This window comes from Nakamurella endophytica (genome assembly GCF_014646215.1).
GTDB lineage: Bacteria > Actinomycetota > Actinomycetes > Mycobacteriales > Nakamurellaceae > Nakamurella > Nakamurella endophytica.
The window spans coordinates 342,007-397,237 of sequence record NZ_BMNA01000003.1 but is presented as its reverse complement, the minus strand read 5'-3'; the positions used below and the strand labels follow the sequence as shown (position 1 = coordinate 397,237).

Annotated in this window: 60 protein-coding genes and 2 tRNA genes (2 of these 62 running past the window's edge); 25 read left to right on the top strand and 37 right to left on the bottom strand. The window is 71.4% G+C overall.

What is annotated here, in order from left to right:
* From IEY37_RS09015 to IEY37_RS08985, 7 genes are all read right to left on the bottom strand, one after another.
* Positions 1–549, bottom strand: partial view of an aldo/keto reductase gene (locus IEY37_RS09015; protein ID WP_188941195.1) — the 5' portion only. Its footprint begins 396 nt before the window's first position; 549 of the gene's 945 nt are visible here — the first part of the coding sequence; it begins with the start codon at positions 547–549; its stop codon lies off the left edge, out of view.
* 55 nt (positions 550–604) lie between these two features.
* On the bottom strand, positions 605–1,711 hold the full coding sequence (locus IEY37_RS09010; protein ID WP_188941510.1) for an enolase C-terminal domain-like protein: 1,107 nt from the start codon (positions 1,709–1,711) through the stop codon (positions 605–607).
* Positions 1,712–1,894: 183 nt separating this feature from the next.
* Complete coding sequence (locus IEY37_RS09005; protein ID WP_188941194.1) at positions 1,895–3,157, bottom strand: hypothetical protein; 1,263 nt, start codon at positions 3,155–3,157, stop codon at positions 1,895–1,897.
* Positions 3,154–4,485, bottom strand: a complete 1,332-nt coding sequence (locus IEY37_RS09000) for an ABC transporter substrate-binding protein (protein ID WP_188941193.1) — start codon at positions 4,483–4,485, stop codon at positions 3,154–3,156. The genes IEY37_RS09005 and IEY37_RS09000 overlap by 4 nt, the downstream gene beginning before the upstream one ends.
* 92 nt (positions 4,486–4,577) lie before the next feature.
* Complete coding sequence (locus tag IEY37_RS08995) at positions 4,578–5,474, bottom strand: carbohydrate ABC transporter permease (RefSeq protein ID WP_188941192.1); 897 nt, start codon at positions 5,472–5,474, stop codon at positions 4,578–4,580.
* Between the two features lies 1 nt (position 5,475).
* The gene (locus IEY37_RS08990; RefSeq protein ID WP_188941191.1) at positions 5,476–6,408 is read right to left on the bottom strand and encodes a carbohydrate ABC transporter permease; all 933 of its coding nucleotides are present in this window, start codon (positions 6,406–6,408) and stop codon (positions 5,476–5,478) included.
* 29 nt (positions 6,409–6,437) lie between these two features.
* Positions 6,438–7,406, bottom strand: a complete 969-nt coding sequence (locus IEY37_RS08985) for a 5-dehydro-4-deoxyglucarate dehydratase (protein WP_188941190.1) — start codon at positions 7,404–7,406, stop codon at positions 6,438–6,440.
* Positions 7,407–7,522: 116 nt separating this feature from the next.
* On the opposite strand from IEY37_RS08985, the gene IEY37_RS08980 reads away from it, so the two are divergent.
* From IEY37_RS08980 to IEY37_RS08970, 3 genes are all read left to right on the top strand, one after another.
* Entirely contained in the window at positions 7,523–8,329 is an 807-nt protein-coding gene (locus IEY37_RS08980) for an IclR family transcriptional regulator (protein ID WP_229674210.1), read from the top strand.
* Complete coding sequence (locus IEY37_RS08975; protein ID WP_188941189.1) at positions 8,326–9,141, top strand: NAD-dependent epimerase/dehydratase family protein; 816 nt, start codon at positions 8,326–8,328, stop codon at positions 9,139–9,141. The genes IEY37_RS08980 and IEY37_RS08975 overlap by 4 nt, the downstream gene beginning before the upstream one ends.
* A gap of 65 nt (positions 9,142–9,206) precedes the next feature.
* A complete protein-coding gene (locus tag IEY37_RS08970; RefSeq protein ID WP_229674209.1) occupies positions 9,207–9,857 on the top strand; it encodes a TOPRIM nucleotidyl transferase/hydrolase domain-containing protein in 651 nt (216 codons plus the stop codon).
* Between the two features lie 44 nt (positions 9,858–9,901).
* On the opposite strand, the gene IEY37_RS08965 is transcribed toward IEY37_RS08970, so the two are convergent.
* The 3 genes from IEY37_RS08965 to IEY37_RS08955 form a co-directional block, all read right to left on the bottom strand.
* Positions 9,902–11,116, bottom strand: coding sequence for an FAD-dependent oxidoreductase (locus IEY37_RS08965; RefSeq protein ID WP_188941188.1), 1,215 nt, complete (start codon positions 11,114–11,116; stop codon positions 9,902–9,904).
* A 177-nt stretch (positions 11,117–11,293) separates the two neighbouring features.
* Entirely contained in the window at positions 11,294–11,947 is a 654-nt protein-coding gene (locus IEY37_RS08960; RefSeq protein ID WP_188941187.1) for a PadR family transcriptional regulator, read from the bottom strand.
* A gap of 192 nt (positions 11,948–12,139) precedes the next feature.
* A complete protein-coding gene (locus tag IEY37_RS08955; RefSeq protein ID WP_188941186.1) occupies positions 12,140–13,162 on the bottom strand; it encodes a hypothetical protein in 1,023 nt (340 codons plus the stop codon).
* 191 nt (positions 13,163–13,353) lie between these two features.
* Between IEY37_RS08955 and IEY37_RS08950 the strand changes: the two genes are divergently transcribed.
* A complete protein-coding gene (locus IEY37_RS08950) occupies positions 13,354–13,707 on the top strand; it encodes a VOC family protein (protein WP_188941185.1) in 354 nt (117 codons plus the stop codon).
* A gap of 40 nt (positions 13,708–13,747) precedes the next feature.
* The gene (locus IEY37_RS08945) at positions 13,748–14,173 is read left to right on the top strand and encodes a hypothetical protein (RefSeq protein WP_188941184.1); all 426 of its coding nucleotides are present in this window, start codon (positions 13,748–13,750) and stop codon (positions 14,171–14,173) included.
* A 148-nt stretch (positions 14,174–14,321) separates the two neighbouring features.
* On the opposite strand, the gene IEY37_RS08940 is transcribed toward IEY37_RS08945, so the two are convergent.
* Together IEY37_RS08940 and IEY37_RS08935 are read right to left on the bottom strand one after the other, a co-directional pair.
* Positions 14,322–14,969: an NADPH-dependent F420 reductase gene (locus tag IEY37_RS08940; RefSeq protein WP_188941183.1), complete on the bottom strand. Its 648-nt coding sequence runs from the start codon at positions 14,967–14,969 to the stop codon at positions 14,322–14,324.
* 7 nt (positions 14,970–14,976) lie between these two features.
* Positions 14,977–16,038, bottom strand: coding sequence for an LLM class flavin-dependent oxidoreductase (locus tag IEY37_RS08935; RefSeq protein WP_188941182.1), 1,062 nt, complete (start codon positions 16,036–16,038; stop codon positions 14,977–14,979).
* Between the two features lie 113 nt (positions 16,039–16,151).
* Between IEY37_RS08935 and IEY37_RS08930 the strand changes: the two genes are divergently transcribed.
* The 6 genes from IEY37_RS08930 to IEY37_RS08905 all read left to right on the top strand — a co-directional run bounded on the left by IEY37_RS08930 (position 16,152) and on the right by IEY37_RS08905 (position 20,213).
* Positions 16,152–16,637 (top strand): MarR family winged helix-turn-helix transcriptional regulator, encoded by a 486-nt coding sequence (locus tag IEY37_RS08930; RefSeq protein ID WP_188941181.1) that lies wholly within the window; start codon positions 16,152–16,154, stop codon positions 16,635–16,637.
* A 305-nt stretch (positions 16,638–16,942) separates the two neighbouring features.
* Entirely contained in the window at positions 16,943–18,583 is a 1,641-nt protein-coding gene (locus IEY37_RS08925) for a sodium:solute symporter family protein (protein ID WP_188941507.1), read from the top strand.
* A 14-nt stretch (positions 18,584–18,597) separates the two neighbouring features.
* Complete coding sequence (locus IEY37_RS08920) at positions 18,598–18,900, top strand: hypothetical protein (RefSeq protein WP_188941180.1); 303 nt, start codon at positions 18,598–18,600, stop codon at positions 18,898–18,900.
* Between the two features lie 72 nt (positions 18,901–18,972).
* On the top strand, positions 18,973–19,353 hold the full coding sequence (locus IEY37_RS08915) for a hypothetical protein (RefSeq protein WP_188941179.1): 381 nt from the start codon (positions 18,973–18,975) through the stop codon (positions 19,351–19,353).
* 94 nt (positions 19,354–19,447) lie between these two features.
* A complete protein-coding gene (locus IEY37_RS08910; RefSeq protein ID WP_188941178.1) occupies positions 19,448–19,897 on the top strand; it encodes a DUF4240 domain-containing protein in 450 nt (149 codons plus the stop codon).
* Between the two features lie 49 nt (positions 19,898–19,946).
* Positions 19,947–20,213 carry a hypothetical protein gene (locus tag IEY37_RS08905; protein ID WP_188941177.1) on the top strand — a complete coding sequence of 89 codons (267 nt, stop codon included), beginning with the start codon at positions 19,947–19,949 and terminating at the stop codon, positions 20,211–20,213.
* A 28-nt stretch (positions 20,214–20,241) separates the two neighbouring features.
* Here the strand turns inward: IEY37_RS08905 and IEY37_RS08900 are convergent, their stop codons facing one another.
* A complete protein-coding gene (locus IEY37_RS08900) occupies positions 20,242–21,291 on the bottom strand; it encodes an aldo/keto reductase (protein ID WP_188941176.1) in 1,050 nt (349 codons plus the stop codon).
* Between the two features lie 78 nt (positions 21,292–21,369).
* Between IEY37_RS08900 and IEY37_RS08895 the strand changes: the two genes are divergently transcribed.
* Positions 21,370–21,912: a TetR/AcrR family transcriptional regulator gene (locus IEY37_RS08895; protein ID WP_188941175.1), complete on the top strand. Its 543-nt coding sequence runs from the start codon at positions 21,370–21,372 to the stop codon at positions 21,910–21,912.
* Here IEY37_RS08895 and IEY37_RS08890 read toward each other — a convergent pair.
* The 8 genes from IEY37_RS08890 to IEY37_RS08855 form a co-directional block, all read right to left on the bottom strand.
* Positions 21,856–23,343: an MFS transporter gene (locus IEY37_RS08890; protein WP_188941174.1), complete on the bottom strand. Its 1,488-nt coding sequence runs from the start codon at positions 23,341–23,343 to the stop codon at positions 21,856–21,858. The two genes, IEY37_RS08895 and IEY37_RS08890, sit on opposite strands and share 57 nt — an antisense overlap.
* Before the next feature lie 71 nt (positions 23,344–23,414).
* The gene (locus IEY37_RS08885) at positions 23,415–23,876 is read right to left on the bottom strand and encodes a MerR family transcriptional regulator (protein WP_188941173.1); all 462 of its coding nucleotides are present in this window, start codon (positions 23,874–23,876) and stop codon (positions 23,415–23,417) included.
* Between the two features lie 84 nt (positions 23,877–23,960).
* On the bottom strand, positions 23,961–24,290 hold the full coding sequence (locus IEY37_RS08880) for a hypothetical protein (protein WP_188941172.1): 330 nt from the start codon (positions 24,288–24,290) through the stop codon (positions 23,961–23,963).
* A 105-nt stretch (positions 24,291–24,395) separates the two neighbouring features.
* Entirely contained in the window at positions 24,396–25,175 is a 780-nt protein-coding gene (locus IEY37_RS08875; RefSeq protein WP_308426370.1) for an amino acid ABC transporter ATP-binding protein, read from the bottom strand.
* On the bottom strand, positions 25,172–26,128 hold the full coding sequence (locus tag IEY37_RS08870; protein WP_229674207.1) for an amino acid ABC transporter permease: 957 nt from the start codon (positions 26,126–26,128) through the stop codon (positions 25,172–25,174). Before IEY37_RS08870 ends, IEY37_RS08875 begins: the two co-directional genes overlap by 4 nt.
* 53 nt (positions 26,129–26,181) lie before the next feature.
* On the bottom strand, positions 26,182–27,234 hold the full coding sequence (locus tag IEY37_RS08865) for an ABC transporter substrate-binding protein (RefSeq protein ID WP_188941171.1): 1,053 nt from the start codon (positions 27,232–27,234) through the stop codon (positions 26,182–26,184).
* Between the two features lies 1 nt (position 27,235).
* On the bottom strand, positions 27,236–28,222 hold the full coding sequence (locus IEY37_RS08860) for an N-acetylglucosamine kinase (protein ID WP_188941170.1): 987 nt from the start codon (positions 28,220–28,222) through the stop codon (positions 27,236–27,238).
* Complete coding sequence (locus IEY37_RS08855) at positions 28,219–29,241, bottom strand: SIS domain-containing protein (RefSeq protein ID WP_188941169.1); 1,023 nt, start codon at positions 29,239–29,241, stop codon at positions 28,219–28,221. The genes IEY37_RS08860 and IEY37_RS08855 overlap by 4 nt, the downstream gene beginning before the upstream one ends.
* A gap of 151 nt (positions 29,242–29,392) precedes the next feature.
* Between IEY37_RS08855 and IEY37_RS08850 the strand changes: the two genes are divergently transcribed.
* On the top strand, positions 29,393–30,607 hold the full coding sequence (locus IEY37_RS08850; RefSeq protein ID WP_188941168.1) for an ROK family transcriptional regulator: 1,215 nt from the start codon (positions 29,393–29,395) through the stop codon (positions 30,605–30,607).
* A gap of 58 nt (positions 30,608–30,665) precedes the next feature.
* Here the strand turns inward: IEY37_RS08850 and IEY37_RS08845 are convergent, their stop codons facing one another.
* From IEY37_RS08845 to IEY37_RS08835, 3 genes are all read right to left on the bottom strand, one after another.
* Complete coding sequence (locus IEY37_RS08845; protein ID WP_188941167.1) at positions 30,666–30,959, bottom strand: hypothetical protein; 294 nt, start codon at positions 30,957–30,959, stop codon at positions 30,666–30,668.
* Positions 30,953–31,330, bottom strand: a complete 378-nt coding sequence (locus tag IEY37_RS08840; protein ID WP_188941166.1) for a hypothetical protein — start codon at positions 31,328–31,330, stop codon at positions 30,953–30,955. Before IEY37_RS08840 ends, IEY37_RS08845 begins: the two co-directional genes overlap by 7 nt.
* A gap of 208 nt (positions 31,331–31,538) precedes the next feature.
* On the bottom strand, positions 31,539–31,742 hold the full coding sequence (locus IEY37_RS08835; RefSeq protein WP_188941165.1) for a hypothetical protein: 204 nt from the start codon (positions 31,740–31,742) through the stop codon (positions 31,539–31,541).
* 46 nt (positions 31,743–31,788) lie between these two features.
* Between IEY37_RS08835 and IEY37_RS08830 the strand changes: the two genes are divergently transcribed.
* Complete coding sequence (locus IEY37_RS08830; RefSeq protein ID WP_188941164.1) at positions 31,789–32,646, top strand: aspartyl protease family protein; 858 nt, start codon at positions 31,789–31,791, stop codon at positions 32,644–32,646.
* A 76-nt stretch (positions 32,647–32,722) separates the two neighbouring features.
* Here IEY37_RS08830 and IEY37_RS08825 read toward each other — a convergent pair whose 3' ends face one another.
* Positions 32,723–33,403, bottom strand: coding sequence for a TetR/AcrR family transcriptional regulator (locus tag IEY37_RS08825; RefSeq protein ID WP_188941163.1), 681 nt, complete (start codon positions 33,401–33,403; stop codon positions 32,723–32,725).
* Positions 33,404–33,479: 76 nt separating this feature from the next.
* Here IEY37_RS08825 and IEY37_RS08820 point away from each other — a divergent pair, with 76 nt between their 5' ends.
* A complete protein-coding gene (locus IEY37_RS08820; protein ID WP_188941162.1) occupies positions 33,480–33,989 on the top strand; it encodes a hypothetical protein in 510 nt (169 codons plus the stop codon).
* Positions 33,990–34,111: 122 nt separating this feature from the next.
* Here IEY37_RS08820 and IEY37_RS08815 read toward each other — a convergent pair whose 3' ends face one another.
* The 6 genes from IEY37_RS08815 to IEY37_RS08795 form a co-directional block, all read right to left on the bottom strand.
* A complete protein-coding gene (locus tag IEY37_RS08815) occupies positions 34,112–37,684 on the bottom strand; it encodes an SIR2 family protein (protein ID WP_188941161.1) in 3,573 nt (1,190 codons plus the stop codon).
* Positions 37,685–37,989: 305 nt separating this feature from the next.
* Positions 37,990–38,065 (bottom strand) — tRNA-Ala (locus tag IEY37_RS08810).
* Positions 38,066–38,099: 34 nt separating this feature from the next.
* Positions 38,100–38,228: a DLW-39 family protein gene (locus tag IEY37_RS22025; protein ID WP_229674206.1), complete on the bottom strand. Its 129-nt coding sequence runs from the start codon at positions 38,226–38,228 to the stop codon at positions 38,100–38,102.
* An 81-nt stretch (positions 38,229–38,309) separates the two neighbouring features.
* A tRNA-Ile gene (locus IEY37_RS08805) sits at positions 38,310–38,383 on the bottom strand.
* A gap of 183 nt (positions 38,384–38,566) precedes the next feature.
* The gene (locus IEY37_RS08800; protein ID WP_188941160.1) at positions 38,567–39,064 is read right to left on the bottom strand and encodes a DUF1453 domain-containing protein; all 498 of its coding nucleotides are present in this window, start codon (positions 39,062–39,064) and stop codon (positions 38,567–38,569) included.
* Positions 39,065–39,302: 238 nt separating this feature from the next.
* Positions 39,303–42,071, bottom strand: a complete 2,769-nt coding sequence (locus IEY37_RS08795; RefSeq protein WP_188941159.1) for a helix-turn-helix transcriptional regulator — start codon at positions 42,069–42,071, stop codon at positions 39,303–39,305.
* A 240-nt stretch (positions 42,072–42,311) separates the two neighbouring features.
* On the opposite strand from IEY37_RS08795, the gene IEY37_RS08790 reads away from it, so the two are divergent.
* Both IEY37_RS08790 and IEY37_RS08785 read left to right on the top strand, forming a co-directional pair.
* Positions 42,312–43,547 (top strand): hypothetical protein, encoded by a 1,236-nt coding sequence (locus IEY37_RS08790; protein ID WP_188941158.1) that lies wholly within the window; start codon positions 42,312–42,314, stop codon positions 43,545–43,547.
* A 116-nt stretch (positions 43,548–43,663) separates the two neighbouring features.
* The gene (locus IEY37_RS08785) at positions 43,664–43,936 is read left to right on the top strand and encodes a GNAT family N-acetyltransferase (RefSeq protein WP_229674205.1); all 273 of its coding nucleotides are present in this window, start codon (positions 43,664–43,666) and stop codon (positions 43,934–43,936) included.
* Between the two features lie 94 nt (positions 43,937–44,030).
* On the opposite strand, the gene IEY37_RS08780 is transcribed toward IEY37_RS08785, so the two are convergent.
* Entirely contained in the window at positions 44,031–44,504 is a 474-nt protein-coding gene (locus tag IEY37_RS08780; protein ID WP_188941157.1) for a VOC family protein, read from the bottom strand.
* A gap of 105 nt (positions 44,505–44,609) precedes the next feature.
* Between IEY37_RS08780 and IEY37_RS08775 the strand changes: the two genes are divergently transcribed.
* A complete protein-coding gene (locus IEY37_RS08775; protein ID WP_188941156.1) occupies positions 44,610–45,641 on the top strand; it encodes a helix-turn-helix transcriptional regulator in 1,032 nt (343 codons plus the stop codon).
* Here IEY37_RS08775 and IEY37_RS08770 read toward each other — a convergent pair.
* From IEY37_RS08770 to IEY37_RS08760, 3 genes are read right to left on the bottom strand one after another with little or no spacing between them, the layout of a single operon-like run.
* Positions 45,615–46,031: a DUF3592 domain-containing protein gene (locus tag IEY37_RS08770; protein ID WP_188941155.1), complete on the bottom strand. Its 417-nt coding sequence runs from the start codon at positions 46,029–46,031 to the stop codon at positions 45,615–45,617. The two genes, IEY37_RS08775 and IEY37_RS08770, sit on opposite strands and share 27 nt — an antisense overlap.
* Positions 46,032–46,076: 45 nt before the next feature.
* Positions 46,077–46,466: a TraR/DksA family transcriptional regulator gene (locus tag IEY37_RS08765; protein ID WP_229674204.1), complete on the bottom strand. Its 390-nt coding sequence runs from the start codon at positions 46,464–46,466 to the stop codon at positions 46,077–46,079.
* A gap of 5 nt (positions 46,467–46,471) precedes the next feature.
* Entirely contained in the window at positions 46,472–46,894 is a 423-nt protein-coding gene (locus IEY37_RS08760) for a bleomycin resistance protein (protein ID WP_188941154.1), read from the bottom strand.
* A gap of 128 nt (positions 46,895–47,022) precedes the next feature.
* Here IEY37_RS08760 and IEY37_RS08755 point away from each other — a divergent pair, with 128 nt between their 5' ends.
* The gene (locus tag IEY37_RS08755) at positions 47,023–47,559 is read left to right on the top strand and encodes a hypothetical protein (protein ID WP_188941153.1); all 537 of its coding nucleotides are present in this window, start codon (positions 47,023–47,025) and stop codon (positions 47,557–47,559) included.
* A 40-nt stretch (positions 47,560–47,599) separates the two neighbouring features.
* Here IEY37_RS08755 and IEY37_RS08750 read toward each other — a convergent pair whose 3' ends face one another.
* Both IEY37_RS08750 and IEY37_RS08745 read right to left on the bottom strand, forming a co-directional pair.
* On the bottom strand, positions 47,600–47,992 hold the full coding sequence (locus tag IEY37_RS08750) for a VOC family protein (protein ID WP_188941152.1): 393 nt from the start codon (positions 47,990–47,992) through the stop codon (positions 47,600–47,602).
* A gap of 118 nt (positions 47,993–48,110) precedes the next feature.
* Positions 48,111–49,682, bottom strand: coding sequence for a glycosyltransferase family 39 protein (locus IEY37_RS08745; RefSeq protein WP_188941151.1), 1,572 nt, complete (start codon positions 49,680–49,682; stop codon positions 48,111–48,113).
* A gap of 158 nt (positions 49,683–49,840) precedes the next feature.
* Here IEY37_RS08745 and IEY37_RS08740 point away from each other — a divergent pair, with 158 nt between their 5' ends.
* The 6 genes from IEY37_RS08740 to IEY37_RS08715 form a co-directional block, all read left to right on the top strand.
* A complete protein-coding gene (locus IEY37_RS08740) occupies positions 49,841–50,632 on the top strand; it encodes an IclR family transcriptional regulator (RefSeq protein WP_188941150.1) in 792 nt (263 codons plus the stop codon).
* Between the two features lie 175 nt (positions 50,633–50,807).
* Positions 50,808–52,253 carry an extracellular solute-binding protein gene (locus IEY37_RS08735; protein ID WP_188941149.1) on the top strand — a complete coding sequence of 482 codons (1,446 nt, stop codon included), beginning with the start codon at positions 50,808–50,810 and terminating at the stop codon, positions 52,251–52,253.
* Positions 52,250–53,221, top strand: coding sequence for a carbohydrate ABC transporter permease (locus tag IEY37_RS08730; RefSeq protein ID WP_188941148.1), 972 nt, complete (start codon positions 52,250–52,252; stop codon positions 53,219–53,221). The genes IEY37_RS08735 and IEY37_RS08730 overlap by 4 nt, the downstream gene beginning before the upstream one ends.
* Positions 53,221–54,045: a carbohydrate ABC transporter permease gene (locus tag IEY37_RS08725; RefSeq protein ID WP_188941147.1), complete on the top strand. Its 825-nt coding sequence runs from the start codon at positions 53,221–53,223 to the stop codon at positions 54,043–54,045. The genes IEY37_RS08730 and IEY37_RS08725 overlap by 1 nt, the downstream gene beginning before the upstream one ends.
* Positions 54,046–54,100: 55 nt before the next feature.
* Positions 54,101–55,039, top strand: a complete 939-nt coding sequence (locus IEY37_RS08720; RefSeq protein ID WP_188941146.1) for an ROK family protein — start codon at positions 54,101–54,103, stop codon at positions 55,037–55,039.
* Positions 55,033–55,231: the beginning of a Gfo/Idh/MocA family protein gene (locus IEY37_RS08715; protein ID WP_188941145.1), read on the top strand. It continues 824 nt past the right edge of the window; the window shows 199 of its 1,023 coding nt (coding positions 1–199); its start codon is at positions 55,033–55,035; its stop codon lies off the right edge, out of view. The genes IEY37_RS08720 and IEY37_RS08715 overlap by 7 nt, the downstream gene beginning before the upstream one ends.

The following is a 55,231-nucleotide window of genomic DNA, read 5'->3' as shown; positions in this document are numbered from 1 at the left end:
CAGGTTGTACTCCTGCTGCACGGCCACGTACCGCACCCAGCCGTTCCGGTCGCTCGCCGCCAGCGACTCGGCCAACCGGTCCGCCGTGAAGTTGGACGCGCCGACGTACCGCACCTTGCCCTGCCGCACCAGCGTGTCCAGGCCCGACAGGGTCTCCTCCACGGGCACCGCGGTGTCGTCGAAGTGGACGTAGTACAGGTCGATGCGGTCGGTCCGCAGGCGGCGCAACGAATCCTCGACCGCCCGCGCCGTGACCGACGACGACGTCCCCTGCAGCCCCGGCATCTTTCCGACCTTGGTGGCCACGACGAGGCCGTCACGGTTGCCCCGCAGCTGCATCCAGCGGCCGATCGTCTCCTCGGATTCGCCGCCGGAGTGGCCGGGCACCCAGGACGAGTACATGTCGGCGGTGTCGAGGAAGTTGCCGCCCGCCTCGGTGTAGGCGTCCAGCACAGCCGTCGACCGCTGCTCGTCCGCGGTCCAACCCAGGACGGTCCCGCCCAGGCACAGCGGAGAGACCTCGAGGTCCGAGGTGCCGAGGCGGATCACCGGGGCGCCGCACCGGGGTCGGTGCCGAGCTGCGCGCCACCGCGCCGGGCGGCCGTCACCACGTCGCCACGGTGTGGGCCGCGATGTGGTCGAAGTCGTAGTCGTCGCCCAGCCCGGGCCGGTCCGTCATCGCCACGCAGCCGTCGGCGTCGAGCGGGTCGACGATGGAGTGCAGGTGCGGCGGCACGCGGTCGTAGTCGAAGTGCGGGTGCAGCAGACCGCGCTCGTACCAGCGCCCGTTGGCCATGGCGCCGAGCAGCGCGAGGTTGCCCGACCCACCACCGTGGATCTCGCACTCCATGCCGAACGCCTCGGCGACATGGATGGATTTCATCGTCGGGGTGATGCCGGCGCCGGTGTTCACGCCGGCCCGGACGATGTCGCAGGCACCGGCCATGATCCACTCGGCGCGGACCGCGTACTTTCCGAACGCGGTCTCCGGGCCGATGACCGGGATGTCGAGCTGGTCGGCCAGCCATCGGTAGGACTGCATGGACGCCTCGTCCATCGGCTCCTCGTACCAGGTGAAGTCGAGTTCCTGCAGCGCCTTCCCGAGGTACAGCGCCTCCATGCGGGTGTACCAGTGGTTCGCGTCGAGCATCAGCGGGACGTCCGGTCCGACCGCGTCCCGGACGGCGGCGCAGGCCTTGGCGTCCATCCTGGGGTCGGGCGCGAAGGACACCGGCGGCATCCAGGTGTGCAGCTTGATCGCCCGGTACCCCTGCTCGAGGAGCTGCACCGCGAAGGTGCCGTAGTCCTCGGGAGTGCGCAGGCCGCCCTCGATCTCGTCGCCGCACATCGTGCTGCCGTACGCCGGGACGGCCGAGCGGGCGCCGCCGAGCAGCTTCCAGACCGGGACATCGAGCTTGCGGCCGGCCAGGTCCCACAGGGCCTGCTCGACCGCGCTGAGCGTGCGGTCGAGCAACGCGCCCATGCTGCCTCGCTGCTCCCGGGCGAGCCGCTGCCACAGCCACTCCCGGTCGAAGGCGTCCCTGCCGACCAGGATCGGTCGCACGTAGTGGTCGATCAGCTCCTGTCGCACCGCGTCCGCCGGCTGGGCCAGGCAGTAGCCGGTACAGCCGTCCGTGTCGGTGATCTCGACCAGCGCCTGCGCCGTCGTGCGCTCCGGCCCGGGATGCGCGTGGCCGTCGCTGTCGACCATCGTCCAGGCCAGGGTCTCGAACACGCGGACGGTCACGGTGGCTATCTGTGCCTGCACGGTGTCATCTCTCCTCGTCGTCGCTGTGTGACTGCATCGCTGTGTCGCTGCAGTCCTGGTCGCTGCAGTCCTGTGTCGCTGTGTCGCTCGCCGGCGACCGGCCACGGCATCGCGTGCCGGTACTGCTCATGCGGGGACGGCACGGTCGTCGGTCGGTACCACCGGAGGTGGAGCCACCGATCCGGTCCGCCGGGCGGCCCGGATCGCGTGCGTGACCGTGTCCACGGTGTCCCGGCGGAGCAGGCCGAGGTGGTACAGCTGCAGCTCGCGCACCCCGGACGCCGCCACGTCGGCGACCAGCCGGTCGGCGGTCGCGGGATCCCGCCAGGCGGCGTGCGTGTGCTCGACGATCCAGGCCCGAGCGGTCGAGGTCTCCTCGGCCGTGCCGGGAGTGCTGCCGTCGCGGAGCCAGCACGCGGTGCGGTCCGTGGCATCGGCCGCTGCCGGCGTCAGGCCGCTCGCCGACCAGTCGGCCGTCCGGCTGCTGGTGTGCGCGACGGTCTCCGCGTCGGGGCGCACGTCGCGGACCGCGTCGACCACCGCGGCGATCAGCCTGCGGGCCGCGTCCTGGCGGGCGTCGAGGACCGCCGCGGCCGCGTCGGTTCCCCACAGCTCTTCCAGGGCGGCGTCCACGTCGTCCCGGACCGCGCGAGCGATGCTGCCGGCCAGCTCGTCCGGCTCGAGTCCGGCTGTCCGGTAGGCGGTGTCGCAGGCCGGGCAGAAGCACACCGACAGCTGGTCGGTGCGCGACGGCGCGAGTCCCATCTTGTCGTGCGCCGCTCCATGCTGGACGCCGAGCGCAGCCGCCGCCTCCAGGACGACGCCGTCCGCGGGTCCGGCCAGCACCGCCTCCGATGCGAGGGTGGCGGCGTACTCGACGACCTCGGGTCGAGCGGGGCAGAGGGCGTGCCGGTAACGGTCGCCGAACGCGTTCCGGACGGTGAGGTCCGGATGCGCGGCGCCGAGCCGGCTGTTGTGGGTGAGCACCACCCAGGCGAGCGGGCGGGCGCCGCCCGCCCTGACCGCGCGGCACGCGGTCGAGAAGGCGTCGGCCGCCATCCACTCCGCGGGGGACGGAACCAGTCGACGCCCCCGCCAGACCTCGGGACGCAGCCCGAAGTACACCGCCGAGTGCGGCGCCTCGACGAACCGGCGCCGCTGGTGGCGCGGAGTCGCGGCGCGCACCGAGTGGTAGGCGGCGGCCACCGCGACCCGGTGCAGCCCGAACCAGTCGACCAGCGGGGACGCGCCACCGCCGGGCTCCAGGTCCCACGGGTAGGCGTACCCGAGCAGGTCGATGACGCCGGCTCCCCGGGCAGGGTCCGGTGACCCCGGCCGGTCGGCTGCCGACCGGCCGGGGTCACTCGGGACGTCGGGGTGCACGGTCACCCGGGGTGCTTGGCGACCCAGTCGGCCTGCGCCTTGGTGGTCAGATCGGCCCACTGGTCGGCGAAGTCCTTGGCGGACAGCTTGCCGAGCAGCACCTGCTGCCACTTCGGACCCATCTGCGACTCCACGATGGAGCCGTACTGCGGCAGGTACCGCGGGACGTCGACGATGTGCGTCGTGCTCGCGGCCAGCGTGGTCTGGCCGACCTTGAGCGCGGGGTTGGCCTGCACCCAGGCGTCCTTCTGCGCCTGAAGGTTGCTCGGCAGCTGGCCGACGTTCTGGTTCCAGTAACTGTTGCTGTCCTTGGACAGCATGAACTCGAGGAACTTCTTGGCCTCGGCCTTGTGCTGGCTGGCCTGGAACACGGCGAACCCGTCGGGCGCGTTCGCGACCAGGGTCCGGGTGCCGTCCGGCGCGGCGGGCATGGCCTCGGCGGCGAACTTGCCGGCGCCCAGGTTCTTCTGGTGGTCGGCGTAGGACCCGAGGTTGTGCACCATCATGGCTGCCGTGCCACCGTCGAACTCGGCGGACATCTCCTTGTAGCCGTTGGTGACGTCGGCCTTGGAGGTCTCCTTGCCGTAGAGCGCGGCGATCTTCTCGATGGCCTCGACGTTCTTCGGGTCGTTGATCGTCGACTTGCCGGAGGAATCGAAGGACGTCTGCACGCCCGAGTAGGCGTACATGATGCTCAGCAGCGCCTGGGTGCCGCCGGCTCCTCCGCGGATGCTGAACCCGAAGGTGTTCGCGGCCGGGTCGGTGAGTGCCTGTGCGGCGGTGAAGAAGTCGTCCCAGGTGTTCGGCGGGGTGAGCTTCTTGGCGGCGAACTCGTCGGACCGGTACCAGAGGATGTCGAGGTTCACCGAGACCGGCAGCATGTAGAGCTTCTTGTCGGACGCGGTCGACCGGATCGTGTCGAGGACCTTGGGGTCGATGTTCCCCTTGAGCGTGGCGGAGTCCGCCACGTCGTCGATCGGCTCGAGGGCGTTGCGGGCGATGAGCCCGGCCACGTAGGACTGCTGCACCCCGCCGATGTCCGGCGTGCCACCCCCGGCGATGGCCGTGTCGTACTTCTGCTGCACCGAGTCCGCGGGCAGGCCCAGGTAGTCGACCTTGATGGACGGGTTGGCGGCCTCGAACCGCTTGATCAGCTCCTGGTAGTACGGCGTCCGGGTCGGACCGCCGTTGTTGTCCCAGAACGAGATCGTGGTGACCCCGTTGCTGCTGCTGCCGGACGACGACCCACCGCAGCCGGACAGCGTCAGTGCGGTGGCGGCCACCAGTGCCGCGGACACGACGCGCGTGGCGGTGGATCGGAGGGATCGGGGCATGGCTCTCCTCGGTGAGAACGTCGGTGGTTCGGGCGGACGCCGGAATGGTGTCCGGACGGGTGACGGTGGTGGTGCTGCAACGTCGGCCGGGCTCAGCCCTTGACGGCGCCCGCACTCAGACCCTGGACGAGGTACCGCTGCACGACGGCGAAGACGGCCACCACGGGGACGGCGGCGACCACCCCACCGGCGGCCAGGGCGCCGAAGTCGATGTTGTACTGGCCGAGCGTGTAGCTGAGCCCGACGGGGATGGTGAACCGGTCCTGCCGGCTGATGAACATCAGCGCGAAGAGGAAGTTGTTCCAGGCGCCGATGAAGGCGAACGACCCGACGGCCACCAGTGCCGGCTGCATCAGCGGCAGGATCGTCGCCCGGAACGCCTGCAACCGCGAGCAGCCGTCGAGCATGGCCGCTTCCTCCAGCTCGAACGGGATGCCGCGGATGAAGGTGCTCATCAGCATCGCGGCGAGCGGGATCTGGAACACCGTGTCGATGACGATCAGGCTGCCCAGGTTGTTGATCAGGGCGATCTGCTTGAAGATCACGAACAGCGGGATCAGCAGCATCGCGCCCGGCACGAACTGCGTGCACAGCAGCACCAGGACGAACACGCCCTTGCCGCGGAACCGGAACCTGGCCAGGGCGTAGCCGGCGGCAACTGCGACGAACGTGGTGGCGATCATGACCGACACCGCCACCAGCACGCTGTTCAGGAAGAACGTCGAGAAACCGACGCCGTTCCAGACGGTGTCAAAGTTGGCGAACGACAGCGGCCACGGCACCGGACGGTCCGACCCGGCCGGCCGGAAGGCGAACACCAGCATCCAGTAGAACGGGATGAGGGTGAACAGCCCGTACAGCGCAAGCGGTCCGTACAGGCGGGCCACGCGGGACAGCCGGCCCGGCCAGGGATTCGCGCGCACCGGCACCCGACCACCCGCGGAGCGCTGCGCCTGGACCCCGGATCGGGTCAGTGGGAGCGAGGTCATGTCAGTCCCTTCCCGCGTTGTACTTGGTGACCCGGAGGAAGACGACCGAGAAGACCAGGAGGATGAGGAAGGACACCACCGTGAGTGCCGATCCGTACCCGAAGTTGAAATCCGTCAGTGCCTGCCGGGCGACGTAGAGGGGCAGCGTCGTCGTCTCGTTGGCCGGACCCCCGCCGGTCATGGTGTAGATGAGGTCGACGTTGTTGAACTCCCACACCGCGCGCAGCAGGCAGGTCAGCACGATCGCACCACGCAGGTGCGGCAGGGTGACGTAGCGGAACCGCTGCCAGCGGCCGGCACCGTCCGTGTTCGCCGCCTCGTACAGGTCGGCGGGGACGGACTGCAGGTCCGCCAGGATCAGGATGGCGAAGAAGGGCACGCCGCGCCACAACTCCGCCACGATCACCGCGATGAATGCCGACGTCGGTTGGGACAGCACCGCAGTGTCGCCGGACCCGATCCCCATCAACGACAGTGCGTGCGCGGCGCCGGTCGTCGGGTTGTACAGCAGCACCCAGATACCGGTGGCGAGCACTCCGGAGACGGCCCAGGGGGAGAACACCAGGGCACGGACGAACCCGCGAGCCTTGAAGCGCTCGTTGACGATCAACGCCAGCAGCAGGCCGAGGAGCAGCTGCAGCACGACCTGCGCCACGACCCAGATCACGGTCGTCCGCAGGCTCTGCCAGAACAGCGGGTCCGCGGTGAACATGTGCCGGAAGTTCGCCAGGCCCGCGAAACCGTCGTCGTAGGGCTGGGTGACGTTGTAGTTCTGCAGGCTGTAGTAGAAGACGCTGCCGATCGGATACAGCAGGAACGCCGCGATCAGCACCACGGTCGGCGCGATCAACAGGTACGGCGACCAGCCGCGGCGGCGCGGCCGGCGCGTTGGCGCCGGCCGGACGGGTGCGGGTACTGGAGCTGTGAGGGTCATCGATCACCTTTGATGATGGCGACGGCGGATCAGGACGCGGAGCGGACTGCTCCCCGCAGGTCGGTCTCGAGCGAAGGCAGGTCGGGCGAGCCGAGCTCGTGCAGGGCGCGCAGCCCACGGTGCAGCAGCGCCTCGAGGGCGCGCAGGTCGTCCTCGTCCGGATCCATCAACGGCGGCCGGACACCACCGACGTCCAGGCCCCGCATCCGCGCGCCTGCCTTGACCAGGCCCACCGCATGGCCCGGGACCCGGAGCCGCAGCTGGCCGAACGGCTCGTAGAACTCGCGCAGCAGGACGTCGATCGTGTACTCGTCCCCCGCCTGCAGCGCGGCGTAGAACGCCAGGGCGATCTCGGGGGCGAACGCGAACACCGCCGAGGAGTACAGGTCCACCCCGATGCGGCCGTACGTCACCTGGCTGAGCTCGGCCGTCGGCAGTCCGTTGAAGAACTGGAACTGTCCCGTCCGGTCGACCTTGCGCACCGCCCGGATGATGTCGGCCAGCAGCACCAGGTCGCCGATGCCGTCCTTGAACCCGACCACGGTCGGGAAGGTGGCCACCTCGGCGGCGGCCGCCGGCGTGAAGACGGCCATGTCCCGCTGGTAGACGATCACCGGCAGGGGCGACGACGAGGTGACGTCGCGGACGTAGGAGACCAGCCCGGACACGGGCCCTCGCACCAGGTACGGCGGCAGCAGCAGCAACCCGTCGACGCCGGTGGACCCGGCGACCGCGGCGAGTTCCTTGGCGGTGGCGACCGATCCCCCCACGCCCGCGTACACCGGCACGGCCCCGCCGACGGTCTCGACCGCGACCCGCAGGACGGTCCGGTACTCCTGCTCACCAAGAGCGTGGAACTCCCCCGTGCCGCACGCGACGAACACCGCGCCGGCCCCGGCGGCCACGCCGCGGCGGATGTGCTCGGCGAGCACGTCCGTGTGGATCCCGCCATCCGGTCGATACGGTGTGACGGGGAAGAAGAGCAGACCAGAGAGCACGAAACCGTCCTTACTGATGTACGCCGTTCACGTATGTGTACGCTACGGTAGGGCGGTCGTCCGGCGGTGTCAACCGTCCGAGCCCGGTGCCCGTGCCGGCCGCACGGCGGAGAGGGATGGCGATGGACAGGACGGCACCGACCCTCAAGGTCGCCGCGGAACCGGCCGGCGCCTCGGTCAAGTCGGCGGCGCGCACGATCGAGCTGCTGGAACTGCTGGCGCAGGCGGACCGTCCGGTCACCCTCGCCGAGATCCACCGGGCGCTCAACTATCCCAAGTCGAGCCTGCACGTCCTGCTGCGGACGCTGACGGCCTGCGGATGGCTGCAGACGGACGAGTCGGCCACCTCGTACAGCATCGGCGTGCGCGCGTTGCTGGCCGGGACCTCCTACCTGGAGAAGGATCCCGTCGTGCAGCTGGCCGCCCCGGTGCTGACCGCGCTGCGCGACGAGCTCGACGAGACCGTCCATCTCGCACGCCTGGACCGTGGTGACGTCGTCTACCTGGCGAGCAAGGAGTCCGCGCACCACCTGCGCACGTCGTCCCGGATCGGCCGGCGACTGCCGGCGTACACCTGCGCCCTGGGCAAGGCGCTGCTGGCCGCCCGCACCGACGCGGAGGTGGCCGGCCTGGTGCCGGACGTCATGACACCGGCGACCGACCACACCATCACCGACCTGCCGACCCTGCTCGCGGATCTCGCGGAGACCCGGGTCCGCGGATGGTCCCTGGAGCACGAGGAGAACAGCGTCGGACTCGGCTGCATCGCGGTCACGGTGCCGTCGCGGGCGGTTCCCCGGGACGCCATCAGCTGTTCCGTCCCGCTGGCCCGCTTCTCCGGCGACCGCCAGCGGCACATCGCCGAGACGCTGGCGCGGTACACCGCCGACCTCGCGGCCAGCCTCCGGATCGTGCAGCGATGACCGTGGACGCAGCACCCGAGGACACCGCCGGCGGTCACGTCGTCGCCGTCACCGGCGCCGCGGGCCTGGTCGGCGGGATGTTGCGGCCCCGGTTGTCCCGACCGGGCCGGACGCTGCGGCTGATCGACCTCCGGACGCCCGCGGAGCCGTTGACCGCGGGTGAGGAGTTCGTCCGCGCGTCGGTCACCGACCCGGACGCCATGGCGGCCGCCATGGCGGGAGTGGACACCGTCGTGCACCTCGGCGGACTGTCCGGCGAGGACCGCTGGGATCGCATCATCGACGTCAACGTGCGCGGCACCAACACCCTGTTCGAGGCCGCACGCACGGCCGGCGTCCGCCGCATCGTCTACGCCAGCAGCAACCACGCGGTCGGGTACCACCGGCAGGAACCCTCCACCGTGCTGCCCGACCACCTGGTGCCACGCCCGGACTCGTTCTACGGCGCCAGCAAGGCGTTCGGCGAGGCGCTGGGCAGCCTGTACCACGACCGGTACGGGCTGCACGTGGTGTGCGTCCGGATCGGCTCGTGCTTCGACCGGCCGCGGAACGCTCGGATGCTCGAGACGTGGCTCTCGCCGGACGACGCCGGCCGGCTGTTCGAGGCGGCGCTGTCCGCGGAGGGTTTCCACGTCGTCTGGGGTGTCTCCGACAACGCCGAGCGGCAGTGGAGTCTCGACGCCGCGCGGGCCCTGGGATACCGGCCGGCGGACGATGCCAGCCGGGTTGCCGGGCCGGACGTGGCCCGCGACGTCGCCCATCCGGTGTCCGTGTACGTCGGTGGCGACGACATGCCCACGTACGCCGGCTGACCACCGACGACGCGTCGACCCGGATATCGGCGGCGGCCGGCACCGAGGTGCGGTAGACCGGCACGGTGATCCCGTCCGACCGCGTCGTCGCGGCCCCGCCCCCGCCCGGGTCCGTTCCCGGCGCCACGGTGAGCACGCCGGGCACGCTCGGCACGGTGAGCGCGCCGGGCACGCTCGGCACCGTCAGCGCCGTGGTGCTGGTCGAAGGCACCAGCGACCGGGTTGCCCTCGAGGTGCTCGCGCGCCGCCGGGGCCGCGACCTGTCCGCCGAGCGAGTGGCCGTCGTGGCCATGCACGGCATCACCAACCTGCGGACGCACCTCCGGCGGTACGGACCGACCGGACCGGACCTCCGGATCGCCGGGCTGTGCGACGCCGCCGAGGAAGGTTACGTCGCTGCGGTTCTCCAGGATGCGGGCCTCGGTACGGTACGGGAGGCCGGGTTCCGGGTCTGTCGCGCGGACCTCGAGGACGAGTTGATCACCGCCGTCGGGGTCGCGGGCGCGCTCGACGTCATCGACGCCCAGGGCGAGCTGCGGTCGCTCCGCAGGCTGCAACGCCAGCCCGCGCAGCGGGACCGTCCCACGCACGACCAGGTGCGGCGCTTTCTCAGCGGGCGCTCCGGCAACAAGGAGCGGTACGCGCGGCTGTTCGCGGAGGCCCTCGACCCGGACCGGACGCCGGCGCCGTTGGCCGGCGTCCTGGCCCGCGTCTAGGAACTTCCGCCGGCCGGCCGGGCGCGGGACGGCAGCGCAACGGATCAGTCAGGCGTTCCGGCCTCCGCCGAGAGGGGACGGACACGGGCGTCCCAGTCGATCCGGTGCCGCTGGATCCACCCCTGTGTCCGCTCCGGGCTCATCGCCCGGATCGCCAGCGGCATCAGGAACCGCAGCAGCCCGCGGCCGACCGGGCCGGGCGTCTTGGTGTGGTTCATGCGGGCCCCGCGTCGGGTGATCCGCTCGACCCGGTCGCGGCGCAGTCGTTCGTACTCCTCGAACGCTGCTGCCGGATCGGGGAGGTCGCGCAGGCACCGGGCAAGTTCGATCGAGCTCTCGATGGCCAGCGACGCACCCTGTCCGGTGCTGTTGGACGGGGCGTGCACCGCGTCGCCGACCAGCACCAGGCGGTCCCGGTACCAGTGCGGGACCGGCGGCATGATGTGGATCGCTCCGAGCACCTCCAGGGTGCGCGCGGTGGTGGCGTGCGCCAGCGCCTCGCCGGGCTCGTCACCCCGGTAGGTCTCGCGGATCCGCGCCAGCCACTCCCCGGCGGGGATCTCCCGTGCCTGCCGGAGCGAGAGGTGGTCCGCGGACGGCAGGTTCACGCCCCACGCGGTTCGTCCATCCACCGTCTTCCAGTACAGGTAGTAGGCGCGGCGGCCGAACGCGAAGGTCATCGTGCCGGGCCCGCCGGGGATGTCGGCGTCCACGAGCGCGCCGAAGCCGAGCAGTCCGGTGGAGCCGGCGTCCGGTGCGCCGGGGTCGATGATCCGGCGCACCGTCGATCGGACCCCGTCCGCGCCGATCAGGATGTCGGCGGTGGCCTGCGATCCGTCGGCGAACCGGGCGGTGACGCGGTCCGGGTACTCGTCGACCGAGACCAGCTGCCGGCCGAACTCGTACCGAACGCCGGCGGCCCGGGCGGTGTCGTGCAGTGCACCGTGCAGTCGGCCGCGGTCGATCATCCTGAGCGGCTCCAGTCCCTCCGGCGCCGGAACGGGCACCGTCCGGCCGCCGATGGACATCGAGGACTCGGTGATGGGCAGGCCGGCGGCGCGGACGGCGTCACCGGCGCCGAGGATGTCGAGGGCTGCGAGCCCGTTGGGGGCCAGGGCGAGGGCGCTGCCGATGCCGTTGGACACCTCGGGGTAGGCCTCGTGGACGGTGGCGCGGATCCCGGCTCGCGCGAGGGCCGTGGCGGTCACCGGTCCGGCGATGCCACCTCCGATGACGAGCGCAGTGCGGATGGCGGGCATGGGTTCTCCTTGCAGGCGTGCGCGCACGGGGGCGCGCGCGGATGGATGCCTGCGCGGCGTGCCGGTATCCTGCAAGGGCCAACTCGGGGCCGGCTTCGTCCGGGCAAGCGGGACGGACGTCGATGGCGTCGGGACGTCCCGGGTGCGGTGTTGCCGCACCGCCCCCGGGACGTGGTGTCAGTCGTGATCCGTGGTGGCTCCCCTCTCCGCCAGTTCGGCGAGGTCCGCGGGCAGCTCACCCGAGACGTGCCACGACCGCCAGGCCTCCAGGCCGGGAAAACCGCCGGAGTCGAGTTCGGCCACCAGCCCCGCGATCCAGGCGGCTTCGGCGCGCATCACGGCCATCCGGTAGTCCTCTTCGAGGAGGAACAGCCGCGGGACCTCGGCGGCCACGGCGTCGAAGGCCGCGGCACGGGCGGCGATATCGGCCTCGACCTGCCGGAGCCGGCCGTGCAGGAGGGCCGCGGCGTCGTCCGGCGGCAGGACCGCCAGCACCGACAGACCGGCGGCGAAGCGCGGGTTCTCGCTCGCCGGGTCCGCGATCAGCTCGCGGGTCCAGTCGAGGAGCTCCGCGCGCCCCTCGTCGGTGATCCGGAACGTGGTGCGCTCCGGGCGGGCACCCTGCCGGCTGGTCTCGACCGCCTCGACGAGCCCGTGGCGGGCCATGTTGTCGACAACCGTGTACAGCGATCCCCACTTGATCTGCATGTCCTGGTCCTTGCCGCGGGCACGCATCACGGAGGCCACCTCGTACCGGTGCATCGGCCGCGTCCACAACGTGGACAGCACGGCCAGCGCCAGCAGGTTGCCGACCTTCCGTCGTCCGGGCATCGGGCCTCCTGTCACTCGTGGCCGACTATACGGCTACGAGTAATCCGCGGCAATGCCGGCACCAGCTGATCCGGCCGCTTCGGTGCCCGGTCGACGGCCCTGCTCCACGGCCCGGTGCAGTGAAGGCCCGCCGGACCGTCTCACCGGGACGCGGTGGCTGCCGTCCTCGGAGGTCGCAGGCCACCGTGCAACTCAGAAGTGATTGCCGTAGTCCTCGGGCAATCCGAGTGCGCGCAGGGCGGCGGCGTCCGTGGCCTGCCCGTAGGTCCAGTGCCCGCTGCCGGCCGGTCCGCGGAGCGACTCGCCGCCGCACCCACTCGCCGCCACGGTGACGTCGTACTCGGCGCCGCGCGCCCGGAAGACGAGACTGTCCGTGCCGCCGAGGTCCGCCGGACACGACCGCTCGCCGGTGTCGTCGAGCACGGGCGTGGCGTTGACGACGGCGGCCAGGCGTCTCGCTGCCGCGGCGCCGAGGACGCGGCGCACCGCCGCCGCACGGCTCCCCCGTTGCACGGCGATGTCGACCGAGGTGACCGTCGCCGGGATGAGCTCGCCGGCGCTCTTGCGGGGTACCCACACCATCTGCGCGTCGGCTCGCACGGCGGACCCCGTCGGTGTGGCGGTGGCCGTGAACAGCAGGGTCACCGGTCCGAGGCCGATGTCGATGGTGTCGGCCCGCGCGGTCGGCGTCGTGGTGGTTCCGCTGCCCCTGATGAAGGCTCCAGGGGGCAGATGTTGCCGTGCCCAGGCCAGCACCCGGTTCGCCGGTCGGTCGGTCGTCCACCATCGGGTCCGGACGACCAGGTGGCCGGACGCCGGGACGGTGTCGGCACCGTCCAGGAGTGCAACCGGTGATCTCGGGACGGGGACGGCGCCGGGGACGACGGGCACCACCCGGATGGCCCGCTCGACCGCCGCCGCCGCGGCCGCCCGCGCCTCGGCATCGGCATCGGTGCCGGTGCCGGTGCCGGTGCCGCCCCCCGTGGTCGCGGTGGTCCGTGCCGGCCCGGGTGCGACCGGGACGGACGAGGCCGTCGGATCGGATCGGACGGAGCGCGCCGGACCGGGCGAAGCCTGCGTCGGGTCGGTTGTCGACGTCCGCGCCGCGGCGGTGGCGACGGCAGGTCCGACACCCGACCGGGCAGTGCCACAGGCGCTCAGCAGGGCCGCAGCGACGACGACCCACAGGGCCAGCAGGACCGGTCGCATCTCCATCTCCCCAACCCTCCGCGGGCGACCGGCTCGCCCTGCACCGTCGACGGAGCAGGCCGCACCGTGCGTTGCACCACTGACGGCGCCCGGAGACTTGCGCCGGTCGGCACGGTGCCGCTGCGCGTCGAGTTGCGCCGCCGGTCGGCGCCTGATGCCCTCGGAAGGACGGGAGTCGCGGGCACGGGGAGGGCGCGATGGCAGAGGTGACCGGCGTCGGCGGCGTGTTCTGGCGGGCGGACGACCCCGAACGCCTGCGGTCCTGGTACGCCGACGTCCTGGGCATCGTCGACCCACCCGGCGGGGCATGGCAGCAGGAGGCCGGTCCGATGGTGCTCGCACCCTTCCCGCGGGACACCGACTACTTCGGGCCCGGGCAGCAGCTGATGCTCAACTTCCGCGTGCGCGACCTGGCCGGATTGCTGGACCGGCTCCGCGACCGGGGTGTCGAGGTGCAGGGGCCGGAGAGCCAGGACGGCGTCGGCACCTTCGCCTGGGTCCGGGACCCCGAGGGCAGCCGGGTCGAGCTCTGGGAACCGGCGGGGGACTGAGTCGGTCTCGGACGCGGCGAATCGGGCTTATCGTGCAGCGGTGTCCCGTCGCCCGCCCTGGTTCGCCCGAGGGACCGACTCGTCGCGGGTGACAGCGGCGTTGCTGCTGTGCGCTTGTCCGGGCGTCGCCGTGGGCTCCTGGCTGCCGCGGGACGGCGCACCCCCGCCGGTGGCCTTCGCCACGACCTTCACCGCGGCAGCGGCGATCGGCGCGGTCCTGGGAGTGACGTGGATCGTCGTGCTGACCGTGCATCCCGAGTGGGAACGCCGTCCGGTGAGGCCGGTCTCGCCCTGGCTCACCTTCGGGCTCGCCGCTGCGGTGGTGGTGTCGGCGGCCTGCGTGCTGACCGCGGTTGTCGACGGGCGGTCCGGCTGGGCGGTGACGTCGGCCATGGCGCCGGTCCTCGCTTCGAGCGGGTGGCGGAGCTGGTTGCAGGCGCACTCGACGGCGCCGACCGGCAAGTAGAACGCGGGGCGCGGCCCGTCCGACGGACAACGCCCGACCGTCCGGCTTCTGGAGCCGCTTCGGCTCGGACAACTCTTCACCGCCAGGGTCGACCGGTCCCTTGACGGGCCACCGTGACCAGGACTGCGCCGCCGAGCTGGGCGCCGTCTCACCGGCGAGCGGCCAGTCCGATCAGAACGCGCAGTTCGTCGGCGGGGACGTCGGCACCGAACGTCGGGGTCCCCGGCTGCAGCAGCGCCCCCGCGGCGAGCGGTCCGGCCACCACCGGGTCGAAGCCCAGGGCGTCGACGACGGCCGCCGCCGCGGAGACGTCCTCGTCGCGGTCGCCGGCCACGGCGATCGCCTTGCGGCCTGGAGTACCCGACGGCCGCGCCTCCTCCTCGAGGTCGTGGTAGCCCATGTGGTTGAACGCCTTGACCACTCGCGAACCGGCCAGGAAGTCCTGCACCAGCTCGCTGGTCGTGGTGCGCGGTTCGGCGAGATCGTCGCGGACGCCGTCCGTCTCCCACCAGTAGTTCATCGCGTCGAGCACGAGCCTGCCGTCGAGCTCGTCCACCGGCAGCGTGCGGTACCGGCCCAGCGGCAACGCCAGGAGGATCACGTCCGCCTCGCGGGCCGCGTCCGCAACCCAGGCGGCCACCGCGCCCGGCACCAGCACCTCGGCGATCAGCGCGATCCGTGCCGGGTCCCCGGATCCGGCGAGGAGGACGCGGTACCCGGCTGCGACGGCCAGCCGCGCCAGCACGGTGCCGACCTTGCCGGCACCCAGGATCCCGATCGTCCGCTGGACTGTCACTGCGCGGTCACCGAGCAGCCTGCAGCACGACCCGGTCCTCGGCGAGCATCTCGCGGACGAGCGGCACCACCTTGGTGCCGTACAGCTCGACGGCACGCAGCCGGGCACCGGCGGACACCGCGCCCGCGGACGAGTAGATGAGGTCGAACCGGCCGACGTCGAGGGCGCGGACGGCCCCGGCGATCCGGCGTGCCACGGTTTCGGGCGACCCGACGTAGAGGGAGCCGTGCTGCACCTCGGCGTCGAACTCCTGCCGGCGCAACGGCGGCCAGCCCCGCAGAGCGCCGATGCGGTCGCGGGTCTCGCGGTAGCCGGGGTAGTACAGCTCCACCGCTTCCTTGTCCGTGTCGGCGACGAAACCGGGCGAGTGCATGCCGACCGGATGGGCGGTCGTACCGAGCTGCTCGGCGGCACGCCGGTAGAGGTCGACGTACGGGGCGAACCGGGCGGGGTTGCCGCCGATGATCGCGAGCATGAGCCGGAAGCCGTAGTGCGCGGTGCGGATGACCGACTGCGGCGATCCGCCGACGCCGACCCAGGTGGTCAGCCGCCCGGACTCGGTCTTCGGGTACACGTCGGCCTCGTGCAGCGCGGCGCGCGTCGTGCCTTCCCACGTCACCGGCCGTTCGTCGAGCAACCGGGAGAACAGGTCGATCTTCTCGTCGAAGAGCAGGTCGTAGTCGGACAGGTCGTAGCCGAAGAGCGGGAAGGACTCGGTGAACGAGCCGCGTCCCAGGATGACCTCGGCCCGGCCGTGGGACAGCGCGTCCAGCGTCGCGAACCGCTGGAAGACCCGGACGGGATCGTCGGAGGACAGCACCGTGACGCCGGAGCCCAGCCGGATCCGTTCCGTCCGGGTGGCGATGCCGGCGAGCACGGTCTCCGGGGTGGAGATGGAGTACTCGGGACGGTGGTGCTCGCCGAGGGCCACGGCGTCGATGCCGACCTGGTCGGCCAGCACGGCCTCGTCGACGGCGGCCCGGATGGCGGCGGCCTGGGAGACGACCTGGCCACGGTCGTCCCGCGGCAGGTCGCCGAAACTGTCGATGCCGAACTCGATGCCGGTCATGGCGGCGCCACTCGCTCTTTGTCGCCGGCGGGCCGATCACCGGACCGGCCCGCCGCTGGTTGACACGTCCAGCATGCGGCATATCGTTGATATGTCAATGAGAGGTGGCCGAGGTGACACGGGCAACGGGATCCGTCCGGCGTCGGCAGTTGCCGTCGACGGACGAGCTGCGGGTGTGGCGGGAGTACATCGAGACGGCGGAGCGGCTGCGGTCGCGGCTCGCCGCACGGCTGCAGGCCGAGTCGTCGCTGTCGATCGGCGACTACCAGGTGCTGCTGGCGCTGAGCGAGGCCCGCCCGCGCGCGCTGCGGTCCTCGGAGCTGGCGGCGACGATCGGGTGGGAGCGGAGCCGGCTGTCGCACCACCTCGGGCGCATGGAGCGACGGGACCTGGTCCGGCGCGACGAGTGCGCGACCGACAACCGTGGCGCGGAGATCTCGCTCACCGACACCGGCGAGCGCGCGTTCCGGGCGGCCACCGTCCCGCACCTGCGCGCGGTGCGGGAGGTCTTCGTCGACGCCTTCACCGCACCGCAGCTGGACCACCTGGCGGCCGCGACCGGTGCGCTCCGCTCCCACCTCGCGGAGTCGGACTCGTAGCAAACCCGCTCGGAGCCGATCCGCTCCGTCAGCACCCCTAGGACGCGACGAGCAGCGTCGGGCGACTCGGCGGCGACGCCCGGGTCGCTCCGGCGCTCGCCGCGAGGGCTCCGCCGACCACGGTCGTGACCGACGCTCAAGGGTCCGCCCCGCACCCACCGCCGGTCGAGCGACCGTTCTGAAGTCCTCGGCCGCTCCGGCGTCCCGCCGTGCTCCGACGCCGGCACGGTGCAGTGTTTAGGCGCTCTACGGACCGGTGACCGTAGCGGAGTCGTCTGCCAGGACGCGCCGTGAGAGGACCCCCGATGCTGCGACTGCATCCCAGCGCCTTGGACATCGTGCTGCTGGCCCTGTACTTCCTCACCGTGCTGGGCATCGGCTTCTTCGCGCGGCGCGCGGTCGGCACCAGCGCCGACTTCCTCCTGGCCGGACGGTCGCTGCCCGCGTGGATCACCGGGTTGGCCTTCGTCAGCGCCAACCTCGGGGCGACGGAGATCCTGGGGATGGCGGCCAACGGGGCGCAGTACGGCGTGGCGACGGTGCACTACTACTGGGTCGGCGCCGTGCCGGCCATGGTGTTCCTGGGCATCGTCATGATGCCGTTCTACTTCCGGGCCAAGGTGCGGTCGGTCCCGGAGTTCCTCAAAGTGCGGTTCAACAACCCGACGCACGTGCTCAACGCCGTGGTGTTCGCCATCTCGGCCGTGCTGATCGCCGGGGTCAACCTCTACGCCCTGGCCATCGTGCTGCAGGCGCTGCTGGGCATCAACCTCTACCTGGGCATCGTGGTGTCGGCGGCGTTCGTCCTCGCCTACATCGGCGCCGGCGGGCTCTCCAGCGCGATCTACGGCGAGGTGCTGCAGTTCTTCATCATCCTGGCCGGTCTCATCCCGCTGTCGATCGCTGCGGTGAAGAACGTCGGCGGCTTCTCCGCGCTGGCCGACAAGGTCACCCGGACCGCGCTGGGCGACAACGGCCTGCACGCGTGGAAGGGCACCGGGGTGGGCGCCGTCGACCCGAACCCGATCGGGGCCAACTGGATCGGCATCGTCCTCGGCCTGGGCTTCGTGCTGTCCTTCGGGTACTGGACGACGAACTTCGCGGAGGTGCAGCGGGCGCTGTCGGCCAAGGATCTGTCCGCAGCGCGCCGCACGCCGCTGATCGCCGCCTACCCCAAGCTCCTGATCCCGGCCGTCACGGTGATCCCGGGTCTGGTCGCGCTGGTCGCCATTCCCGATTTCGGCACCAGCAGCGGCCTGACCTACAACGACGCCATTCCGGCCCTGATGCAGCGACTGCTGCCCTCGGGCGTGCTGGGGATCGCGATCACCGGGCTGTTCGCGTCGTTCATGGCCGGTGTGGCGGCCAACGTCTCGTCGCTGAACACCGTGGTGACCTACGATCTGGTGCAGCCGTACCTCCGCCGGAACCGCAGCGACTCGTTCTACCTGCGCACCGGCCGGCTGGTCACCGTGGTGGGCATCGTCATCGCCGTCTTCACCGCCATCCTGGCGTCGCACTTCAACAACATCATGGTGTACCTGCAGTCGCTGTTCTCGATCTTCAACGCCCCGATCTTCGCGACGTTCATCCTGGGCATGTTCCTGAGGAAGACCTCGGCGTGGGGCGGCTTCTGGGGTCTGCTGGCCGGCGTGGTCAGCGGCTCGGCCACCTTCTTCCTGTTCCAGACCGGTGTGTTCAGCGTGGCGTCGGCGATCTACGCCACCTTCATCCAGGCGGGTGTCGCCTTCGTCGTGGACATCGTGGTCAGCCTGGTGGTCACCGCCGTCACGCCGAAGCCGGATCCGGCCGCCATCGCGGACATCGTCTGGTCGCGCAGGAACCGGGCGAGCGAGCCGCGGGATCCGGTGTGGTGGCGCAGACCGGTCCTGCTCGGGGGCGTGGTCCTCGCCCTGGGCGTCGTCCTCAACGTCGTCTTCGCGTGAGAGGGGAGCCCGCCATGACCGACAACGGTGCCGGCACCGACACCGGCGCCCAGAGCAGCCGCATCACCCGCTTGTTCGACATCCGGCTCATCGTCGGCGGTCTGCTGACCGTCTACGGGGTCGTCCTGCTCGTCATGAGCTTCTGGGACTCCAGCGAGGACATCGCCAAGGGTGCCGGCATCCGGCTCAACCTGTGGACCGGAATCGGCCTGCTGGTGGTGGGTCTGGGCATGCTGCTGTGGATGCGGCTGGCGCCGCTGCGGGCGGAGCCCGACAGGACCGGCAGCGCCGGGGGTCCCGCGGAGCCGCGGGCGTGAGCCCGACCGCGCGACCACCGGTCCGCCGCAGAGCCCGGCGCGCCCCGGTGCCGGGCGTCCTACGGTGAGCAGGTGCCCCGCCCCGGCTCCGACCGCAACCGGCCGGCCGACGAGGGGCGGCACGGCGGACCGCCGCTGCTGCTGCAGCCGCCGTTCGTCCTCGCCTGGATCGCGACGCTCGCCGTCCTGGTGGCCGCCTACTTCGCGCACCACCGCGTGCCGCACCTGCACGGCCGGCACATCACCAATCTGTTCCTCTTCGAGCTCCTGACGGGTTGGGGCGCCTACGTCGCCGTCCTGATCTGGCCATGGTGGACCCAGTGGCGACGACGCTCCCGGCCGCCGGCCTCCGAGCCGGCATCGCTGCGGATCGTCATCGTCGCCGAGGTCGTCACCGTCGTGGCCGTCGCGGTGGCCCTGGGCTGGCTCGCCGGCGTCCACGGCAACCCGTGACGCGCGATCCCTGCGGTGTGCCGGTCCTTCCCGATCGGGTGTCGCCCTCAGCGACCACGGACCCGAGCCGCCCTGGCGGTGCCAGGCTGTCCTGGTGACCGAGGGCGATTTCTGGACGCTGATCGCAGCTCTGGGCGGAAGCATCGACCGCATCGCCGCGGAGGGCCTCGCCGACCAGCTGCGGGCGCGCGGCGAGGACGCCGTCACAGGATTCGCCGATCATCTGGCCGCGGCGCTGTACGCGATCGACACCTCCACGGGCGCCGACCAGCTCATCGTCGACCCCACCGCCGGCCCGGAGCCGATGACCATGTCCGACGACCTGTTCCGCTACGCCCGGTGCGCCGTCGTGGCGGCCGGACGTCCGACGTGGCAGCGGGGTCCGGGACGACCCGACGCGAATGGCCGGCGTCTGGGCGGCCTTCGACGTGAGTGGCTGCTGACCGTTGCCCCGGACGCGTACGGCGCCCCGACCGGTCGGCCATGGACACACGAGACGCCGGTCTGCTACGAGACCGGCTCGAACCCGGACGGCTGGCCCTGACCTCGGTGGCGCCGGCACGATCCGCCCGGACGCGCTCGTCTGGCTGCTGGTGTCCGCACCGGTGTCCGCGGCCGTCGTCGCCGTCGTCGCGGTGACGCGCCACGAGCGGACGTCGCCGCCGAGAGGATCGGTGCCGCGGGCGGTGTGGATCCGGACCGTCCTGAGCATCGTGGCCGCGACGGTCGGCGTGGCGTCGTGGGTGTCCGGCGTCGATCGCCTGCTGCCGCTGATCGTGCTGGCCGGAACCGGGCTGTCGTCCGCCTGGAGCCGGGTGGGGTGGCAGGGCGTCGAGCAGCGACGCAGGATGGGCGGCTGAGGAGGGCGGCTCGGAGTCGCGGCAGCGGTCAGGCCAGCGCCATGCCCGGGACCCGCCGCCGGATGGCCTCCAGTTCGGCCTCGTCCGAGATGCCCTGCCAGTCGTATCTCGGCGTGTACGGCGCCTCCAGGGCGCGGACCTCGTCGTCGGTCAGGACGAGGTCGACAGCTGCCACGGCGTCGTCGATCTGCTGGACGGACCCGGCCCCGACCAGCGGCGCGGTGACGACCGGCTGCCGCAGCAGCCAGGCCAGGGCCACCTGTGCGCGGCTGACGCCGTGCGCGTCGGCGACCCGGCCGACCGCGTCGATGATCGCGCGGTTGGACTGCTCCTCCGCCGGCGAGTACAGCAGATCGGCGTAGGCGCCGTCGGTCTCGGAGCGGGTGGTGCTGCGCGCGTCGTGCCACGGGCGGGCCAGCCGACCGCGGGCCAGTGGCGACCAGATGATCGCGCCGACGCCCCGATCCAGGCACAGCGGGATCATCTCGCGCTCCTCCTCGCGGGCGAGCAGGTTGTAGTGGTCCTGCATCGACACGAACCGCGCCCATCCGTGCTGCTCCTGCAGGTGCAGCGCGGTGGCGAACTCCCAGGCGTGCATGGACGACGCGCCCAGGTAGCGGACCTTGCCCGCCCTGACGAGAACGTCCAACGCCTCGAGGGTCTCCTCCCACGGCGTCGCGTGGTCGTTGCGGTGGATCTGGTACAGGTCGATGTAGTCGGTGCCCAGCCGCCGCAGCGAATGGTCCACCTCGGTCAGCACCGCCTTGCGCGACAGCCCACGTCCGTTGGGCCCTGGCCGCATCGGGTGACGCAGCTTCGTCGCGATCACGACGGCGTCGCGGTCGGCGAAGTCCTTCAGCGCCCGGCCGAGGATCTCCTCGCTGGAGCCGTTCGAGTACATGTTCGCGGTGTCGAAGAAGTTGATCCCGGCCTCGACGGCGTGACGCAGGAGCGGCCGGGCCTCGTCCTCGCCCTTGGACCACACCGGGTGCCCGCGGTCCGGCTCGCCGTAGGTCATCGCCCCGATCGCGACAGGGGACACGTCCAGGCCGGTGGTACCGAGTTTGACGTACCGCACAGCGGTCCTCCTCTAGGATATGTGGAGAGTTCTCCGTGACCGTAGTGGAGACTTCTCCACATAGCAAGGAAGTGGTCGATGGTCCGGTCGGACGCTCGGGACAACCGGGAGCGGATCCTCGCGGCAGCCCGGGCGGCGCTCACCGAGGACGGCCACACGTCGATGAACCAGGTGGCGCAGCGCGCCGGGGTCGGCGCCGGAACCCTGTACCGCAACTTCCCAACCCGAGAAGCGTTGCTGCTGGGCGTCTACCAGGACGAGGTGGCACGGATCGTCGAGCTGGTTCCGGAACTGCTGGCGACGATGCCCGCCGTCGACGCGCTGCGCCGGTGGACCACCGAGCTGGTGGCGGCCATGCGCCGGAAGCACGGGCTCGGCGACGCGCTGAGTGCCGGCGCCCATCAGGCGATCTCGGAGCGGACGCACGGCCCCGTCCTCGCGGCGATCACCGCACTGCTGGACGCCGGCAAGGCGGCCGGCGCCGTCCGCACGGATGCGGATCCTGGCGACTTCCTGCAGTTCACCGGTGCACTGTGGCGTGCCGACGCCGGTCCCGAGGACCGGTCACCGCGGATGCTGGCCCTGCTGCTCGACGGTCTCCGTCCCGCGGCGGACCGGTAGCGCACCGGCCCCGTCCCGCTCCGCCCGGGTGGCGCCACGCTCACCGGACGGCGTCCTGACGACCGCCACCGCGACGAGCACCGCGAGCAGGGTGAATCCGGCCGCCACGGCCATGGCGGTGTCGTAGCCGGCGGTGAGGGCCTGCGCGGAGCCGCGGCCGCCGCGTGCCCGTGCCACGGACGCCGCCACGCCCGACAGCACCGCCAGACCGACGGCTCCACCGATCTGCTGCGCGGTGGTGACGAGCCCCGAGGCGGTCCCCAGCAAGCGGGGCGGCAGCCTCCCGGTCGCGCAGCTGTAGACCGGCGCGAACGTCAGCCCGTACCCGACAGCCATCACGAGCAGTCCCGGAAGCACCGACACCGCATACGTTCCCGCGGCCGGCAGGAAGCACAGCCACAGCATGCCGGCAGCCACCACGCACGGACCCAGGACCAGGAACCGCCGGTACCCGTAGCGGTGCAGCAGCCCGCCCATCCGCGACGACACCGCGCCGAGGACGACCGGAAAAGGCAGGAACGCCAGTCCTGTCTGCAGCGCCGGCCAGCGCTGCACGTCCTGCATCCACAGCGTCAGCACGAAGAAGAACCCGAGATTGCCGGCGTAGACCGCAGCCATCACCACATCGGCGGCGACGGCCTTGCGGTACCGGAAGACGGAGAGGTCGACCAACGGCCGGGCGACCCGCCGCTCGACGAGCACGAAGGACGCCAGCGCACCGGCCGCGACCACGAAGCTGACGACGACACGCGCACTGGACCACCCGTCGACCGGTGCCCGGCTGAACCCCAGCACCGCCGCGAGCAGCGCGAGCGTGACCGTGACCGCCCCCGGCAGGTCCAGCCGGGCCCGGTCGCCGGTGGGCCGGTCCCTGGGCAGGACACGGGCGAGCAGCGGGAGGAGGACCAGGCCGACCGGGACGTTGATCCAGAAGGTCCACCGCCAGCCGGCGACATGCGTCAGCACGCCGCCCAGGAGCAGACCCACCGCGGCCCCGCCCGTGGCGATCATCGACCAGAACCCGAGCGCCCGGCCGCGTCCCGGCGCCGCGGGGAACACCGCCAGCAGCACCGAGAGCGCGGTCGGTGCCATCATCGCGGCCGACAAGCCCTGCAACGCTCGCAGGATCACCAGCTCGGGCAGGGTGGTTCCGACGCCGATGGCCAGCGACAGCAGGGTGAACGCGGCCGTCCCGGCCAGAAGGACGCGGCGGCGACCGAACAGGTCGCCCGCACGGCCGCCCAGCAGCAGGCAGCTTCCGAAGGCCAGGACGTAGGCGGTGACGAGCCACTGGGCCGTGTCGTCGCCGACGGCGAGGTAGTGCTCCATCGAGGGCAGTGCGACGTTGATGATCGCGGTGTCCAGGACGACCATGAACTGGGCCGTCGCGACCAGCGCGAAGACGGCCCGTGGACGGGTGGTGGGCGGCAAGGCGGATTCCTCCGGTCGGGCGCGCGCGGGCATGCCGGCGGGACGGTCGCCCGCGCGCAGTACGAGGTCGGTCAGGTGAGCTCGCGGACGAGCACGTCCGCGGCGTGCGCGAGCTTGGCGGCCGTGGCCGCGTCACCGGCGAGTTCGGCGCGCCAGTAGTCGATCCGGTTGTCCAGGTACCGCAGACGGGTGGTCAGCGCGGCGATCTCGACGGCGACCCGGTCGCGGTGGGCGACCAGCTGGCCGAGCTTGGCGGTGATCCCGTCCGCGTCGTGCCCGCCGGTGGACATCAGGGTGCGCATGGCGTCGATCGACAGTCCGGCGGCCCGCAGGTGCGCCAGCGACTCGATCCGCTCCACGGCGGATCCGGGGTAGCGTCGGTGCCCACTGCTCGGGTCGCGCGGCACCGGCGGGACGAGGCCGATCTGCTCGTAGTACCGCAGCGTCGGGACGCTCAGCCCGGTCCGGCGGGCGACCTGCTGGATGGTCAGGGCGCCGTCCTGGCCCCGTCCGGCACTGCTCGCTGCACGCATGCGGTCCAGTCTGGGTAACCTCAAGCGCTGGAGGTCAAGCAGCGAGCGGGCCGGATGTGGCCCGGCTGCCCGTGCTGCCGCGGCTCACCCGTCCAGGCCCGCCCACCAGGCCGCGTACCGGGTCGTATGGGCCATGTGCCGGGTCAGGTCCGGTGCGCCGTCGTCCCACCACACCGGCCCGCGCTCGCCGAGCGCCCGCTTCGCCGCGTCCACGTCGGCGCGGGCCGCGGTCAGGGCCGCGGTATCACCGCGGCGCCGCGCCGTGCCGACCGCGCGGCGGGCCGTCATGAGCCGGTCGACGGCGTCCTGCCGCTCCTCGGGCGTCAGCCGGGGGTCCGATCGCCGCCAGAGCCGGCCCCGCACCACGATGTACCGGCCGTCGGGGGTGACGGGCGGGTCCGTGGCGTCCTGCACGGAGGGACCGTAGACCGGCGCAGGGTCGACCGCGCGGACCGGCACAGCGGCCTTTTGGCGTGGCGGGCTCCGTGCCCGCGACCCCGGCCGGACCCGACGCGGCCCTCAGCCGACCTTGGCCAGGAAGGCCCGCGTCCGGGCGTGCTCGGGGTGGTGGAAGACCTGCTCGGGCGGACCGGACTCGACGATGACGCCGTCGTCCATCACCACGACCCGGTCCGCGACGTCCCTGGCGAAGGACATCTCGTGGGTGACCACCACCATGGTCATGCCGCCGCGCGCCAGATCCCGCATGACCTCGAGCACCTCGCCGACCAGCTCCGGGTCGAGGGCGCTGGTCGGCTCGTCGAACAGCATCAGCTTCGGCCGCATGGTCAGCGCCCGGGCGATCGCCACCCGCTGCTGCTGCCCGCCGGACAGCTGGTTGGGGTAGGCGCCGGCCTTGTCGGACAGCCCCACCCGGGCGAGCATGCCCAGCGCCCGCTGGGTGGCCTCGGCGCGGGGCTCCCTCTTCACCAGGATCGGTGCCTCGACGAGGTTCTCCAGCACGGTGCGGTGCGGGAACAGGTTGAACTGCTGGAACACCATGGCGGTCTCCGCGCGGCGACGGGCCGTCTCCCGCTCCGGCAGCTCGACCAGCGTGCCCTTCTGTTCGCGGTAGCCGATCCGCTGGCCGTCGACGAGGATCTCGCCGCCCGAGATGCGTTCCAGGTGGTTGATGCACCGCAGGAACGTGGTCTTCCCGGACCCGGAGGAGCCGAGCAGGCAGACGACCTCGCCGGGCAGCACGTCCAGGCTGATGCCCTTGAGGACGTCCAGGTGCCCGAACGACTTCCAGACGTTGTCGGCGTGCACCATCGGCGTCACGGTGGTCGACCCGGTCATCGAGCTCCTGCCTCCTCCATGGCGACGGCGGCCGCCGGCCGTTCCGCGTGCACGCGGGTGAACCGCCGGACGAGGCCGCCGATGCCGCCGCCGCGGGTGTCGCCGGTACCCCTCGCGAACCGGCGCTCGATCTCTCCCTGCACCAGCGTCAGCACGGACGTCACCAGCAGGTACCAGATGCTCGCCACGATCAGCAGCGGCATGGTCTCGTACGTCCGGGCGTAGATCAGCTGGGCGCTGTAGAGCAACTCGGGCATGGCCAGGACGCTGACCAGCGACGTGGTCTTGAGCATGCCGATCGTCTCGTTGCCGATCGGCGGGATGATCACTCGCATGGCCTGCGGCAGGATGACCCGCCGCATCGTCATGCCGCCCGGCATGCCGAGGGAGGCGGCGGCGTCCAGCTGCCCGGGCGGCACCGACAGCATCCCCGCTCGCACGATCTCCGCGGTGTAGGCGGCCTGGTTCAGACCGAGCCCCAACAGGGCGGCGGTGAAGGGCGAGATGAGCGAGTTCGTCGACGCCGACCACAGGCTCGGGCCGAACGGGACACCGAGGCTCAGCGACGTGTACAGCGACGACAGGTTGTACCAGAAGATCAGCTGCACGAGCAGCGGTGTGCCGCGGAAGAACCAGATGTACAGGGCCGCGAACCCCGACACGATCGGGGTGTCCGCCCGGCGCATGACCGCCAGGACGGTCCCCAGCACGACGCCGATCACCATCGACAGGGCGGTCAGCAGCAGGGTCTTCACCAGCCCCTGCAGGATGGAGCCGGAGAAGAAGTAGTGCCCGACCACGTCCCACTGGAAGTTGGGATTGGCCAGCAGTGCGTGCAGCAGCATCACCGCCAGCACGGCGACGACCACGTTGCCCACCCAGACCCACGGTCGCCTCCGGCGACGCGTCGGCCCCGTCGGCCGAGGACTGCTGGTGTCCAGCGTCAGTGCCACGTTCCCTCCTCAGGGGACGTCGTCGGTCGCCGCCGTGCCGTTCGGCGGGTCGGTCAGTACTTCTGCTTGTTGGTCGCCGGGTTGACCACGGACGTGTCCAGATAGCTGGCGGTCAGGTCCCACTTGGCCAACATCTGCTTGTACGTGCCGGTCTCGCGCAGCTTGTTCATCGCCGCGGCCAGCGCGGGCGCCAGCCCGTTGCCCTTCTTGGTGAAGACGGCCTCCAGGCCGGCGCGGTAGATCGGTCCGACGGCCGCGAGCTTGCCGTTGGACTTGGCGGCGTTGTAGGCCGACGTCGGCTGGTCGGACAGCACCGCCTCGATGCGGCCGCTGGTCAGCGCCAGCGTCAGGGTGTTGCTGTCCGGGAAGATCTGCACGTCGACCGGCTTCTTGCCCGCTCCGGTGCACTTGGCGGACTGGTCCTGCAGGTCGGTCACCGGCAGCGAGCCGCGAGCCGCCCCGGCACTGCGTCCGCACAGGTCGTCCATGCCCTTGATCGCGTCGGACTGCGCGGCCTGGATCAGCAGCTGCTCGCCCGACAGGTCGGTGGAGACCATGTCGACGACCTTCTCGCGCTCCAGCGTCGGCGCCGCCGAGGAGTTGACCAGGTCCATGCGCCCGTTCTGCACCCCCGGGATCAGGGTGTCGAAGGCGGCGTTGACGAACTCGATCTTGACGCCCAGCACGTCGCCCATGGCCTTCACCATGTCGACGTCCAGCCCGACGATGGTCTTGCCGTCCGCGTCCATGAACTCCTTGGGTGCCATGGTCGCGTCCACACCGGCGATCAGCGCCGGCTTGGAGCGGAGCTCCTGCGGCACCATCGCGGCGATCTTCGGGTCGACCGCGGGCGCGTCGAAGCCGGTCACCGGGTTCGGCACCGGGCCGGCAGCACCGGATCCGGCGGCCGAGGAGCCGACACCGGACGCGGCAGCGGAGCCCGCGGCCCCGGACAGAGACGCGGACGCGGACGCGGACGTCGACGAGGACGGGGTCGACGACGACGCCGCGGTGGAGCCGGTGTCGCTGCCGCAGGCGGTGAGGGCCAGCACCGAGGCGGCGCCGAGCGCTCCGAGCAGGGCCGTGCGCCGGGTGGGGATCGTCATGTCAGGACGTGCCTTTCGGGGAGGACGGGACGGACGGTTGACGCAGCGGTGCGGTGGGGCTGTCCGCGGACGGCGCCGGACCTGCGGCGACCGGTGCGGTGGTGCCGGCCAGCTGACCGGCGAGGCGGACTGCGCCGGCCACGGGCGGCTCCTCGAGGACGAGGACCTCGACCGCGCCGACCGTCCCACGGATGCGGTCCGCCACCAGGGCGGCGTACGACGGCTGGGCGGTGACCACTCCCCCGCCCATCACGACGGATCGGCTCTCCGCTCCTCGCCGGACCAGGGCCCGCACCAGCTCGGCGAGGGACCGGGCGCCGGCGGCGACGGTGCGGCCGGCGACGGGGGAACCGTCTCCGGCCGCCCGGAACAGCGCCGCGGCCCATCCCGACCACTCCGCCAGCGGACGGCTGGCGAGCGCCGTGGCGAGATCCTGCGAGTCGTCGACACCGGCTGCGGCGCAGAGGTAGCGGAAGAGGATCTCGTCGCGATCCCCGTGGTCCTGCGACTGCAGCAGCCCCCGCACGGCCTCGCGGACCAGCCCGGTCCCGCCACCGTCGTCGCCGACCAACCACCCGTGGCCGCCGGCGAAGAGCGGCCGACCGTCCGGACCCTGGCCGACGGCGATCGAACCCGTGCCGGCGATCAGGCAGATCGAGCCGTCCCGGTCGAGAGCCGGGCCGAGCAGCTGGGCGTCGTTGACGACGACCACCGGGACCGACACCCGAGGTGCGAAGGCGTCGCCCAGGTCTCGCGCCTGCTCCTCGGTGTCACAGCCCCGCGCGCCGACCGCCACGGCCGCCACCGCGGCGCCGCCGACGGCCGAGCCGACCCAGTCGACGAGCAGGTCGGCCCTGGTCGACCAGGTCGCGGCGTGCCACCCGGTGGTGGGGGTGACGAGGTCCGCGGTGATCCGGCCGGTCGTCGACTGGGCACGCAGATGGGTCTTGGTGCCGCCGACGTCGATACCGACCAGCAGGCCGGTCACCAATCCGATCCGGTGAGCTCGTCGGTGCTGTCGATCTTGGTGTCCAGCCGGCGGAACACCGACGCGTCGAGGTCCCGGCCCAGCACCGCGCCGACATGGATGACCAGCCGCTGCAGCAGCGCGACCTCCACCACGGCGCGCTGGCACGCCGGCAGCTCCGGGATGGTGATCGTCGTGGCCGGCGACTGCACCGGCCGATCCGTCACGAGCAGGACGGGCGCGTGCTGCTCGTCCAGCTGGCCGGCCAGCAGTCCCTCCCGCTCGCGACCGAACAGCACGTGGGAGGTCGGGCCCGCGCAGTCCATCGGGCCGTGCAGGTAGGACCGGGTGTCCATGAACGTCGAGGGCAGGAACGGGCCCTCGCGGAAGAGCAGCGCGCCCTGCTGGGCCGCCGTCAGTGACGGCGCCCGCCCGACCACGTCCACCATGCCGGCCTTGGCGATGTGCCCGGCGAACTCGTGCAGCACGTCGTCGGCCGAGGCCACCGCGGTGTCGCAGGCCTCCCCCAGGTCGACCCAGCCTCGGTCGGTGCTGCCGGTGAGGACGTGGTCGGCCAGCATCCCGAGCGCCACCACGGTGGCGCTGAAGGCCACCGAGGACATCCTGGAGTCGGTGACGTTGCCGACGCCGAGGACCGTGCCGCTCATCCCGGCGAGCGGGGAATCGGTGTTGTTGACGACGGCATAGCGGTTCTCGGCGGGCACCGCCGAGAGCACCTGGATCGTCTCCCGGCTCCGGCCACCCTGCGACACCCCCAGGTAGTGGTCCGCCAACCGCGGCGTGCCGCTGGGGATGTCACCGGCGTTGCTGCGGTAGGTCACGACACCGCCAGCCCGCAGCACGTGCGCCGGCGTCGCGGTGGCGGCGTCGCTCGCGCCGATGCCGACGAGCAGCAGGCTGCCCTGCCGCAGCGTCTCCGCGCGTCCCTCGTCGAGCCAACCCTGCACCTCGGCGACGGCCTGCCGGAGCCCCTGCGACTGCTGCGCGGTGCCCTCGGCGAATGTCAACTGCGGACCCATGGTCACTCTCCTCCGTGTTCGTAAGGGAGCTTGTCTTATTAATCCCGAGGCGTCAATACCCTTGTTCCGCGCCGTCGGCGGCTACCGTCCGACCGTGCGGACCGGCAGCGCCGCACGGGATCCACCGCCCGTCACTGGAAGAGAGCACCGCATGGCACCGTCAAGCCGATCGGTCGGGCTGAGCGACTCCGCCCGCGCCGTTCTCGCGGCCATCACTCCCGGCCGACAGGTGACCCGACCCGAGCTCGGCCGCGAGCTCGCGCTGTCGAAGCCCACCGTGTCCGCGGCGATCGCCGAGCTGGAGGGAGCCGGGCTCGTCTCGAACACCGGCTCGGTCCAGGGCAGCCTCGGTCGCGCCGCGTCGGTGTACGCCCTCGGTCCCGGAGCCGGCTGGACGCTCGGTCTCGACCTGGGCGCGAGCCACTTCGAGTTGCAGGCGCAGGGTCTGGACGGCAGCGAGCTGCGCTCGCTGAGCTCCGCGGACCGCAGCGCCCCGGCCCTGCGCCGGCGCGCGGCGGCCGCGGTGCGGCAGTGCACGACCGACTTCGCGGGGCACGGACCGCTCCGCGCCGTCGGCATCGCGGTCCCCCGGATCGTGCCGACCCCGACACCAGCCACGCTGGCCGACCCGTGGTTGCCCGATGCCGGGCTCGACGACCTGGTGGCCGAGTTCCGCCTGCGTTCCGACGTGCCGGTGCTGCCCGAGAACAACGTCAACTGTGCCGCGCTGGCGGAATTGCAATCGGGCGCCGCGGTGGGACAGACGAACTTCGTCTACCTCCAGGTGGGCCTGCGGATCGGGATGGGGCTGGTGCTCAACGGCCGGCTCATCCGGGGCGACCGCGGCGCGGCGGGCGAGATCGCCCGCCTACCGTTCCCTTTCGCGCCGGGCAGCACCTACCGGCCGGACGCCTTCGAGCACTACGTCGGGTCCGGCAGTCTGCTGCAGCGCGCCCACGAGACGTGGACCGACGGTGCGCCGCCGCCGACCGTGCCGGCGCTGTTCGAGCTCGCCGCATCCGGACACCGCGGGGCCGTCGCGGTGGTCCAGGCGCACGCGCGGGACATCGCCAACGCGGCACTGGCCGTGGTGGCGGTGACCGACCCGGCGCTCATCGTCCTGGGCGGCGGCGTCGGCCAGAACGAGCAGATGGCACCGGCGGTGGAGCGGGTGCTGGCCGAGTACGGCGTGGAGATCCCGATCCGCACCAGCGCTTTCGGCGACCGCGCCAGTGTGCGTGGGGCCACGAGCATCGCCGGGGACTACGCCATGACGACCCTGGTCGGCGGCCGGTACCCGGCCCGGGTGGACTTCGGGACCTGGGCCGGCGACCAGCTGCCACCGGAGGTCACCCCGGGTCGCTAGGCATCACCTGTCGACCGGAGAGTTGCCGCGCGCGTCGCCGCCGCGGCACCACGGCCTCTCAGCGGTCTGCTTCGGCGCCGCGGTGCAGGTGCCGCCACCACAGCAGACCCGCGACCGTGAGGACGGATCCGAGGACCAGCGCGACGAAGGCCAGCGTCCGCCACGGCTGGTAGCGCCCCGGCGCGCAATCTTGCGAGGGCGGCTCCGCCAGGAACTGGAACAGCGCCGGACCGCAGTCCAGCCACATCGACGTGGTCCGGTCCGTCACGGTGGCCGACCCCAGACCGACTCCGGCGACCAGCAGCGCCGCGCCGACCGCGACGACGGCGCCGACCCGTCGGCCACTCACCACCGGCCAGCACCGGGCCCCCACGGCGGTGCCTCCCACGGCCCGGCGCATCGACGGGCGGCCGGGCGCAGCGCGACGACGTACGTGATCAGCGCCGCGACGGCCATGTTGATCACAGCGCCCGCAGCGAAACCCACCGCCATGCCTGCGAAACCGTATCGGAAGCCGAGGATCCAGATCGCCAGGAACCCGACCGGTGCGGTGAGCAGCTCGAGCGCCACCGCGACGAGGGACAGGAAGGGACCGGTGCTGTCGTCCGGTGCGCGGCCGAGGATCCACCACACCACCAGGAGCACGGCCACCGTCGCGCCGTAGAGTGACAACCAGAGAGCCGCAGCCGTGCCGCCGGGGTCCGCCTCATGCGCGGAAGCCATCGGGCGTCAGCGTGCACACGGCGCAGCTCCACCGCTTCCTGCACGAAGGCGTGGTCCGCGCTGCACCAGCGGCGGGCGGATCCGTCGCCGAGCAGTCGTTCGACGGGCGCCGCCACTCGACCGGGCGGAATCGGACATCTTTGGTGTCCGTGGGGGTACAGCCATTGATCACGACCACCGCATCGCGGATGCTTGCCGGCGGTAACCATCACTCAGGGGGCGGCGCTGTGGTGCGGAAGACGTGGGCTGCGGTCCTACTGGTGGCGTTGGCGATGACCGGATGCTCGACGGAGACGTCGTCCTCGATGCCGACCGGCGGCTCGATCGACAGTTCGGCGCCGGCGACGACCGTCTCCTCCATCGGCCTGTCCACCGTGCCGAGTGCGACGACGCGGTCGAGCGACGCTGCCACGCCAGGGTCCTCGCCGCAGTCGGGCGGATCCGGGAGCGGCGCCGCCGTGAGCGGGTCCACCTCGAGCGGGCCGGCGGTGCTGCACCCGGTGACCGTGCCGATGACCGTCGTCCGCTCCAAGGACGGCGCGGTGATGGCATTGGCGGTGGTCTCCGTCGCGGGGAAGCCGTACGCCTTCATCGTCGACACCGGCGCGTCCGTCACCATCCTCGACTCCAAGGTCGTCGAGGAGGCGGGTCTGCAGACCGCCGGAGCCAAGATCACCGGCTCGGGAGCCGCCTGCCCGACGGTGTCCCAGCCGGTGCACCTGCAGGACTGGTCGATCGGTGGCGAGGCGATGCCGCCGGCCACGGCACCGTCCACGTCGATCGCGTTCGCCGGGAAGAAGTTCCACGGTCTGACGGTCGGCGGCCTGCTGGGCGCCGACGTCTTCCGGGCTTTCGGCTCCGTGCGGCTCGACTACGCCGGCGGATCGCTCCGACTGGGCGGCCCGGTCGACGCCGGCAAGCAGACGGTCCCGATCCTGCTCGCCGGTGGCAACGGGTCGACCGAGATCGTGGCGAGCGTCCGGCTGCACGGCACGGCGACGCACATGCTGGTCGACACCGGGGCCAGCCGGACCACCGTCGACTCCACGTTCGCCGACCGGGTCGGTCTGCAGAAGGTCGGCAAGCAGGTCAAGCTGTCGTCCGTGTCCTGCACCTCGTCGTCCCAGGAGGTGACCGTCGACCAGCTGACGGCCGGGACCGTCGACCTGCCCACGGTGACCGGCGTGTCCGTGGGTACCGAGAACGCGAAGAAGAGCAACGGTCATCTCGTCGGTCTCATCGGATCCGATGTGCTGTCCACGTACAAGACGGTCACCTTCGACTACACCGACCGGAAGATCGTCCTCGCGAGCTGACGGATACGCCGGGCACCGCTCCGTCGACACCGACCGGATCGCCCGGGCCGGCGGGACTCCCTCCGTGGCCGGTAGCTCACCGGGACCCGCTGTTCTCGCCGGCCGCTCCGCCGGTCGGGGACCTCCGCAGGCCGGCCAGCACCTGGTCGACGACAGCCTCGGGCAGATCCGCGGTGATCGGCCGGTGCGCGACGAACCGTCGATAGAAGAAGGGGCCGACCAGCAGATCCACCACCAACTCGGAGTCGACGTCGGCCGGCAGATCGCCCCGTGCGACGCCGCCGGCGACGGTACGGAGCAGGACGTCACGTCGGCGGTCGGTCAGCTCGGTGTGCATCGCGGCGAGAGCCGGGTCCCGCTCGGCCGCGTCGACGAACGCGGCCATGAGCCTGGGGAACGCCGCGGCGGTCAGCATGCGCGTGAATGCCGTCAGCTGCGTGACGAGGTCGACCCGCAGGTCGCCGGTGTCGACCTGGTCCAGCGGCCGGAATTCCGCGTCCATCGCCTCGACCAGCAGCGCGGACGCCGACGGCCAGTGACGGTAGAGCGTGGCCTTACCCGCGCCGGCCCGGCGAGCCACCGCCTCCATCGTGAAGCCCGGCATCCCGTCGTCGGCGAGCACCTCGAGGGCGGCGCGCCGGATCCGCCGGCGAGCCTGCTCTCCGCGGCCGAGCCGCGAGGGCCCTGCCGACTGCTGCTCGACCGCATCGAGGTCCGGGGACCCGTCGACCGGTTCGGCGTCAGGAGACAGCGTCACGGGCTTCCCTTCGCGGAATCGAGACGCTAGCGTATCGAAGGTCTACCGAGACGGTTCCGTATCGATAGGAGTCGGTATGACGCAGCCCCGCGCCACGACACTGCGTTTCCAGAAGGCGGCCAACCGGCTCGTCACCGGCCTGCTGCACGTGCCACTGCTGTCGCGCGCCATCGGATCCCGGCTCGTCGTCCTCGACGTGGTGGGTGTGAAGTCTGGGCGGCGCTATTCGGTGCCGGTCGCGTACACCCGGGACGGCGACGACCTGCTGGTCGGGACACCGTTCGCCTGGGGACGCAACCTCCGTACCGGCCGGCCGATCACCCTGCTGCTCAAGGGCAAGCGCGTGACCGCCGACGTCACCGTGTTCACGGACGAGGCGGGCGTGACGGCGGCGTACGCCACCATGGCGCGCGACAACGGCCAGTTCGCCAAGTTCAACAAGATTTCCGTCGACGCGTCCGGCGCCCCGGACCCCGCAGACCTGCGGTTGGCCTGGCAGGGCGGGGCGCGGGCGGTCCGGCTGAGGCCGAGGTTCAGGCGCGAGAACTCCCCAACCGTCCCGCCGAGCGGCACCCCTGGCGCGTAGTCAACGCCGGGCAGGAAGACCACGCCTTTCAATGACAGACAGGTTCTCACATGCGCAGTCATCCAGTCAGGCCAAGGAGAAGAAATCGCTGCTGCACTGCGGCGCATACCTCCTTCCGCGCTTCACTCTGGGAAACCGCGCTCGCGGGCGGCGCTGACCAACGGCTCTGCGCCCGCAGGCCCAACTGCCATTCGAACCGCCTCGACGATTATTCTAACCCGCTCGGCGAGCCTATACGTCAACGGTCGCGTGTAGGACACGCGGCGTGTGTACAGGGTAACCAACTCGTCCGCGTACGCCGCAAGGGATCCATCCGGAAACTCTGGGTCTACATATCCTTCAGCGAGACCAAGCGGGTAATCAACGAAAAGGGACGCAGCAACAGGGATCCTGTGCCCCAGCGCTGGCACTGTATCCGCCCATCGTGCCAACTCCTCATTCGCAGCAGTACGGGGGACACCGGACAAGCGCGCTCGCAGGTGTTCACCCAGCCACGTATCCCATAATTGAGCGCCGTCAACACCCTCCATTCGAACAAAGCTCACCATGGTGTCTGCGAAATTGGCAGCGTACGCCCCGCCATCAGTTACCACGCTTGCACGGAGCAGATCCGCGCGAGCTTCAGCCGCGATACCTGCGAACGACACAATGGAAGCAACCAGATCAAGAAACCTTCGTTGAACGTGGCCGTCGACCAGCCCGGCGATGCGCCCCCATTGCGCAACGGTTGCATCCGTCAGACCCGCCGCCAAAAGCCTGTCGTTGTATCGCGGCCGTTCGAGATATGCATGCCACGCAAGTCGCGCCGTTGCGTCATGCTTGAAGAGCGGTAAGACTTTCGCTGTACAGAACGATTCGTCGGCGGCGAACAGAAAGAACAGCTCTGAGGCAAGTGCTGGGACCGTAGCACTGAGAGCGGCCGGCGGACCAGCTAACAGGCCGTTCAGTGCGCCCCGCTCGGTGTCACTGAGTCCTTCCCAATTGTCTCGATTGCAACGCCATCGCCTATCCATCTCGAACAACCAATACTGAGCAACGAACCCTGGCCAGGAGTTCAGGTACAGCGGCGCAGACGACATCGGATCGAAATCGCTTTCGTGGGTGAAACCACTGGCGTGGGCTTGCCAAACAGCCAATGCAATCTGCCGCATATCGCGAATGAACGGCGTCTCGTCGCTATTGATGTGAGCGCGGACTTGACGGAGCAGGAACCAACCAACGTCGTGAGCAGAGTCGGTGTCGGCAGCGAGGCTGGCGACGCATTTGCTCACCTCCAACGTTAGATCGCCGAGCTTCGCATCACCCCAGCCATGGACAGCCGCACGCCGCATCTCCAGTCCTCGCTCGTCAGCTTGTCCACGGGTTAGTAACGCGTCCCACATGGTCAGGCCGCTAGTTGCATCTGCGGCACAGGTCTGGCGCACGAGATCAAGCGTGTCCCGCCAGGTTGGCTCGTCAAAATTCCGCTCCGAGTAGTCGCGCTCAAGTAACCGGTCGACCGCCCGCCTGGCATCAACTGAAAGGGCGTGCGCAAACTCCTCAGTCGTCATTGGAAGTCGGCCGCCCCATGAGCCACTCGAAACCCAAGAATCGAAGTCCGGATGTTCCCTCGCAACAAAGGTTCCGTGCTGTGCTTGAATCGCGCCAAGCGCTTCTGCGGCAGCTCGCCAATTCGGATCTGTCCCCGTGAGCCACCCCAGCAGGTTGTACCGGGCGTACGACCAATGTCGATCATCCTCAGCAGTCGGGCCGTATCGGCTTGGACGGACTTCCGTCGCAGCCAGTACCCGTTGTTTGATCGAGGGCGACGCTTCAGCAATAGCGATGCGCAAGAGCCCGTAAAGCTCATGTTTTGTCGCGAGCGGATATAGGTCGCTTCGCTGCAATAGCCAGTCGAGCTTTTCATCGCAACTTCGGGACGGGTCGATTGCGGTTAGATACAGGGCGAGTCGGCGAAAGAGGGCGTGGTTGAACTCCCACCATCTGCTCGGTAGGTTCGAGTTTGTCGGAAGTGCGCGTTCTCCATAACGACGCAACCCATCAATGACAGCATCAACGGGCTCGCGGAACTGGTCTTGGGCATGTGGCTCGATTGCTGACCGACCATGCGAAAGCGCATCCCACATGCGCTCGCCATGGAAGGCGCGCAGCAAGTCGTATGCACCCAGTAGCGCTTGCTCAAGTAGCACGCCCATACTGAGATCGCCGGGTTCGCATCCTTCCACTGCCAACGTCAGTTGGCGAGTCAAGACGCTTTCGTCGAACCGCCAGGTTACTTTTACGTTTGGCACCGCCGCGGATTGCACCGCTTCATCCCCATACCACCTGCGCTCAAGTCTCAGCTGTGGTTGAAGGATTGTCCGCAACACGCCGGGGCCGTAAGTGAACCCATTACGATTGTTGGGAAGGATTAACTGGCCTTCGAGGGGTGCCGACTGTCCAGCCAGCGATGTCAGCAAGACGACTCGCCAGCGATCCGCCGCCGCGGAGTCTTCGGCTGCTAAGTCCTCCGTAGCGCGTAGAGCGGCTTCGAACAGGACAGTAGTCATGCTCTGGCCAACCCGTTGAACCGTCTGTAGAGCGGCACCGTTCAGCGCGGAGGAGGCTATGAAGTTGCGAGCGAACCAGCCTGTCAGTGGAATGACCGATTCGGGTACAGGGGCTGCCATAAAAAGGCTCTTAAAACCCGGCAGATTCTCCAACCAGCGGAGCCACTCAAGTTTTAATCGCGCTGACAATGCCGTCGTAGCGTCGACAAAGTCGAGCACACCCGCGTGGCTGTCGAGACGCGCGCTGAGGTAGTCCCGATCGACGGGTGTAAGCGTCGTTCCAGCCGCGACAATTTCGCCTACTCTGCTTCGGTGGTCATCCCGTCCCATCCGAGCACGGGTGTTCCAAGCTACGAGAGCATCACGAAGGTTATCGTAATCAGTACCGAAGGAAACTGCGCGCACGCCGAGGCGTATCCACTCCGAATCATCCGCCAAGGCACTGTGCACGAACGCGTAGAGCGACGCCCCGGACGGTAGGCCGAGCGTGAGGTAGCGCAGAGTTGGATCTGTCAGGCCATACCCTAGGAAGACAACGACGTTGTCTTGGAAAAGTTTGAGCAGGAACCGAGTAGCCCATGCGTCGGCTAGATAGGCATGACCAAGGTCACGGTCGGTCAGTACTAGTTGACGGTACCCACGACTAATTGACCCGTGCAAGTACACAAGCCCCTCGAATGAGTCACCCGGTGGTAGCGCTGGCCCAATCCACTTGTCGGCAAACGCTGTCCGCAGAGCTCGGGCTGCGCCTTCGAGGTGATTGTCAAAATTTGTTGTAACGATTCGTGGCCGACCGTGCGCAGCAGCCAACTCGACGATCGCGGCGTGTGTCGCATTCGGCTCGGACCCCGGTGGGGTGAGGAGCGCATGCGTGCGCCGGTGAACGTCGTAGGGCGGCGTTAGGTGCGTCAGCCGGCCCAGGAAGTGGTCGAAGGCTTCCGGCTCGACGTAGGGTACGCCGGCTTCGTCGCCGAGCGCGGTTGCGAGTTCCCTGAAAAGGGGCAAGGAGGACGGCGGCGCCACCGACGCACCAGCACCAACGAAAAAGACCACCCGACCCTCGGCATGGGCGTTCAACAAGAGCCGTGGTAGCTGAACGTCGGCAGTTATCCACTCGCTCGGCTCAGAGGATCCTTCGACTGCCACTGCGGCTCCTGATCGCGGGAATCCGACGTGCAACAGTAACATTGCGTTGGTACGAGTAGGTCGGACCTCGACACGCACAGTCGGGTTGAGTGCACCGACCGAGGCAGGTCAGGCTACGACGGCGTGCGCGTCGAATCAGATGACGCGATCGGTTCGACGGCTCGCCACGTGAACGTCCGACGCGTCTGTGGTGCAGGTCTATCGCCGTCCCGAACCCGCGAATGTAGCCGATTCGTTTGCTCCAAGCGGATCCTCGCGAGTAGCGACGGTGGTGGATACTGCGCGTGGCGACGTTCGTCAGGATGTGGTGGAGACGAAGAGAATCGAACTCTCAACCCCCGCCTTGCAAAGGCGGTGCTCTGCCAATTGAGCTACGTCCCCGGGTGACCAGCGCGGTGGCTGGTCGGGCACACGGTCAGGAGGTCGGCGCCGGGCGGGTGGCCTCGTCCCAGAGGGCGGCTTCCGCGGCGGCCTGCTGCCGGCGCCGCTTGACCAGCGCGAAGGCGCCGCCGCCGGCGGCGAGGAGCAGGAGGAGCTTCTTCATGGACGGCCTCCGGTCGATACCCGTCGCCCGGCGGCTGTGTCGGGCGAACCCTGCGTCGAGCACCCTGCTGGGCACTGACCGTGGGCCTGGGAGGACTTGAACCTCCGACCTCTTCCTTATCAGGGAAGCGCTCTAACCGCCTGAGCTACAGGCCCGCACGACTCACGGCGCCCACGAAGACCTCGGTCCTCCACGAGCGCCGCGAGCTACCAACCTACCGCATCGGCGAGGACCGGCTCAAATCCCCATGTCGAGTCCCGAGCCCGGGCGCCACGCGCGAGGACGCCGGCCCTCCGAAGAGGACCGGCGTCCTGGCACTGCACCCTGGGACCGTGCCGTCACCGGGTGACGGCGTACTGCTGCTGCCGGGCGGCCGGCACGGCGCCCATCCGCTGTGCCCGGAGCCACATCAGCTGCGCCTGCACCGCGATCATCAGCGCCATCATCACCATGACCTCGCCGAAGCCTTCGCCGTCGTCGATGCCGGTGAAGTGGGACACCGTCCCCAGCCCGAACTTGACGACCACCATGCCGATGAACAGTCCGACCGTCAGCTTGGTGCCCTGCTTGAAGATCCGGCCGTCCGCCGCGCGCCACATCCGCGTCCAGTGACCCCGCATCAGGCCGATGACCACCGACAGCGCCAGGCTCCCGGCCAGCATCGACCACCCGCCCACCCCGCTCGGCAGGTTGAAGCCGCCGACCGCCAGACCGACGATGCCGTAGATCAGCGCCAGCTTGAAGCGGCCCCGCTCCGTCACCTCGCTGACCTGCGTCTGCTTGTAGACGGCGTAGCCGACGAGGGCGACGATGGCGACCAGATCGAGGGGGGACATCTCGGTTCTCCTTGTGGAATGCGGTCCGGGCGGGTGCTCGGCCTGACACCACTGATTCGACTCGCCGGGCTGCCCGGGTCGACTGGACGAAATGCACAGTCCTGCGCCTGGCCACCGGACTGGTACTCCCACCAGGTGCCCCCGCCGGCAGCCCGCCCTCGACCCGCGTGCCGGGCGGGAGCGGCCCGCAGCCCTGGACACGGCGTCCTCGCGGGTCAGTGACCGCGACCGGCCGGTCCTAGCGACCCGCTCCGGTCAGCCCGAACGACGCCGGGTCCGACCGCAGCAGCGCCGTCAACTCGTGCCGGGACCCGACGCCCGCCTTGGCGTAGACCCTGCCCAGGTGGAACCCGACGGTGCTGCGGGTGATGAACAGCTCGCGGGCGATCTGCTCGTAGCTCATCCCGGACGCGAGCAGGGTCACCACGTCGCGCTCCCGGTCGGACAGGCCGTAGACGTCACCGGCCGGCACCGGCCCTGGCCCGCCGGCAGGTGCCGGGGCGGGCGTGGCGGGCGCGTCGATCGACTGCGCCCCGGCCGCCGGCAGCGGTGCGGACAGCGGCGTCCGCGCCGCTCCCAACCCGCGGAACAGCCGGTCCGCCTCGGCGGCCAGCCCGTCGTCCACGGTCACGCCCCGGTCGGCGCGCAGCCGCAGGAGGTCGTCCAGCAGGTACGAGCGCTGCAGCGGCGGCGCCGGTGCCAGGGTGGCCGCGCGCTCCAGGTGCTCGAGTGCAGCGGCGGGGTCGCCGTCGGCCTCGGCGACCAGACCGGTGATCCACCCCGCCACCGCTGCGGTCCACGGCGGCCGCGGCGACCCGGACCGCATCCGGTCGACCAGCTCTCGGGCCAGGTCGACCTGGCCGGCCCAGACTGCGGCCAGGCCCGTGTAGCTGAGCCAGGGCACGCCGATCAGCCCGCGGCCGCGCAGCGCCGCCGGCCACCGTTGCTGCAGCTCCGGCAACAGCTCCGCCCGCTCCGCGGCGGTGCCGTGCGCCCGCAGCCGCACCACCCGGGCCATCACCAGGTTCTGCGGCGTCTCGGGCCACAGCCCGCCTTCCGCGGCCAACTCGGCGCGCGTCATCCACTCGTCGGCCGCGCGGGTGTCGCCCCGGGAGGCCGGCTCGAGCGCGAACAGTGCCAGCAGCGGCGCCACGCCCGTCGCCTGCCCGGACTCGGCGGCCATCCGGAAGTGCAGCCGGGCCAGGTCCCACTCGCCGATCGACCAGTACGACGTCGCCAGGTAGGCGCCGATGCCGCCGGCGGCCGTGTCGGACACCAGACCGGCGTTCACGCGGCGGAGCAGCTCCGCCTGGTCGGCCAGCGACCGGTCGAACAGCCCCAGCACGAGTTCCAGCAGGCCGCGCCAGCCCAGCACGAACGACATCCGCAGCGGGACGTCGACCGGGTCCTGCGGCAGCGGCGCCAACCGGTCCAGCTCCGCCTCGGCGCCCTGCTCCCGCACCCGCGCCAACCCCTGCGCGAAGCCCACGAACCCGACCAGCGCCGGGTCGACCAGCCCGCGGTCGACCGCGAGGGCCAGCCCGTCCAGGAACTCCGTACTGTTGCCCCCGCCGATCCGCGCCCAGGCGAGCAAGGCCTCGAGCCGGTAGCGCAGGAACTCGTCGCCGTCGGCATCTGCGGCGCCGTCCGGCAGGTCGGGCCATCCCTCCAGGGCCGTCTCCAGCATGGCCGACGCCTCCGCGACATGTCCGCGCAGCAGGGCGTAGGCGCCGGCGACGGCAGCCTGGCGCGGACTCTCCGGCGCTCCCGCCGAGGTCAACGCCTCCAACTCGTCGCGGACGAGCGCGAAGTCGCGTTGCATGACGCTCAGGAACAACGCATCCAGCCGTCGGGCCTCCCGCAGCCGCGGGTCCGCGGTCAAGGTGCTGGCCCAGCGCAGCCGCTGTGCGCCCTGCCGGCTCAACTGCTGGCGGTAGGACGCCCAGCCGGCCGTGACCAGCTCAGTGGCCAGCTCGGCGTCGAACCGCGACGCCGCCGCGACCCGGTGCTCCAGACCGCCGCCGTCGCCGAGCAGCTCCGCCGCCCGCGCGTGCAGCCGTCGACGCTCCGGCAGGGCGATCCCGTCGTAGACGGCCGAGCGGACGAGCGCATGGGCGAGCTGGAGCTCGACGCCGGTGTCGGTCTCCTGCAGCTGCACCAGCGCGGCGTCCGCGAGGGCCTGCGCCGCGGTGTCCGGGTCGTCGACATCGGCGATCTCCGCAGCCACGTACAGCGGGACCGTCGAGGGCCCCAGCACCGCCACCGCCTGGACCAACCGCTGGGCGTCCGGGCCGGTCCGCGCCACCCGGGAGCGCACCGCGTCGGCGAACGCAGCCGGCGCCGGCAGCACCCGCGCCCGGCGCAGCGCCCGGTCGTCGTGCTCGGCGACCAGCGCCGACAGGTACAGCGGATTGCCGGCGGTGTGCTCCCACAGCAGCCGGATGGTCGCTGCGTCCAAGTCGGGACGCCGGTGCCGCGCCAGGCGCACCGCGGTGAGGAAGTCCAGGCCGGTCAGCCGGAGTCGCAGCACGGCGGTGGACCGGTCCACCCAGTGCAGCCACTCGGGGTGCGCCTCCCCGGTGCGGGCGGCCGCCGCGACGAGCAGCCGGTCGCCCGAGGCGCGCTCGAACAGCGCCAGCAGCGCCCGGACCGATTCCGGGTCCGCCCAGTGCAGATCGTCGACGCGCAGCAGCACCGGCTCGTCGCCGGCACCGTCCAGGATCGCCCGCACCTGCTGGGCGGCGAAGAACGGGCCGGGGAACGAACCATCGGCGGTCCGCGGAACAGCGACACCGAGCCGGTCGAGCGTGTCGTACGGGGTCGTCGCCCGTTCCGATGCGGCCGCCGCGAGGACGTGGAAACCGGGGGCGCGGGAAACGAGCTCGTCGAGCAGCGCGGTCTTCCCCGCACCCGCCTCACCCTCGACGAAGAACACCGTCGGCTGGCCGGCGCGGGCACGGTCGACCGCGGCCTGCACCGTGGACAGGGTGGCCTCGTCCCAGTGCATGCGGTCGTCACCTCCGGCCGATGTGCTGGCGGGTCCGCCCGCGGCGTGGTCCGCGGCTCCGGTCAGTCTCCCCCGTCGCAGCCGGGGCCGGCAGCCGGACGCCGACATCTCCCGGTGGGCCGACCATCCGGTCGGCGGACCGTGGGCCGACACGGTCGCCGATCCATTCGTGGACACGCGCCGGACCCCCGGCTAGCGTTGCTGCCCACCGCACCGTGTGTCCCGATCAGGGAGCTCCGCATGAGGGCCATGAGGGCTGTGTCCCACGCGACCAGGTTGCTGCGCACCGGTGCCGCGCGCGCGGCGACAGTGATCGCCGCGGCGGCCGTCCTGCATCTCTCGCTGTTGACCGCCGCCTCCGCGGCTCCGGCGGCCGTGCTCGTCGACGACCCGTCGGTGACCGCCGCCGCGGCCGACGACGGCGCGTGGTCCGCGACCGTCGTGCTCAGCAATCTGACGACGCAGCTGCTGCCGCTCACGCCGTCCGTCCCGGACAGGGCCGGTTGCGCCGTCACCGCGGACCACGCCACTCTGCCGGCGGGGCAACGGACGGAGGTGACGCTGACGGTCCCCCGGACGTGCGCCTCCGGGGACGCCGCTGCGGTTCGTCTCGGTGCCGGTGCCACATCGCTCGACGTGACGGTGACCGCGCCACGGGCTTCTCCGTGGGAGTCCCTCCGAGCCTTCTGGTGGGCGCTCCTCGGCGCCGCCGTCCTCGTCCTGCTGGCGTACGCGTTGGCCTGGGCCGTGTCCGGCGCGTCCTTGACCCCGACCAGCCCGCTGCCGGGACTGCCGGACACCTACAGCTTCAAGGACAGCTTCGTCAGCAACGTCACGTTGATCGTCGGCGTCGTCACCGCGGTCCTCGGCTCCACCGATGTCCTGAAAGCCATCTCGAGCGACTCGCCCGGTGCGGTCGCGGTGGCGACCGTGGGGGCCGCCATCGCGGCGGCGCTCGTCGGTGCGACCCCCGTGCTGCTGCAACTCGTCCGCCGCGACGGCGGAACGGCGAAGCCGGTGAACACCGTGCTCGGCGTCCTGCTCGCCACCACGGTCGCGGTGGCCGCGGCGGCCGGTGAGCTGTGGCTCCTGGTCGATGTGGCCGGCACGCTCGACATCGGGTCCGGCACCAGCCGTCTGGTTGCCGGTCTGATCATCACGGGGGTCCTGGCCGTGTACACGGTCCGGAACACCATGGACAACCTCATGGTCGGCAGCGCGACGCGGGAGAAACCCTCCGCATTCTCGGATCCCATGGCCGCGGCCGCCGCCCTCGCATTCTGGCTGCGACCGGATCTCGGGACGGACGAGGCCAGAGCCGCTCTCGAGAAGGTCGCCGCGCTGCAGCAGGCCGCCGCGCAGGGCGGGTCCCCGACAGCCACCGACCAGGACTACCCGTACCCTCCTTGGTTCTTCACGCCGACCAGTCCGGGCGACGACCTGAGGGCGCCGCCACGTCGGGCCGTCCTGCCCTGAACCGTTGCGACGAGCGGCCGCCCTCCCGGTAGGCGCGGGGCCGCTGACCCGGCTTGCCCAGCATCCACTCCTCCTGACGCGATCCGCGTCCGAGGTCGTCGGACGGGCGCCCGTACGTGCTGGTCGACCTCGACGGCGACCCGGACGTGATGTTTCGGATCAACGGCGGGCGGCCCACGCCCCGGGAGGAAATCGGGGACGAGGGTTCCACTGCCCTGATCGACCTGGCGTTCGAGACGTTGGGCGCCCGCCGGGTGGTTGCCCCGAGGATGGTCGACCACGCCGCGTCCCGCCGGGTCATGGAGAAGTGTGGGATGCGGCAGATCCGCACCTTCTCCCAGGACTGGCAGGTTCGGATTCCCGGTGACGAGCTCGGCGACGTCGAGTAGGCCCTCACTCGCGCCCAGTGGCAGGGCCTGCACTCATCGAGCTGAACCCGATCAGGGAACGGCGTCCCGTCGATGCAACGGCGCCGTCGCGGCATCACCCCTGCGGCGCGGGGACGTCCAGGATCCACGTCGTGCCGAACCGGTCGGTGAGCATGCCGAAGGCCGGCGCCCAGGCGGACGGCGCGAGCGGTTCGACGATGGTGGCACCGTCGGACAGGCCCTCCCACAGCGTTTCGAGCTCCTGGACCGAGTCGCCACGGACGGACACGAAGAACGGCTGGCCGGTCAGTGTCATGCCGTTCTGCCGCCGGGTGGACGGGACAGCGGACGCGTCGAGGGCAGCACCAGCCGTCCCGTGGCCGGGGACGTCGTAGGCCATCACCCGGAAGCCGTTGTCCGACAGCACCTGTCCGAAAACCACCTTGCCCGCGTCGGGCTGCTCGGCTGGCATCCCCATGTCGCCGTAGGTGGCCACGATGAGCTGGCCGCCGAAGACGGACCGGTAGAACTCCAGGGCCGCGCGGGCCTGGCCGTGGAAGTTGAGGTGGGCGACGGTCTGCACCGACATGACAGGGCTCCTTCGCGTGACGAGCACCGGAAGTTCCGGTGACCACTGCACCGTCGCAGCAGTACCGGTCAGGGAGTGGCCGGTTCCTGCGGCACGATCGACGCCGTGCCCACCACCTCGGCGCCCACCGCGTCGCGACGCCTGCTGAGCCTGCTGTCGTTGCTCCAGGCCCGTCGCGAGTGGCCGGGCCCGGCGCTGCTCGAGCGGCTCGGGGTCAGCGAGCGCACCCTGCGGCGGGACATCGACCGGCTCCGCGAGCTCGGCTACCCGATCCGCGCGGCCCGGGGTCCGCACGGCGGATACCGGCTCGACGCCGGCGCGCAGCTGCCGCCCCTGCTGTTCGACGACGACCAGGCGGTCGCGGTGGCGGTCGCTCTGCGGTCGGTCGCCGTGACCGGTGCCGGGGTGCAGGACGCGGCGGCGCAGGCTCTGCAGACCGTCCGGCACCTGATGCCTGCACGGTTGCGCGCCCGCGTCGACACCCTCGAGCTGACCGCGGTCCCGGCTGCCGGCGAGCAGGCGGCTGCCGACCCGGCGGTGCTCTACGCCGTCAGCGCCGCCATCCGCGCCCGGGAGGGACTCCGCTTCGACTACGCCTCGCCCGCACCCGTCGGCCAGGCCGGGACGGACACGACCGACGGACGTCCGCGGCACCTGCAGCCACACCACCTGGTCGCCCGCGGCGGACGCTGGTACCTGGTCGGCTGGGACACCCGTCGCGGGGACTGGCGGGTGTACCGCGTCGACCGGATAGGCCTGCGCACGCCGAACGGCCCGCGCTTCGCGCCGCGGCAGGTCCCGGGCGGAGACGTCGCCGCCTTCCTGGCTGGCCGCTTCAAGGGATCCGAGACCGGTGACAAGTGGCCGTGTCTCGGGACGGCCGTGCTGCACTGCCCTGCGGCACAGGTGGTGCCGTTCACCGCGGACGGAGCTGTGGAGATGCTCGGAGCGGAGCGCAGCCGGGTGGTGCTCGGTGCCTGGTCGTGGCCGGCGCTCGCCGCGACCCTCGCCCGGTTCGACGCCGACATCGACGACGTCGAGCCGGCCGATCTCCGGCAGGCGTTCGCCGACCTGGCACGACGGGCCACCCGAGCGTCCGGGAGGCGGGACTCAGGCCAGCGCCCGGGTCAGCGTTAGTCCGACGATCGCCGCCACCACGCCGAACGCCACGAACGCCCAGCCGGCCGCCCCGGGACGAGCCGGGCCGCCGACCACCACCGCGTCCGACGGGTCCACCGGGTTGACCAGGATGTCGACGTCCCGGCCCACCGGGTCGACCCCGGTGCCAGAGGTGAAGCGGTTCCAGAAGGTGACCTCCTGGCCGGCGTGCTCGAAGGCCACGCGGAACCGGATGTGCCCGTCACCGTCGAGCCTGGACTGCACGACGCGGCCGGTCCCGCGGACCCAGGTGCGGCTCCGACCGCGGGCGCGCAGCAGCGTCGTCACCCCGGTCACCACGCACACCAGCGCGACGGCGAGCACGGCCAGGCCGATCCACCCGCTGTGCGGGAGAGTGGGTCCGGGCATGGCTGCACCGTACCGATGCCGGATGCGGTCACCTTGCGGCGCCGGTCAGCGGCGCCCGGCGCACCGGACGCACCGGGTCGCCGTCGGCAGCGCCTCGAGCCGGCCCGGCGCGATGGCCTGACCGCAGCGCTCGCAGATGCCGTAGTGCCCGGCGTCGACCGTGGCCAGCGCCGCGTCCACGTCCCGGACCCGCTGCTGCGCGGCCCGGTACCGACCGTCCAGTCGCGACCACTCCGCGGACAGCGGCGATCCCTCCGGGTCGTGCTCGTCGTCGTCCGACCGGTCCGTCCGGAGCCTGCGGACCGCCTGCAGCTCCTCGTGGGCCTCGTCCATCTCGGCGACGAGCGACCGGCGCAGCAGGGACAACGACTCCCGGGCGGCGTCCGGATCCGCGGCGGCCGGAGCACCGCCACGGACCTGTCCCTCGTCGACCACGATTCCTAGTGTCCTCGCGCTCCCGAGGGGTCGTCGGTGCCCGGACGCAGCGGGGACCCGACCCGATGCAGCGTCCCGTCCGGGTCCACCAGCGCGAACTCGCGGAGTCCGTAGGGTGCGTCGGTCGGTGCGACGGAACGGCCGCCTACCCCGGACGCGCGCCACTCCCGGTACACCGCGTCGGCGTCGCTGACGTAGTAGTAGATCTGCGACCCGGTCGTCGCAGGATCGTGGTCCGCCCACTCGGCCAGGGGGAGCGAGACGCCGTCGCGGTCGGCGTAGCCGTAGCCGCCGTCGTGGTAGGCCCGGACCGCGAAGCCCAGCCCCCGGTAGCGGTCTAGCGCCGCGGCCAGGTCGCGCACCGGGACCACCGGGGCCAGGCTGTGGAAGACGGGACCCGCGGGCGGTCCTCCGGTCGGTTCGGACATGCCGCCGATACTGGCGCAGCGGGAGGCGTCGCGCCGTCCGCGCAGCCTGTCCCGTATCAGCCCTGCCGCAAGGCACTCCTGCTGCGCACCCGGCCGGCCATCGGGTCGGCCCCGGACCAGGAGTCGCCATGCTCGCCGTCCGTCACCGCCTGACCGTCCTCGTCGCCGCCGGCGTGGTGACCCTGGCCGGTTGCTCGTCCGCGACCGGAACGCCGGTGGGCATCGCGTCCTCCGCCACGGCGGCGGCAGCTGCGCCGTCCCCTGCGGCCCCTGCGCCCTCGGCGACGGAAGCGACCGCGAGCCCGGCCACCGGTGAGGGACCCGACAGCACTCCGGACGGCCAGGAGGTCCGCGACACGACGCCGGGCGACCCGGTGGAGTGCCTGTCGGCCGCGAACGCCGCGGCGGCCGTCGGGAGCGGCTTTCTCGCGGTGCTGCAGGGCAGGACGGGGGGCGAGGCGTTCGACCCGGCCCCGGTGATCGACGGTCTGGCACGGGTGCGCGCGCAGGTGCCCACCGCGCTGGGCGGGGACATCGACACGCTCGCCGCCGCCGCGAGATCCCTGACCGGCGGGACCCTGGACGACGCCACGGCTGTCTTCCACCGTCCGGACGTCACGCAGGCTGCCGAGCACGTCGAGCAGTGGGTGTCCGACCACTGCTGAGGCCGCCCGGGCCGACAGGCGGACCACCCCTGGGACACGGTCAGTACGCGTCGCCGGTCCGCCAGGCCATCTCCTGCAGGGTCCAGCCGTTGCCGTCCGGGTCGGCGAAGCCGGCGTACCGGACCCCGCCGCCGACGTCCTGCACCGCGCCGATCTCGACGCCGCGGTCGACCAGCTCCGCCCGCGCCCGCTCGATGTCGGCGACGACCAGGTGCAGCCCGCGCACCGACCCCGGCTCACCCTCGTACGCCGCCAGGCCGGTGCCGAACCCGATCGAGCAGGAGGACCCGGGCGGCGTCAGCTGCACCACCCGCACTCCGTCGACCGGCTGCACGTCCACGTCCGCGACGAAGCCCAGCTGTTCGGTGTAGAAGCGCTTGGCCCGGTCCACGTCGGTGACCGGCACCGGGACCAACTCCAGCTTGAACTCCATCGCGTTCCTCCGTCGTCGTGCGGGTGTCGTCCCCTGGTCGTTGCCGACCCACAGATCTTGCCGACCGGAGCGACCGGACCGCCGGACCCGGCAGCGGTGCGCAGCGGCGGCGACCGGTTCAGCCCAGGCGCACCACCGACGGCCACAGCCGGCTCCACGGCAGCCGCTGGCCGGTGCACGACTGCACCGTGCGGCCCTGCTCCTGGTTGTCCACGCCGACCCCGTCGTCCACCGTCCCGGCCGCCGAACACCGCGTGAACCACTGGCGCAGCGTGGCCTCGGGGTAGCCGACGACCACCGCGGCGCCCGTCGCGCCGTCCGGCGGAGGACCCCAGAGGCCGTAGCCGTTGTGCCCGCTGTAAGCCCGCGGCAGCCCGAGCTCCGGGCCGAAGCGGTCCACCGCGCCGGCTTCGCCGTAGTTCGCCATCAGCAGCACGGCACCGGCGGGCGCCTGCCGATACACGGCGGCCACCTCCTGCGCGAAGGCCGGCCAGCCGACCGTCTCACCGGCGTCCGGGTAGATCGCCAGCACCGGGCCGGCGGCCAACGCACGCACCGGGAGCACCGGCAGGACGATCACCGAATCGGCGAGCAGGCTCAGCACGACGGCAGCCGCCACCAGACCCCGGCGGATCCCCGACCGGCGCGCCCACCCGGCAACAGGGTCGCCGGCCGCCGCGAACAGCACCGGGTACATCCCGAGCAGGTAGTACGGCTTGCCGCCGGTCACCAGGAACAGCGCGGCCAGCACCAGGTAGGCCACGCCGAACGCCCGCCACGGGCGCAACCGGGCGTCACCCAGCAGCTGCCACAACCCGGTGAACCAGATCGGCACGAGCACCGGGCTCATGAACAGCAGCTCGAGCGGGACGAACAGGAACCACGGCGTGGAGCTGGTCGAGCCGCCCGCCGCGATCGACCGGCTCAGCGCCAGCTGCGGCCAGCCGTGCGCCGCCTGCCACACCAGGTTCGGCGCCCACAGCAGCAGCGCGACCGCGGCACCGACCCACAACCAGGGCGACCGGAACACCGGCCGCGGCCCGACCGCGGCCAGCGACACGACCAGCGCGGCGGCGAGAAAGGCGGGCAGCCACTTGTTCTCCAGCCCGATACCCAGCACCGCACCGACCGCGAGCCACCACCGCGGGTCGCCGCCGGCCAGCAGCCGGACGACCAGCACGCTGGCCAGCGTCCACACCAGGAGGTCGACGGTGGTGGTGCTCAGGGTGTGCCCGACCGCGAGCGTCCCGCCGGAGACCGCCATGCACGCGGCCGCCAGGAGCTGGCCGCCGCGGCCGGCGCCCAGGTCGCGCGCGAGCACCCCGGTCAGCACGGTCACCACCCCGGCGATCAACGCGGACGGCACGCGCAGGACCACCAGCGAGTCCGGCCCCACCGCCGAGAGCAGGCGTGCCAGCAGCGGCGTCACCGGTCCCTGGTCCGGATACCCCCACGCCGGGTGGCGACCGGCCGCCAGGAAGTACAGCTCGTCGCGGTGGTACCCGTAGCGGGCGGACAGCAGCAGCAGGAAGACCGCCACCAGCGCCCCGAGCACCACCAGCGGGCGCACCGCCGTCGACGGCCGCCCGATCGGCGGGCGTCCGTCGGTCCGGCGGATGCCGCCCGGGCGCAGCGGGACGGCCGCCCGCGGCGGACCGGTCTCGTCCATCAGCGCTCCCCCCACCGTCACGATCCGGTCGATGGTGGCACCGGACCGCCCCCGGGGACAGCCCCGCGGCGAGCACCGCGCCGGTCGGAGGCACCGCTGGTCCTCCCTCCTACACTCGGGACGTCCGTGCTCCGCCACCGACGTCCGTGCTCCGCCAGAAGGTCCAGGAGGCTGCTGCCATGGCCGAGGACGCGGACGACGACGAGATCGTCTACAGCGCCGACGGTCGCCGGCTGCGACCGGTGAAGTCGCTGATGCGCGCGGTGGACCTGCTGGAACTGATGGCGCGCAGCGAGCGCCCGCTGGGCGTCACCGAACTCGCCGCCGCCAGCGGGTCGTCGAAGACGGCGGCGTACAACCTCGTCACCACCATGGAGTTCCGCGGCCTGGTCCGCCGGGACGCGCAGAACCGCTACCACCTCGGCTGGGGGCTGTTCGAGCTGGGCGAGCTCGTCCGGGCCGGCTCGGACCTGAGCGAGGCGGCGCGTCCCCTGGTGGAGGACCTGGCCGAGACCACCGGCGAGACCGCCCTGCTCGGCATCCTCGACCACGACTCCGTGATCTACCTGGAGAAGGCCGAGAGCCGGCGGTCGATCCGCATGGTGGAGGCCCCCGGCCAACGACTGCCGTTGCACGCCACCACCTCCGGGCGGGTCCTGCTCGCCTTCGCCGATCCCGCCGACCGCGCCCGCTACCAGCACACCGCGCAGGTGCCGGACCCCGAGGCACTGGACGAGCGGCTCGCCCGCATCGTCCGCGACGGCTACGACGCGTCGGCGCAGGAACGGGACCCGGACCTGACCAGCGTCTCGGTACCGGTGACCGGACTCCGCGGATCGGTCATCGCGTCGCTGACCGTAGCGGGGCCGGTCAGCCGGCTGACCGAGCAGCGGGTCCAGGAGTGCGTCCCCACACTCCGCGAGCACGCCGCGCTCATCGGCAAGGCCGTCGGCGCCGGAACCCGCTGGTAGCGACGCCGGACCTGCCGCTGCGACCACGGCGCGCGGGTCCGTCGACGCGGCCCGGACGACCCGCACGCCTGCTCTTGACACCTGACGGACGACGGTCCTAGCGTCTGTCATCCAGAACAGCGTTCTGTCATCGCGTACGGCGCGTCGGCACCACCCCTTCTCAGCGGGAGTCGCCATGTTCCTCGTCCGTTCCCCTCGCAGGCTCGCCCTCGCCGCCACGGCGGTGGCCTGCCTGGCCTTGGCGGCGTGCTCCGGTGGCAAGTCGGCCACCGAGCAGGCGCCGCTGGGCACGTCCACCAGCTCCCCCTCGTCGAGCTCGTCGGCGTCGTCGACCTCGTCGACCTCGTCCGGGACGGCCGGCACGGGGTCGGCGACCTCGTCCGGGTCCGCCGGATCGACGTCCGGCGGCGGCGGGTCGTCCAGCAGCTCCGCCGGCGGTGCACCCGTGACGATCACCCACTGGCAGCACCAGAGCGACGCCCGCGAGAAGCTGCTCAACGGCTTCAAGGACGACTTCCACACCAAGACCGGCAACACCATCGACTTCCAGTCGATCCCGTACGACTCCTACTTCCAGAAGCTCGGCGCCGCACTGGAGGCCGGCAACGGCCCCTGCGTGTTCCAGCTCCCGGCGAACATCGTCGGCGAGTACCAGGCGCGCGGCGACCTGGCACCGGTGCCCGAGAGCGTGCTGTCGGCGGCCGACATCGCCAAGGACTTCATCCCGGCGTCCACAGCACTGCTCAAGATCGGCGGCGAGTACTACGGCCTGCCCACGGACTTCCAGACGTTCCTGCTGTTCTACAACGACGACCTGTTCCGCGAGGCCGGCCTCGACCCCACGAAGGACTTCGCCACCTGGGACGAGTTCCGCCAGGCCGCGGTGAAGCTGACCAAGACCAACGGGGACCAGCTGGTGCAGGCCGGGATCGACATCGCCGCGTCGCCGTACCAGTGGTACTACAGCGCACCCACCCTCGCGTTCCCGAACGGCCTGGTGGACAAGGCGACCGGCACGGTGACCTACGACAACGCCACCGGGGACCAGGTCTGGAAGCGGATGACCGACCTGATCACCCAGGACCACGTCGACTCGGCCAAGTTCCTCACCGGCCAGAGCAAGTTCGCCCTGGGCAAGGCCGGGATGATCCTCCGCGAGTACACCTTCACCGGCGTCTACAAGATCAGCGCACCGGACGTGAAGTACAGCGTCCACATCGCACCGCCCGTCGCCGACAAGACCTATGCGCCGGTGGCCAGCACGTCCTGGTCCTACGTCGTCTCCAAGAAGTGCGCCACACCGGAGCAGGCGTGGCAGTGGGTGTCGTTCCTGACCTCCGAGGACTCGGAGCGCACGTGGGCGGCCGGCGGCGGCGAGTTGCCGTCCCGTGTCTCGCTGGCGCAGGACCCGACGCTCCGCAAGGACCCCAACGTCGTCGTCGGCCTGGACTCCATGTCCAAGGCGATGCCGTACAACTCGCTGGGCTGGGACGACGTGTTCGCCATCCAGCAGCAGATCTGGGACGAGATCACCCTCGGCGGCGTGGACGTCCGCACGGCCGTCGACAAGGGCGCCAAGGGGGAGGACGCGCTGTACAAGAAGAAGGGCCTCGCCGGGTGACCCTCACCCAGCAGGCCCGCACCGCGCGGGCGGCCGGTGCCACCGGTGGCCGGCCGCCCCGAGGGGGCACCGGCATGCGGCGCCGGCAGACGCTGTGGGCCTACGCCTTCCTGTCGCCGGCGTTGGTCCTCTTCGCGGTGACGGTGATTTACCCGATGATCCGGGCGTTCCAGTACAGCCTCTACCGCTGGCCGCTGGGCAGCGCCCCGAAGGTCTTCGTGGGGCTGCAGAACTACCGGCAGCTCATCACCGACGACCAGACGTTCCACCGGTCCGTCTGGAACACCCTGTACTTCACGGTGGTGTCGGTGGTCCCGACGGTGGCGCTCGCGCTGGCCGTCGCACTGCTGCTCAACCGGCCGCGGCTGCGGGCCAGAGGCGTCTTCCGCACCATCTACTTCGTCCCCGTCGTCACCTCGCTCGTCGCGGTGGGCTACGTGTGGAAGGCATTGCTGGAACCGACCTTCGGCATCGTGAACACCGTCCTCGGCTGGTTCGGCATCCCCGGGCCCGGCTGGCTCGGCGACCCGGGCTGGGCGCTGAACGGCATCGTGCTGATGTCGATCTGGCGGGACGTCGGGTTCTACATGGTCATCCTGCTCGCCGGCCTGCAGGCCATCCCCCGGGAGATCCTGGAGGCGGCGACGATGGACGGCGCCGGTCCGTGGCAACGGTTCCGGCGGATCACCCTGCCGCTGCTCAACCCCAGCATCCTCCTGGCGACCGTCATCGGGGTCATCGCCGGGCTGCAGCTGTTCACCCAGGTGTACGTGATGACCGGCTCGGCGCAGCAGCCCGCCGGCGGGCCGCTCAACAGCACGCGCTCCGCCGTCCTGTTCATCGTCCAGAACGCCTTCGGCCCGCTCGAGATGGGCTACCCGTCGGCGGCCGCGTTCCTGCTGTTCATCCTGATCATGCTGGTCACCCTGTTGCAGTTCCGGTTCGTCCAGCGGAAGTTCGAGTACTGATGCCGCTCCACCACCGGCTCGCCTCCGCCGCCACCTACGTGCTGCTCGTCGCCGGGTCGCTGGTCATGCTCGGCCCGCTGCTGTGGATGCTGGCCGCCTCGTTCAAGTCCATCCCGGAGATCCTCGCGTTCCCGCCGACGCTGCTGCCCAAGTCGTTCGACCCGCGCAACTACCGGCAGGTGTTCGAGCAGGCGGACTTCCTGCGGTACTTCCTCAACAGCACCGTGATCGCGGCGATCACCGTGGTGAGCGTGCTGGTGACCAGCTCGCTGGCCGGGTACGCCTTCGCCAAGTTCACCTTCCCCGGCCGCAACGTGCTCTTCGTCCTGGTGCTCGCCACCCTGATGATCCCGTTCCAGGTGCGGGTCATCCCGCTGTACGTGCTGGCCGGCGACCTGCACCTGCTCAACACCTACGCCGGGATGGTGCTGCCCTCGCTGGTCGACGCGTTCGGCATCTTCCTGATGCGGCAGTTCCTGACGGCGGTGCCGTCGGAGCTGATCGAGGTCGCCCGGGTGGACGGTGCCGGCGAGCTGCGCATCTTCTTCCGCATCGTGCTGCCGCTGGCCAAGCCCGCGCTGTCCGCGCTGGCGATCTTCACGCTGGTCAGCAGCTGGGAGTCCTTCCTGTGGCCGCTGCTGGTGGCGTCCTCACCGGACATGTACACGCTCCCACTGGGTCTCGCGCAGTTCGCCGGCCGGTACCTCAGCCGCACCGACCTGCAGATGGCCGCGTCCACGCTCACCGTCATCCCCTTGCTGGTGGCGTTCCTGATCATGCAGCGACGGTTCATCGAGGGGTTGGCGACCACCGGCTTCAAGTAGCACCCCGACGACCAGCTCGACAGCGGCCGACCGACGACGACAGGGCACGGGTGACATGCAGGACCAGCACCGGCCGGCCTCCGCCGGCATCGGCATCGACGTGGGCGGCTCGAAGATCGCCGGGGTGGTGATCGAACCGGCCGGGTCGGTCGTCGCCCGGGTCCGGCTGGAGACCCCGCCCGCCGGCGGGACCGCCGTCGTCGACGCCTGTCTGGACGCCGCGGAGGAGCTGCTCGCCGTGGCCCGGTCCGGCGGTCTCGCGGTCGGCCCGATCGTGCTGGCCATGCCCGGGACCATCGACTCGGTGACCGGTTTCGTCCGCGACGCACCGGTGCTCAAGCTCGTCGACTTCGGCATCGTCGAGCACATCCAGGCGGCCGTCGCCCACCCCACCACCGTCATCCACGACGTGAAGGCGGCCGCCTTCGGCGAGCTCGTCGCCGGCGCCGGCATCGGCCAGGCCGACGTCGCCTACCTCAACCTCGGCACCGGCGTGTCGATGGCCTTCATCTTCGACTGGGAGGTGCACCGCGGCGTCAACGGGCTGGCCGGCGAGATCGGCCACGTGCAGGCCGAGGTCGACGGCCGGCAGTGCAACTGCGGGCGCCGCGGCTGCCTGGAGACCGTCGCCTCCGGGCCGGCGATCCTGCGCTCCGCGGCCGGTTTCCCGACGCTGCAGGCGGTGGCCGCTGCCGCCCGCGACGGCGACCGCGACGCCACGCGGGCCCTGGCCACGGCAGCGGACCATCTGGGACGGGTGCTCTCGGACTACCTGATGGTGCTCGACCTGCAGGTGCTCATGGTCGGCGGCGGCGTGTCGAACCTCGGCCCGCCGTTGCTCCGCCCACTGCAGGAGGCCTTCGACCGGTACCTGGCGGACGTCGCCACCACCGTGCGGGTGGTGCCCGCCGCCCTGGGATCGGACTCGGGCGTGCTCGGCGCCGCGCACCGGTCGCGGCTGCTGCGGGACGACCGGAGGTCCGCCCGATGGTGACCCGGACGCCGCTGCGCGTCGGCATCCTCGGCGCCGGCTACATCGCGGCCGCCCACGCCGACGCGTGGGCCGTCCACCCGGGCGCGGAGCTGGTGGCGGTCGCCGATCCGGACCCGGCCAGGGCCGCGTCACTGGCCGGCCGGTACGGCGCCGCCGCGGTCGCCGGCCTGGCGGAGCTGCTGGACCGTGACG

Excerpts from the sequence above, each read along its gene's own strand:
- IEY37_RS09010 (WP_188941510.1), bottom strand. The coding sequence starts at position 1,711 with ATGGTCGACAGCGACGGCCACGCGCATCCCGGGCCGGAGCGCACGACG.
- IEY37_RS09000 (WP_188941193.1), bottom strand. The coding sequence starts at position 4,485 with ATGCCCCGATCCCTCCGATCCACCGCCACGCGCGTCGTGTCCGCGGCA.
- IEY37_RS08995 (WP_188941192.1), bottom strand. The coding sequence starts at position 5,474 with ATGACCTCGCTCCCACTGACCCGATCCGGGGTCCAGGCGCAGCGCTCC.
- IEY37_RS08990 (WP_188941191.1), bottom strand. The coding sequence starts at position 6,408 with ATGACCCTCACAGCTCCAGTACCCGCACCCGTCCGGCCGGCGCCAACG.
- IEY37_RS08980 (WP_229674210.1), top strand. The coding sequence starts at position 7,523 with ATGGCGATGGACAGGACGGCACCGACCCTCAAGGTCGCCGCGGAACCG.
- IEY37_RS08975 (WP_188941189.1), top strand. The coding sequence starts at position 8,326 with ATGACCGTGGACGCAGCACCCGAGGACACCGCCGGCGGTCACGTCGTC.
- IEY37_RS08965 (WP_188941188.1), bottom strand. The coding sequence starts at position 11,116 with ATGCCCGCCATCCGCACTGCGCTCGTCATCGGAGGTGGCATCGCCGGA.
- IEY37_RS08960 (WP_188941187.1), bottom strand. The coding sequence starts at position 11,947 with ATGCCCGGACGACGGAAGGTCGGCAACCTGCTGGCGCTGGCCGTGCTG.
- IEY37_RS08955 (WP_188941186.1), bottom strand. The coding sequence starts at position 13,162 with ATGGAGATGCGACCGGTCCTGCTGGCCCTGTGGGTCGTCGTCGCTGCG.
- IEY37_RS08950 (WP_188941185.1), top strand. The coding sequence starts at position 13,354 with ATGGCAGAGGTGACCGGCGTCGGCGGCGTGTTCTGGCGGGCGGACGAC.
- IEY37_RS08935 (WP_188941182.1), bottom strand. The coding sequence starts at position 16,038 with ATGACCGGCATCGAGTTCGGCATCGACAGTTTCGGCGACCTGCCGCGG.
- IEY37_RS08925 (WP_188941507.1), top strand. The coding sequence starts at position 16,943 with ATGCTGCGACTGCATCCCAGCGCCTTGGACATCGTGCTGCTGGCCCTG.
- IEY37_RS08920 (WP_188941180.1), top strand. The coding sequence starts at position 18,598 with ATGACCGACAACGGTGCCGGCACCGACACCGGCGCCCAGAGCAGCCGC.
- IEY37_RS08895 (WP_188941175.1), top strand. The coding sequence starts at position 21,370 with ATGGTCCGGTCGGACGCTCGGGACAACCGGGAGCGGATCCTCGCGGCA.
- IEY37_RS08885 (WP_188941173.1), bottom strand. The coding sequence starts at position 23,876 with ATGCGTGCAGCGAGCAGTGCCGGACGGGGCCAGGACGGCGCCCTGACC.
- IEY37_RS08875 (WP_308426370.1), bottom strand. The coding sequence starts at position 25,175 with ATGACCGGGTCGACCACCGTGACGCCGATGGTGCACGCCGACAACGTC.
- IEY37_RS08865 (WP_188941171.1), bottom strand. The coding sequence starts at position 27,234 with ATGACGATCCCCACCCGGCGCACGGCCCTGCTCGGAGCGCTCGGCGCC.
- IEY37_RS08855 (WP_188941169.1), bottom strand. The coding sequence starts at position 29,241 with ATGGGTCCGCAGTTGACATTCGCCGAGGGCACCGCGCAGCAGTCGCAG.
- IEY37_RS08850 (WP_188941168.1), top strand. The coding sequence starts at position 29,393 with ATGGCACCGTCAAGCCGATCGGTCGGGCTGAGCGACTCCGCCCGCGCC.
- IEY37_RS08840 (WP_188941166.1), bottom strand. The coding sequence starts at position 31,330 with ATGGCTTCCGCGCATGAGGCGGACCCCGGCGGCACGGCTGCGGCTCTC.
- IEY37_RS08820 (WP_188941162.1), top strand. The coding sequence starts at position 33,480 with ATGACGCAGCCCCGCGCCACGACACTGCGTTTCCAGAAGGCGGCCAAC.
- IEY37_RS22025 (WP_229674206.1), bottom strand. The coding sequence starts at position 38,228 with ATGAAGAAGCTCCTCCTGCTCCTCGCCGCCGGCGGCGGCGCCTTCGCG.
- IEY37_RS08800 (WP_188941160.1), bottom strand. The coding sequence starts at position 39,064 with ATGTCCCCCCTCGATCTGGTCGCCATCGTCGCCCTCGTCGGCTACGCC.
- IEY37_RS08795 (WP_188941159.1), bottom strand. The coding sequence starts at position 42,071 with ATGCACTGGGACGAGGCCACCCTGTCCACGGTGCAGGCCGCGGTCGAC.
- IEY37_RS08790 (WP_188941158.1), top strand. The coding sequence starts at position 42,312 with ATGAGGGCCATGAGGGCTGTGTCCCACGCGACCAGGTTGCTGCGCACC.
- IEY37_RS08780 (WP_188941157.1), bottom strand. The coding sequence starts at position 44,504 with ATGTCGGTGCAGACCGTCGCCCACCTCAACTTCCACGGCCAGGCCCGC.
- IEY37_RS08770 (WP_188941155.1), bottom strand. The coding sequence starts at position 46,031 with ATGCCCGGACCCACTCTCCCGCACAGCGGGTGGATCGGCCTGGCCGTG.
- IEY37_RS08760 (WP_188941154.1), bottom strand. The coding sequence starts at position 46,894 with ATGTCCGAACCGACCGGAGGACCGCCCGCGGGTCCCGTCTTCCACAGC.
- IEY37_RS08755 (WP_188941153.1), top strand. The coding sequence starts at position 47,023 with ATGCTCGCCGTCCGTCACCGCCTGACCGTCCTCGTCGCCGCCGGCGTG.
- IEY37_RS08750 (WP_188941152.1), bottom strand. The coding sequence starts at position 47,992 with ATGGAGTTCAAGCTGGAGTTGGTCCCGGTGCCGGTCACCGACGTGGAC.
- IEY37_RS08740 (WP_188941150.1), top strand. The coding sequence starts at position 49,841 with ATGGCCGAGGACGCGGACGACGACGAGATCGTCTACAGCGCCGACGGT.
- IEY37_RS08735 (WP_188941149.1), top strand. The coding sequence starts at position 50,808 with ATGTTCCTCGTCCGTTCCCCTCGCAGGCTCGCCCTCGCCGCCACGGCG.
- IEY37_RS08725 (WP_188941147.1), top strand. The coding sequence starts at position 53,221 with ATGCCGCTCCACCACCGGCTCGCCTCCGCCGCCACCTACGTGCTGCTC.
- IEY37_RS08720 (WP_188941146.1), top strand. The coding sequence starts at position 54,101 with ATGCAGGACCAGCACCGGCCGGCCTCCGCCGGCATCGGCATCGACGTG.